General features: G+C 61.4%; 62 protein-coding genes and 5 pseudogenes (1 of these 67 only partly in view). 33 read left to right on the forward strand and 34 right to left on the reverse strand.

From position 1 onward, the window contains the following. The first annotated feature begins 382 nt into the window (after window positions 1-382). The gene (locus tag I6F12_RS13220; protein WP_036007684.1) at window positions 383-568 is read left to right on the forward strand and encodes a hypothetical protein; all 186 of its coding nucleotides are present in this window, start codon (window positions 383-385) and stop codon (window positions 566-568) included. A 133-nt stretch (window positions 569-701) separates the two neighbouring features. Then, window positions 702-1043 carry a phasin gene (locus tag I6F12_RS13225; RefSeq protein ID WP_036007681.1) on the forward strand — a complete coding sequence of 114 codons (342 nt, stop codon included), beginning with the start codon at window positions 702-704 and terminating at the stop codon, window positions 1041-1043. A 287-nt stretch (window positions 1044-1330) separates the two neighbouring features. On the opposite strand, the gene I6F12_RS13230 is transcribed toward I6F12_RS13225, so the two are convergent. Both I6F12_RS13230 and I6F12_RS13235 read right to left on the reverse strand, forming a co-directional pair. After that, window positions 1331-1648: a cytochrome c gene (locus I6F12_RS13230; RefSeq protein WP_036007678.1), complete on the reverse strand. Its 318-nt coding sequence runs from the start codon at window positions 1646-1648 to the stop codon at window positions 1331-1333. A gap of 531 nt (window positions 1649-2179) precedes the next feature. Continuing rightward, complete coding sequence (locus I6F12_RS13235; RefSeq protein ID WP_225156513.1) at window positions 2180-3976, reverse strand: POTRA domain-containing protein; 1797 nt, start codon at window positions 3974-3976, stop codon at window positions 2180-2182. Window positions 3977-4107: 131 nt separating this feature from the next. Here I6F12_RS13235 and I6F12_RS13240 point away from each other — a divergent pair, with 131 nt between their 5' ends. Both I6F12_RS13240 and I6F12_RS13245 read left to right on the forward strand, forming a co-directional pair. Next, complete coding sequence (locus tag I6F12_RS13240; RefSeq protein ID WP_225156515.1) at window positions 4108-5349, forward strand: FecR domain-containing protein; 1242 nt, start codon at window positions 4108-4110, stop codon at window positions 5347-5349. A 47-nt stretch (window positions 5350-5396) separates the two neighbouring features. Next, entirely contained in the window at window positions 5397-8138 is a 2742-nt protein-coding gene (locus I6F12_RS13245) for an EAL domain-containing protein (protein ID WP_225156516.1), read from the forward strand. 543 nt (window positions 8139-8681) lie between these two features. Here the strand turns inward: I6F12_RS13245 and I6F12_RS13250 are convergent. Then, window positions 8682-8948, reverse strand: coding sequence for a hypothetical protein (locus I6F12_RS13250; RefSeq protein ID WP_225156517.1), 267 nt, complete (start codon window positions 8946-8948; stop codon window positions 8682-8684). A 554-nt stretch (window positions 8949-9502) separates the two neighbouring features. Here I6F12_RS13250 and I6F12_RS13255 point away from each other — a divergent pair. Continuing rightward, window positions 9503-9685, forward strand: a complete 183-nt coding sequence (locus I6F12_RS13255; protein ID WP_225111984.1) for a hypothetical protein — start codon at window positions 9503-9505, stop codon at window positions 9683-9685. Between the two features lie 30 nt (window positions 9686-9715). Continuing rightward, window positions 9716-10093, forward strand: coding sequence for a hypothetical protein (locus I6F12_RS13260; RefSeq protein ID WP_225156518.1), 378 nt, complete (start codon window positions 9716-9718; stop codon window positions 10091-10093). A 163-nt stretch (window positions 10094-10256) separates the two neighbouring features. Here I6F12_RS13260 and I6F12_RS13265 read toward each other — a convergent pair. Beyond that, a pseudogene (locus tag I6F12_RS13265) lies at window positions 10257-10436 on the reverse strand (SOS response-associated peptidase); the annotation flags it as partial. On the opposite strand from I6F12_RS13265, the pseudogene I6F12_RS13270 reads away from it, so the two are divergent. Both I6F12_RS13270 and I6F12_RS13275 read left to right on the forward strand, forming a co-directional pair. After that, window positions 10430-10765 (forward strand): annotated as a pseudogene (locus tag I6F12_RS13270) (EAL domain-containing protein); the annotation flags it as partial. The pseudogenes I6F12_RS13265 and I6F12_RS13270 sit on opposite strands and share 7 nt — an antisense overlap. A 328-nt stretch (window positions 10766-11093) precedes the next feature. Then, window positions 11094-11324, forward strand: coding sequence for a hypothetical protein (locus tag I6F12_RS13275; RefSeq protein WP_225145323.1), 231 nt, complete (start codon window positions 11094-11096; stop codon window positions 11322-11324). A 75-nt stretch (window positions 11325-11399) separates the two neighbouring features. On the opposite strand, the gene I6F12_RS13280 is transcribed toward I6F12_RS13275, so the two are convergent. Next, window positions 11400-11654 (reverse strand): hypothetical protein, encoded by a 255-nt coding sequence (locus I6F12_RS13280; protein WP_225111981.1) that lies wholly within the window; start codon window positions 11652-11654, stop codon window positions 11400-11402. Window positions 11655-11728: 74 nt separating this feature from the next. On the opposite strand from I6F12_RS13280, the gene I6F12_RS13285 reads away from it, so the two are divergent. Next, window positions 11729-11989 (forward strand): hypothetical protein, encoded by a 261-nt coding sequence (locus tag I6F12_RS13285; protein ID WP_225111980.1) that lies wholly within the window; start codon window positions 11729-11731, stop codon window positions 11987-11989. A 324-nt stretch (window positions 11990-12313) separates the two neighbouring features. Here I6F12_RS13285 and I6F12_RS13290 read toward each other — a convergent pair whose 3' ends face one another. Beyond that, on the reverse strand, window positions 12314-12616 hold the full coding sequence (locus I6F12_RS13290; protein ID WP_225156519.1) for a hypothetical protein: 303 nt from the start codon (window positions 12614-12616) through the stop codon (window positions 12314-12316). A gap of 577 nt (window positions 12617-13193) precedes the next feature. After that, window positions 13194-13880, reverse strand: a complete 687-nt coding sequence (locus I6F12_RS13295) for a hypothetical protein (RefSeq protein WP_225156520.1) — start codon at window positions 13878-13880, stop codon at window positions 13194-13196. A 647-nt stretch (window positions 13881-14527) separates the two neighbouring features. On the opposite strand from I6F12_RS13295, the gene I6F12_RS13300 reads away from it, so the two are divergent. The 3 genes from I6F12_RS13300 to I6F12_RS13310 all read left to right on the forward strand — a co-directional run bounded on the left by I6F12_RS13300 (window position 14528) and on the right by I6F12_RS13310 (window position 19220). Beyond that, on the forward strand, window positions 14528-15193 hold the full coding sequence (locus I6F12_RS13300) for an ABC transporter substrate-binding protein (protein WP_225156521.1): 666 nt from the start codon (window positions 14528-14530) through the stop codon (window positions 15191-15193). 293 nt (window positions 15194-15486) lie between these two features. Beyond that, window positions 15487-16827, forward strand: a complete 1341-nt coding sequence (locus tag I6F12_RS13305) for an adenylate/guanylate cyclase domain-containing protein (protein ID WP_225156522.1) — start codon at window positions 15487-15489, stop codon at window positions 16825-16827. A 455-nt stretch (window positions 16828-17282) separates the two neighbouring features. Further along, on the forward strand, window positions 17283-19220 hold the full coding sequence (locus I6F12_RS13310) for an adenylate/guanylate cyclase domain-containing protein (RefSeq protein WP_036007663.1): 1938 nt from the start codon (window positions 17283-17285) through the stop codon (window positions 19218-19220). 5 nt (window positions 19221-19225) lie between these two features. Here the strand turns inward: I6F12_RS13310 and I6F12_RS13315 are convergent, their stop codons facing one another. Next, a complete protein-coding gene (locus tag I6F12_RS13315) occupies window positions 19226-20059 on the reverse strand; it encodes a metal-dependent hydrolase (RefSeq protein ID WP_050992072.1) in 834 nt (277 codons plus the stop codon). Window positions 20060-20245: 186 nt separating this feature from the next. On the opposite strand from I6F12_RS13315, the gene I6F12_RS13320 reads away from it, so the two are divergent. Continuing rightward, complete coding sequence (locus I6F12_RS13320; RefSeq protein WP_057028793.1) at window positions 20246-20434, forward strand: hypothetical protein; 189 nt, start codon at window positions 20246-20248, stop codon at window positions 20432-20434. Window positions 20435-21046: 612 nt separating this feature from the next. Here the strand turns inward: I6F12_RS13320 and I6F12_RS13325 are convergent. From I6F12_RS13325 to I6F12_RS13330, 3 genes are all read right to left on the reverse strand, one after another. Then, window positions 21047-21262, reverse strand: a complete 216-nt coding sequence (locus tag I6F12_RS13325) for a hypothetical protein (protein ID WP_225111974.1) — start codon at window positions 21260-21262, stop codon at window positions 21047-21049. A gap of 768 nt (window positions 21263-22030) precedes the next feature. Then, window positions 22031-22165, reverse strand: a complete 135-nt coding sequence (locus tag I6F12_RS37325; RefSeq protein ID WP_275945419.1) for a hypothetical protein — start codon at window positions 22163-22165, stop codon at window positions 22031-22033. Between the two features lie 329 nt (window positions 22166-22494). Then, window positions 22495-22755: a hypothetical protein gene (locus I6F12_RS13330; protein ID WP_036007657.1), complete on the reverse strand. Its 261-nt coding sequence runs from the start codon at window positions 22753-22755 to the stop codon at window positions 22495-22497. A gap of 262 nt (window positions 22756-23017) precedes the next feature. Here I6F12_RS13330 and rocF point away from each other — a divergent pair, with 262 nt between their 5' ends. Then, on the forward strand, window positions 23018-23995 hold the full coding sequence (rocF, locus tag I6F12_RS13335) for an arginase (protein WP_225156524.1): 978 nt from the start codon (window positions 23018-23020) through the stop codon (window positions 23993-23995). A 72-nt stretch (window positions 23996-24067) separates the two neighbouring features. Here rocF and I6F12_RS13340 read toward each other — a convergent pair whose 3' ends face one another. Next, entirely contained in the window at window positions 24068-24484 is a 417-nt protein-coding gene (locus tag I6F12_RS13340; RefSeq protein ID WP_036007763.1) for a hypothetical protein, read from the reverse strand. A 333-nt stretch (window positions 24485-24817) separates the two neighbouring features. Between I6F12_RS13340 and I6F12_RS13345 the strand changes: the two genes are divergently transcribed. Together I6F12_RS13345 and I6F12_RS13350 are read left to right on the forward strand one after the other, a co-directional pair. Next, on the forward strand, window positions 24818-25027 hold the full coding sequence (locus tag I6F12_RS13345) for a hypothetical protein (protein WP_225111972.1): 210 nt from the start codon (window positions 24818-24820) through the stop codon (window positions 25025-25027). A gap of 295 nt (window positions 25028-25322) precedes the next feature. After that, the gene (locus tag I6F12_RS13350) at window positions 25323-25601 is read left to right on the forward strand and encodes a hypothetical protein (protein WP_225156525.1); all 279 of its coding nucleotides are present in this window, start codon (window positions 25323-25325) and stop codon (window positions 25599-25601) included. 94 nt (window positions 25602-25695) lie between these two features. On the opposite strand, the gene I6F12_RS13355 is transcribed toward I6F12_RS13350, so the two are convergent. From I6F12_RS13355 to I6F12_RS13380, 6 genes are all read right to left on the reverse strand, one after another. After that, window positions 25696-26910 (reverse strand): mandelate racemase/muconate lactonizing enzyme family protein, encoded by a 1215-nt coding sequence (locus tag I6F12_RS13355; RefSeq protein ID WP_225156526.1) that lies wholly within the window; start codon window positions 26908-26910, stop codon window positions 25696-25698. Window positions 26911-27048: 138 nt separating this feature from the next. After that, window positions 27049-28335 carry a divalent metal cation transporter gene (locus I6F12_RS13360; RefSeq protein ID WP_036007761.1) on the reverse strand — a complete coding sequence of 429 codons (1287 nt, stop codon included), beginning with the start codon at window positions 28333-28335 and terminating at the stop codon, window positions 27049-27051. A 151-nt stretch (window positions 28336-28486) separates the two neighbouring features. Then, on the reverse strand, window positions 28487-28672 hold the full coding sequence (locus tag I6F12_RS13365; protein ID WP_057028642.1) for a hypothetical protein: 186 nt from the start codon (window positions 28670-28672) through the stop codon (window positions 28487-28489). Between the two features lie 220 nt (window positions 28673-28892). Next, window positions 28893-29519 carry a hypothetical protein gene (locus tag I6F12_RS13370; protein ID WP_036028865.1) on the reverse strand — a complete coding sequence of 209 codons (627 nt, stop codon included), beginning with the start codon at window positions 29517-29519 and terminating at the stop codon, window positions 28893-28895. 50 nt (window positions 29520-29569) lie between these two features. After that, window positions 29570-29890: a hypothetical protein gene (locus I6F12_RS13375; protein WP_109145701.1), complete on the reverse strand. Its 321-nt coding sequence runs from the start codon at window positions 29888-29890 to the stop codon at window positions 29570-29572. Between the two features lie 158 nt (window positions 29891-30048). Further along, window positions 30049-30246: a hypothetical protein gene (locus I6F12_RS13380; RefSeq protein ID WP_225111970.1), complete on the reverse strand. Its 198-nt coding sequence runs from the start codon at window positions 30244-30246 to the stop codon at window positions 30049-30051. Window positions 30247-30376: 130 nt separating this feature from the next. On the opposite strand from I6F12_RS13380, the gene I6F12_RS13385 reads away from it, so the two are divergent. The 5 genes from I6F12_RS13385 (at window position 30377) to I6F12_RS13405 (ending at window position 32424) form a co-directional block, all read left to right on the forward strand. Next, on the forward strand, window positions 30377-30604 hold the full coding sequence (locus I6F12_RS13385; RefSeq protein ID WP_024343260.1) for a hypothetical protein: 228 nt from the start codon (window positions 30377-30379) through the stop codon (window positions 30602-30604). 187 nt (window positions 30605-30791) lie between these two features. After that, window positions 30792-30983 carry an SANT/Myb domain-containing protein gene (locus I6F12_RS13390; protein ID WP_225156527.1) on the forward strand — a complete coding sequence of 64 codons (192 nt, stop codon included), beginning with the start codon at window positions 30792-30794 and terminating at the stop codon, window positions 30981-30983. A gap of 332 nt (window positions 30984-31315) precedes the next feature. After that, entirely contained in the window at window positions 31316-31507 is a 192-nt protein-coding gene (locus I6F12_RS13395; protein ID WP_225111968.1) for a CsbD family protein, read from the forward strand. Window positions 31508-31781: 274 nt separating this feature from the next. Continuing rightward, entirely contained in the window at window positions 31782-32030 is a 249-nt protein-coding gene (locus tag I6F12_RS13400) for a hypothetical protein (protein WP_057028647.1), read from the forward strand. 124 nt (window positions 32031-32154) lie between these two features. Further along, window positions 32155-32424 (forward strand): hypothetical protein, encoded by a 270-nt coding sequence (locus I6F12_RS13405; RefSeq protein ID WP_036043973.1) that lies wholly within the window; start codon window positions 32155-32157, stop codon window positions 32422-32424. On the opposite strand, the gene I6F12_RS13410 is transcribed toward I6F12_RS13405, so the two are convergent. Together I6F12_RS13410 and I6F12_RS13415 are read right to left on the reverse strand one after the other, a co-directional pair. Next, window positions 32418-32642: a hypothetical protein gene (locus I6F12_RS13410; protein WP_036043971.1), complete on the reverse strand. Its 225-nt coding sequence runs from the start codon at window positions 32640-32642 to the stop codon at window positions 32418-32420. The two genes, I6F12_RS13405 and I6F12_RS13410, sit on opposite strands and share 7 nt — an antisense overlap. Continuing rightward, window positions 32639-32839, reverse strand: a complete 201-nt coding sequence (locus I6F12_RS13415; protein WP_036007627.1) for a hypothetical protein — start codon at window positions 32837-32839, stop codon at window positions 32639-32641. Before I6F12_RS13415 ends, I6F12_RS13410 begins: the two co-directional genes overlap by 4 nt. A gap of 330 nt (window positions 32840-33169) precedes the next feature. Between I6F12_RS13415 and I6F12_RS13420 the strand changes: the two genes are divergently transcribed. Then, window positions 33170-33343, forward strand: coding sequence for a hypothetical protein (locus I6F12_RS13420; RefSeq protein ID WP_225156528.1), 174 nt, complete (start codon window positions 33170-33172; stop codon window positions 33341-33343). Here I6F12_RS13420 and I6F12_RS13425 read toward each other — a convergent pair. Beyond that, complete coding sequence (locus I6F12_RS13425; protein ID WP_225156530.1) at window positions 33321-33497, reverse strand: hypothetical protein; 177 nt, start codon at window positions 33495-33497, stop codon at window positions 33321-33323. The two genes, I6F12_RS13420 and I6F12_RS13425, sit on opposite strands and share 23 nt — an antisense overlap. A 186-nt stretch (window positions 33498-33683) precedes the next feature. On the opposite strand from I6F12_RS13425, the gene I6F12_RS13430 reads away from it, so the two are divergent. Further along, window positions 33684-34193 carry a DUF417 family protein gene (locus I6F12_RS13430; protein WP_225156531.1) on the forward strand — a complete coding sequence of 170 codons (510 nt, stop codon included), beginning with the start codon at window positions 33684-33686 and terminating at the stop codon, window positions 34191-34193. Between the two features lie 26 nt (window positions 34194-34219). On the opposite strand, the gene I6F12_RS13435 is transcribed toward I6F12_RS13430, so the two are convergent. From I6F12_RS13435 to ligD (I6F12_RS13450), 4 genes and pseudogenes are all read right to left on the reverse strand, one after another. Next, window positions 34220-34879 carry an SOS response-associated peptidase gene (locus I6F12_RS13435; protein ID WP_225156533.1) on the reverse strand — a complete coding sequence of 220 codons (660 nt, stop codon included), beginning with the start codon at window positions 34877-34879 and terminating at the stop codon, window positions 34220-34222. A gap of 15 nt (window positions 34880-34894) precedes the next feature. Further along, on the reverse strand, window positions 34895-35308 hold the full coding sequence (locus tag I6F12_RS13440; protein WP_225156534.1) for a hypothetical protein: 414 nt from the start codon (window positions 35306-35308) through the stop codon (window positions 34895-34897). Window positions 35309-35416: 108 nt separating this feature from the next. Continuing rightward, window positions 35417-35578 carry a hypothetical protein gene (locus tag I6F12_RS13445; RefSeq protein ID WP_225156535.1) on the reverse strand — a complete coding sequence of 54 codons (162 nt, stop codon included), beginning with the start codon at window positions 35576-35578 and terminating at the stop codon, window positions 35417-35419. A 28-nt stretch (window positions 35579-35606) separates the two neighbouring features. Further along, window positions 35607-36525: pseudogene (gene ligD, locus I6F12_RS13450) on the reverse strand (non-homologous end-joining DNA ligase). A gap of 136 nt (window positions 36526-36661) precedes the next feature. On the opposite strand from ligD (I6F12_RS13450), the gene I6F12_RS13455 reads away from it, so the two are divergent. The 3 genes and pseudogenes from I6F12_RS13455 to I6F12_RS13465 all read left to right on the forward strand — a co-directional run bounded on the left by I6F12_RS13455 (window position 36662) and on the right by I6F12_RS13465 (window position 38256). Continuing rightward, a complete protein-coding gene (locus I6F12_RS13455; RefSeq protein ID WP_225156536.1) occupies window positions 36662-36850 on the forward strand; it encodes a DUF3606 domain-containing protein in 189 nt (62 codons plus the stop codon). 425 nt (window positions 36851-37275) lie between these two features. Continuing rightward, window positions 37276-37629 (forward strand): annotated as a pseudogene (locus tag I6F12_RS13460) (hypothetical protein); the annotation flags it as partial. Between the two features lie 183 nt (window positions 37630-37812). Further along, complete coding sequence (locus I6F12_RS13465) at window positions 37813-38256, forward strand: hypothetical protein (protein ID WP_225156537.1); 444 nt, start codon at window positions 37813-37815, stop codon at window positions 38254-38256. A 351-nt stretch (window positions 38257-38607) separates the two neighbouring features. On the opposite strand, the pseudogene I6F12_RS13470 reads toward I6F12_RS13465, so the two are convergent. The 5 genes and pseudogenes from I6F12_RS13470 to I6F12_RS13490 form a co-directional block, all read right to left on the reverse strand. Then, a pseudogene (locus tag I6F12_RS13470) lies at window positions 38608-39437 on the reverse strand (class I SAM-dependent methyltransferase). A 76-nt stretch (window positions 39438-39513) separates the two neighbouring features. Then, entirely contained in the window at window positions 39514-39795 is a 282-nt protein-coding gene (locus I6F12_RS13475) for a hypothetical protein (protein WP_225156538.1), read from the reverse strand. A 131-nt stretch (window positions 39796-39926) separates the two neighbouring features. Beyond that, on the reverse strand, window positions 39927-40289 hold the full coding sequence (locus tag I6F12_RS13480; protein WP_225156539.1) for a hypothetical protein: 363 nt from the start codon (window positions 40287-40289) through the stop codon (window positions 39927-39929). Between the two features lie 71 nt (window positions 40290-40360). Beyond that, complete coding sequence (locus I6F12_RS13485; RefSeq protein WP_225156540.1) at window positions 40361-40594, reverse strand: hypothetical protein; 234 nt, start codon at window positions 40592-40594, stop codon at window positions 40361-40363. Between the two features lie 33 nt (window positions 40595-40627). After that, window positions 40628-40930, reverse strand: a complete 303-nt coding sequence (locus I6F12_RS13490; RefSeq protein ID WP_225156541.1) for a nickel-binding protein — start codon at window positions 40928-40930, stop codon at window positions 40628-40630. Window positions 40931-41084: 154 nt separating this feature from the next. On the opposite strand from I6F12_RS13490, the gene I6F12_RS13495 reads away from it, so the two are divergent. From I6F12_RS13495 to I6F12_RS13505, 3 genes are all read left to right on the forward strand, one after another. Further along, a complete protein-coding gene (locus I6F12_RS13495) occupies window positions 41085-42881 on the forward strand; it encodes a winged helix-turn-helix domain-containing protein (RefSeq protein ID WP_225156542.1) in 1797 nt (598 codons plus the stop codon). A gap of 369 nt (window positions 42882-43250) precedes the next feature. Further along, window positions 43251-44168: a PhnA-like protein gene (locus tag I6F12_RS13500; RefSeq protein WP_109145710.1), complete on the forward strand. Its 918-nt coding sequence runs from the start codon at window positions 43251-43253 to the stop codon at window positions 44166-44168. Window positions 44169-44797: 629 nt separating this feature from the next. Further along, entirely contained in the window at window positions 44798-45094 is a 297-nt protein-coding gene (locus tag I6F12_RS13505) for a low affinity iron permease family protein (RefSeq protein ID WP_225129301.1), read from the forward strand. Between the two features lie 1563 nt (window positions 45095-46657). Here I6F12_RS13505 and I6F12_RS13510 read toward each other — a convergent pair. Both I6F12_RS13510 and I6F12_RS13515 read right to left on the reverse strand, forming a co-directional pair. Continuing rightward, window positions 46658-47071, reverse strand: a complete 414-nt coding sequence (locus I6F12_RS13510) for a hypothetical protein (protein WP_225156580.1) — start codon at window positions 47069-47071, stop codon at window positions 46658-46660. A 51-nt stretch (window positions 47072-47122) separates the two neighbouring features. Continuing rightward, complete coding sequence (locus I6F12_RS13515) at window positions 47123-47344, reverse strand: hypothetical protein (RefSeq protein WP_109143095.1); 222 nt, start codon at window positions 47342-47344, stop codon at window positions 47123-47125. A 635-nt stretch (window positions 47345-47979) separates the two neighbouring features. Between I6F12_RS13515 and I6F12_RS13520 the strand changes: the two genes are divergently transcribed. Genes I6F12_RS13520 through ligD (I6F12_RS13530) form a run of 3 tightly spaced genes read left to right on the forward strand, consistent with a single transcriptional unit; the run spans window position 47980 to window position 51182 of the window. Next, the gene (locus tag I6F12_RS13520) at window positions 47980-49659 is read left to right on the forward strand and encodes a DNA polymerase/3'-5' exonuclease PolX (RefSeq protein ID WP_225156543.1); all 1680 of its coding nucleotides are present in this window, start codon (window positions 47980-47982) and stop codon (window positions 49657-49659) included. Next, window positions 49659-50222: an MOSC domain-containing protein gene (locus I6F12_RS13525; protein WP_225156544.1), complete on the forward strand. Its 564-nt coding sequence runs from the start codon at window positions 49659-49661 to the stop codon at window positions 50220-50222. The genes I6F12_RS13520 and I6F12_RS13525 overlap by 1 nt, the downstream gene beginning before the upstream one ends. 12 nt (window positions 50223-50234) lie before the next feature. Beyond that, entirely contained in the window at window positions 50235-51182 is a 948-nt protein-coding gene (gene ligD / locus I6F12_RS13530; protein ID WP_225156546.1) for a non-homologous end-joining DNA ligase, read from the forward strand. 58 nt (window positions 51183-51240) lie between these two features. On the opposite strand, the gene I6F12_RS13535 is transcribed toward ligD (I6F12_RS13530), so the two are convergent. Further along, on the reverse strand, window positions 51241-52035 hold the full coding sequence (locus I6F12_RS13535; protein WP_225129298.1) for a ribonuclease HII: 795 nt from the start codon (window positions 52033-52035) through the stop codon (window positions 51241-51243). Between the two features lie 258 nt (window positions 52036-52293). On the opposite strand from I6F12_RS13535, the gene I6F12_RS13540 reads away from it, so the two are divergent. Then, window positions 52294-53397 (forward strand): DNA topoisomerase IB, encoded by a 1104-nt coding sequence (locus tag I6F12_RS13540; protein ID WP_225156547.1) that lies wholly within the window; start codon window positions 52294-52296, stop codon window positions 53395-53397. A gap of 59 nt (window positions 53398-53456) precedes the next feature. Here I6F12_RS13540 and I6F12_RS13545 read toward each other — a convergent pair whose 3' ends face one another. Beyond that, window positions 53457-53948, reverse strand: the 3' portion of a protein-coding gene (locus tag I6F12_RS13545) for an NAD(P)H-hydrate dehydratase (protein WP_225156548.1). Its footprint extends 393 nt past the window's final position; 492 of the gene's 885 nt are visible here — the last part of the coding sequence; its start codon lies beyond the right edge, outside the window; it ends in the stop codon at window positions 53457-53459.

Consider the following 53948-nt stretch of genomic DNA (forward strand, 5'->3'; position numbering starts at 1 on the left):
ATCTTGCTGAAGAATCGCCAATTCGTGCGCGCTAACGTGCATTTAACATCGGAAACACGACGAAACCCCGTGTTGATTGACAGCAAGAGGGGCTGTGCGCGTGATTGATGACGCTTCTTGACGCAGGTGGGTGACGGCGATCGATATTCCTGTTATCCGGAAAACGCTGTGGCGCGATGCAGACCAAGCATCGCTATACCCACGGTTGGGCTTGCCGGATGGGTTGTTGCTTGGCATAGTTGCAACCAGATGGAGGCCGTCGTTTGGACGCGGTTCAGCCTGCAACCCGGCGGGTCCCTTCGGCCGAACGTTCGTCGCCATAGTTCTGTTGCGGCGTTCGGTTCTCGAGCGGATCACGACCGATGCTTGTCATAGGTGCGAGATGAAAAACCTCAATTTCGCGGCTGAGCTGCATCTCAAGCTCGGTGTGCCTGCAGGCAGCACCGTGGAAAGTCTGCGCCTGCTCCGGGCCTTCCTGAAGCTCGCGCCGCGACAGCGCTTCGAGGTGATCAAGCTGGTCGAAGATCTCGCCACCGACGAAGCTCTTCCCGAGCACCCCTTATCCTAGAGCCCGGCCGCGCGCCCATCCTGCCCATTTTCCTGCCAGAGCAGGCTCCCCGGCATCGTTCGCCGGAGCGCTGGCGGCTGGATGGCGGTCAGGCAAATGTGGTATTCAGACGGAAAAAGGGAGGAGTGAGACCATGATCGAACCGAAAATCGAAGTTCCGGCCGAACTGCGTGATTTGGCCGAGAAGACCATCGACCAGGCCGAAAAGGCCTTCGGCATGTTCTTTGAAGCGGCGACCAAATCGATGTCGTCCGTTCCGGGGGCGGGGACAGAGGTGTCGAAGCAGGCGTTGGCTTTCACGGAGCAGAACATGAAGTCGGCCTTCGAGCATGCGCGCAAGCTGGTGCATGCCACCGACCTCCAGGAGGCGATGCGAATCCAATCCGATTTCCTCCGCAGTCAGTTCACCAGCGCCGGAGATCACATGCGTCAGATGACCGGCAGTCTCATGCAACCCGGCAAGGGCAAGTCCTGATTTTCGGTCTGTGTACAGCGTGCCCACAAATTGATCTTGTATGACGTGAAGATCCGCGCTTCGATACCGGTGCAGGTCCATGATGGGCCACCGAATGATCTTATTCGCCGTCTGTCATCCTTTCTGCTGATCCCTGCCGGTCCACCGGCAGGGATTTGCATTTGCAGCCTTCGTGCAGCCCGGCGTGACCATCCGGGATGAAGCTCAGACTATTGCTGAAGTATGACCTTCGGAAAAGCGCGCCGCTTGGTTTGCGCGAGCGCGGCCTTCGGCGGCCGATCAGGCATCTAACGCAGCGATGCGATGTAGGCCGCGATATCGCCGGCTTCGGTTCGGCTCAGGGGAAAATTCGGCATCTTCGGGTGCGGATCGAGCAGGAAGAATGCGAGCCTTTCCGCACTGAAATCCGGCCTGCGCGCGACTGACGCAAAGGAAGGGACGTCGGCGCTCGCCTGAGCCTGTCCGTTCGCCACGACATGGCAGCTCGCGCACCAGCGCCTGGCGAGTTCGGCGCCGTGACCGGCATCAGCACCGAGAGCGGACGACGAGCCGAAGCCAGAGACGAGGCCAAGCAGCAGGAAAATCCGTCTCACATGTCGGAGCATAGGGCAATCTTTCTGCATTCGCTTGCGGCTGCCGCGCTCATCCGCAGCAGGATCCTGGAAATTGCGAGAGATCGATGCGAGCGACGATCGAGCGCAGCAGCCTGCGGGTCGAACGATAGAGATGCCGCATGAATGCCGGCACTCTCGCCGCGGGCAGGACCTTCGGAACAAGGCTTTTCGTACCAAGACTTCCGGTATAGTGCGACACGTGTCTCTCCGACAGCATGTGGTTTCTTACCGTGCCGTGTCGGAGCCGCCTTGATCTGCCGCAAAGCGTCCCGGCCAATAGTCGCCCGGGTTCATGATCATTGGGCTCTTCGTATCCGCGGGCGTGAGCGCGCTGCTGGCGCTGTCACGCAGGAAGCGGTCGAGCGTCTCCTCACGATGAGGCTCATCAGCGTCTGTGCCCGTGGAAACTCCGGCCGCGCACTCCGGCCTCATTCTGAGGAGCCCGCCTCAAGCGGGAGTCTCGAAGGATGGCCGCGGGGAAAAGCTGTCAGGATGCGACATCCCGCCCGAAGGACCAGGCGGCTAGAGACAGCTCGCCCGGCCGCTTTCGGGGCAGAGCCGGAACGCGCTCGACAGCGTGAAAAGAAAGCGTGGGCTGCGACGCTCGTTGTCCGGCGCCCGGTAGCTTAAGGGGACGGCGACGCCGAAATCGGCCTGGAGGTCGTCCGGCAGGAAGAAGCGCACACCGGCTCCGGCCGATGTCAGCGACAGCCCGTCGCTCAGGCGATAACCGTGGTTCCAGACTGCGCCAGCGTCGCCAAAGGCATAGAGCTGGTAGCCGGTCCAATAGCGGAAATTGAGCTTCTGGTCGAAGCGCAGCTCGAGCGAGCCGGCAAGGCCGTTGTCGCCGCTGATCTCGGCTGCGCCATAGCCACGGCCGAAGGCCGCGCCGCCGAGATAGAATTGTTGCGAAGTGAACAGCGGGCGCGACGCCGTCTGGCTCGCGGCAGCGAGCTTGAGCGACCAGACATCGTTGAGTGTCTGGTAGCGCGTGAACCAGAGGTTCAGGACCGAGAAGTTCGAGGAGGCTCCGTCGCGTGACAACAGATCGTCCTCGAAATGTGAGGCGCCAAAAACGTCGAGCCCCTGACGGTAGGTCAGAGTCGCAAAATTGGTGCCGCCAAAAGGATCCAACAGCCGGTAGTCGGCGGTCAGGCTCGCCGTCCTGATGTGGTCGTTGTACCAGGGCCCGTAAAGGTCATGCTCGGACACATTGCTGAAGGTCGTGGCGGCGGTCAGCGTGAGCGTGGAGGATTGCGACTGCAACGGGACCATGCTGGCACGCAGCTCGAACGCCTGGGTCGTGGTGATGTCGCTATCGAGCCGGCGCATATCGCCCGGCCTTACCGCGCTGTACAGCACGGAAGCACCCAGGCGGACACCGTCGACGCCGACGGGCGCATCGTACGACAGCCGTGCGAAGCCGAGTTGGCGGGGGTCGTTGGCAATGGTCGACAGGTTGACCGCCAATGCATCGCCGGGCGTGAGGTAAGAGTTGAACGCGCCGGTGGCGTAGGTTTGCCAGGGACCGACCGACGAGGATCCGAGATTGTCGAGGCCGAACGAGGAGAAGACGTGCCAGGTTTTCAAGTAGATGGTCAGGCGGAAGCGGCCCGTCGTACCGCCGATCTCCTCCAGCGCAGTGTCGGTGATCCGGACGCCCGGCCTGCCATTGATCAGGAAGAGCTGGCGTTCGAGCGTTGCCAGTCGCGAAGGATGTTCGGTCAGAACCGGCGCCAGCATCGGCCTTATGCCGAACCGCTCTGCACCGTCGCCCTTCAACTCGGCCTGCACGATCGCACCTTCCAGGACCTGAATCCGGACACGGCCGTCGGCGATGTCTTGTGGTGGCACGATGGCGCGGCTCAGATGAAAGCCGGCTTCGCGGTAGAGGTCGCTGATGGCGCCTGCGATCGCGGCCAGATCCGCCTGCGAGACCTTCCGGCCGAGATAAGGCTGGTAGACAGCGGCGATGCGATCAGGGGAAACCGCATGGGCGCCGCCGACGCTGACGCCGCGCAGCACGAATTGCGGCTTGGTATCGCCGCCCGTCGTGGGCTGTCCGACGCTCGGCAACCGGACCGGCGGCCGGCCGAGCGATTCCTGCTCGGTCTGGTTATCAAAATATTTCTCGGGCTGGCGCGGATCGAAGCCCGGCTGGTTCGCCTGTTGAGCGAGTGCCGCTGGAGTCGCCGCGAAAATTACTGCCGCCGATACCAATGCGGTAAGGCGATGCCGCGTCTCACCGCGCGCGTCGACTTTGTCTCCGTAGTTCAACGGAGGATCTGCCACGGGACGGTAAGGGTTCGTTAGCCGCATGATTTTTCATAGGTTTTTATGGTCAACGATTGGTTAATCCGGCCGCTCCGCTGGCCGCTTTCCGATAATCCTATCTTGAGTGATTTCGGATACCCCTCAGGCTTGGCTGTAAACGCGGGCTGAGGATCATCATGTTCGGCAGAGTTGGAATGCGGCGCGCCCTCGCGGCGGCGCTGATCCTGGGATCGGCCTCCAGCGCAATCGCGGCGGACGACGGTGTGTGGTCCGTCAGCAAATCCTCGGGCGAGGTCTGGCTTGCCACGAGCGGCGCCCAGCAGGTGTCGTTGACGTCAGAAGGAACGCTGAAACCTGGCGATACCATTCGCACCGGTCGCAACGGGCGCGTTCTCCTCGTCCGCGGCGAGGAAACGATCCTGATCTCTCCCAATTCGGTGGTGGGCCTGCCGGCCGAGAAGAAGGACGGCCTGTCGACCACCATCATCCAGCAGGCGGGTTCGATCCTGCTCGAGGTCGAGAAGCGCAACGTCAAGCATTTCGAGGTCGAGACGCCATATCTCGCCGCCGTGGTCAAGGGAACGCAGTTCAGCGTCACGGTCGGTGCCGGCAGCACCAAGGTCGGCGTGCTCCGCGGCCAGGTCGAAGTCTCCGATTTCAAGACGGGACAGATTGCGCAAGTGATGCCCGGACAAGCGGCCACCGTGTTCGAACACGGCAAGCCCGGTCTCAGCCTCAGCGGTGCGGGGACGCTCAATCCGATCGAGCAGGGCAAGCCCCGTGCACCCACGATCGAGCGTGTCCCAGTGCCGAAGTCGGGCCTGTCGGCGCCGCGCCATGCGGCCAATGGCCATGCCATCCATGCGCTCGGCCCCATCGACAAGGGAAGCAAGGCGGCCGGCGCACCCAAGGCCTCGGGGCAGGCGGCCGAGGGGCATGCCCCCAAGGCAGGAGCCGTGCGCATTTCGGCCGCGCTGGGAGAGGTCAAGCTGAACGTCCACAAGGCGACGCGCGGCCTTGCGCACGGCGGCGTTCCGCCGGGGCAGGCACGTAACGCGAATGCCAGGGGCGACGGTCAGACGGTCTGGAACGATGGCCAGACGAGCCCGGCTGCATCCAACGGTGCGGCAAGCAGCGGTGCCGCCAGCGCGAACGCCACGATCGCCGCAACGACGGCCGGCGCATCCAGCGATGCCCCGCGAGCAAACAACGGAAAGGACGGTGGCAACGGTAATTCGGGTAACAACAACGGCAACAGCGGCAACAGCGGCAACGGCGGCAATCAAAACAATAGCGGTAACGGCGGCAACAACGGTCACGGTAACAGCAGCCATGCCGACAACGGCGCCACCGGCAATGGCAGAGGCAACAACGGCCACGGCCACGGAAATGGCAGCAATGGGCACGGCAGACGCTGAACTCTAGGTGGACGCGTCCGTCGGGGCGGGTGTGGGGGGAGGCTCGGGTGAAACGCTATCGGCCGCATATTCTTGTCGTGATCGCGCTCGCGGTGGTGTTGTCCACGGGCTGGCACGCTGCGCTTCGCAATGCGCTCACCGATCTTCGATTCAAGTGGCAAACGCGTGCGGCCACCGGCGACATCGTCGTGGTCGGTATCGATGCGCCGTCGATCGACCAGATCGGGGTGTGGCCCTGGCCGCGGCGTCTCCATGCCGAAATGCTGCAAAGGCTGGAAGCGGCAGGCGCGCAGGAGGTTGCCTTCGATGTCGATTTCAGCACGCCGTCGGATCCCGCCTCCGACGCGGCCTTCGCCAAGGCATTGCGAGACGCCGGCGGTTCGACGATCCTGCCATCCTTCAAGCAGCCGACACCGAGGGGCGGCCCGGCCCATGTCAACCGGCCGCTGAAGTCGTTCAGCAACCAGTCGTGGCCGGCTCTCGTCAATGTCGCAATCGAATCCGACGGGCTGGTTCGCCGCTATCCGTTCGGCGAGAAGCTCGGCGACGCTTTTATGCCTTCGATGGCCGTTGTGCTGGCGGGCCAGGACGCCAATCGGCGACCGCCCTTTCTGATCGATTTCAGCATTCGCGCGCCCTCCATTCCCGCCGTCTCCTATGTCGACGTGCTGCGCGGCGATAGCGCCACGCTCGACAAGCTGAAAGGCAAGAAGGTCATCATTGGCGCCACGGCGCTCGAGCTCGGCGACCGTTTCAGCGTTCCGAACGGCAGGATCGTCTCGGGGCCGGTCCTCCAGGCGCTCGCCGCTGAATCGATTCTTCAGAACCGGACGCTGCGCTGGACCTCCGATATCGGCATGGTGCTCGGACTGGGCGCGATCTGCCTGCTGATGCTGTATTCGTGGCGCCGTGTCGCGCCAGGACTTCGCGTCGCAATCCTCCTCGCAACCGGGGCGGTGGTCGAACTGGCCGCAATCCTTGTGCAGGCAAGATGGCCCCTGGTCATCGATACGTCGCTGTTCCACATCGCCATCGTCGCTTACCTGACCGCGATTGCGCTCGACGAAATCGACTTCCGCAGCCTGCTCGGACGCATCGCCGAGAGCCGCTTTCATCGCATCGCGATGTCGCTCGGCGACGGGCTGGTCTGCACCGACGAGGATCACCGCATCACGGTCTGGAATCCCGGCGCCAGCGCGATCTTCGGCTACATGCCGGCCGAGATCATCGGCCGCCCGTTCGAAACGCTGTGCGCTTTGCCGGCACACGCCGGTGCAAGACCGTCCATGCACGACGCCGCGCGCCAGGCGCTCCTGGTTCCGGGCGGCGCCGTCGTCGTCGAGTTCGAAGGCCGGCGCAAGAACGGCGAAACCTTCCCGGTCGAGGCGAGCTTTTCGGGCTGGCAGGGAACGGACGGCTTTCAATACGGTGCCATCCTGCGCGATATCTCCGTGCGCAAACGTGAAGCCGAACGCATTCGATATCTCGCCGAACATGACGCGCTGACGGGGCTGGCCAACCGGAACATGCTGCATGTGGGCCTGACCGATCTGATCGCCGCGGCGGAGCGACGGTCTTCGAGCGTCGCGTTGCTCGTGCTCGGGCTCGACGGCTTCCAAGAGATCAATAACATGCTAGGGCACTCCGCCGGCGATCTGGTGCTGCGCGCGGTCGCCGAGCGGCTCCGGAGCGAGGTCGGTGGGAAGGCGATCGTCGCCCGGCTCAGCGGGGACGAATTTGCCATCGCGATCGATTGCGCAGAGATCACCGAGCCGGTCGCGGCGGTGACCGAGCGAATCGCGCGCGCGTTCGAAGCCCCTCTCGCAACCGGCACGCGCCAGCACCGGGTCAAGATCAGCGTTGGCGTCGCCGTCTATCCTGAAGGCGGGAGCAACGCCGATGACCTCCTGAGCAACGGCCATCTCGCGCTGACGAAAGCCAAGGCGACCAGGCGCGGCGGCCACGTCGTATTCGAAGCCGCGATCCGGCAGGAGCTCGAGAACCGCTTGAGGCTGGAGGGCGAGCTGGCGCTTGCCGCCGATCGCAGCGAATTCGAGCTGTTCTACCAGCCGCAGGTTCGTCTGATCGACGGCAGCCTGGTCGGAGCCGAAGCGCTGATCCGCTGGCGGCATCCGGTGCGCGGCTACGTCTCGCCGGCCGAATTCATGCCTGTTGTCAACACCTCTGCGCTGTCGGAGCGGATCGCGAACTGGGTGATGGAGACCGCCTGCCGCCAGGCGCGAGCCTGGGAATTGTCCGGCAACGACGTGCGCGTGGCGATCAACCTCTCACCCTCGCAGCTTCAGTCCGGCGACCTCGCGCATTCCGTTGCAGCGCTGCTCGAAGAGACCGGGCTGACGCCGTCGCTGCTCGAGATCGAAGTCACCGAAGACATCCTGCTGCATGACGAGCGCCGCGTGCTTGAAATGTTCAAGCGAATTCAGGAGCTCGGCGTCCGGATCCTGTTCGATGATTTCGGCACCGGTTATGCGAGCCTGAGCTATCTCAAGAAGTTTCCGCTCGACGGCCTCAAGATCGACCGGTCGTTCGTCTTCGGTCTTCTGTCGAATTCCGACGACGCCGCCATCGTCGGGTCGACCATCGGCCTCAGCAAGCAGCTCGGTCTTACCGTCGTGGCCGAAGGCATCGAGAACCGCGCAACGGCCGACTTCCTGGTCAGCATGGGATGCGAAGAAGGGCAGGGCTATTTCTTCGGCCGTCCGATGCCCGCCGAGGCGTTTGAAAAGCAGTTCTTGGCGGCTGAGCTCGCCGCCGTCAGCGCGGCCTGAGCGGGCGGCGTTCGCTTGACACCAGCACTCCTAGGAGGCTCGTTGTTTTGGCGAGCGGTGTCCCGGGGGGCAACATCGACCTGGCATTCGGCTTCCAAGTGACGATGCGCATCCTTGCTTTCTGCGAGGTCGCAGCGCGATCTCAGCGCGGGAATGCGCCACGGGGATTGGCCGGCCATTGTCTGCTTTCGAAAGCTGAGCGGAAAGGCATCTTGAAGCTGCTCACGGCAGCTTTTGACCCAAAGCGGCCCACCACCATCTAGTCAGGGGGCGGGTGCAGTTCATGCCATTTTGCGCGAGCGGTTTCCGCTGATCCGCCGCGCCGCATTTCATCCTCTCTGAAACCTCTCCAATACCGGTAGGTGCAATATAGCCCGCACAGCCAAAGGAAGGCGAAAAACAGAACAAGGGCACTAAGGAAGCTTTTCACAAGCTCGATTGGATCGAGAATCTTCAGCAAGAAAATCAAGGCGAGACATGCAACTCCGGCAAGCGTAAAGCCGCGCACTCGAAACCGCCAAATTCGGACTTCCTCTGAAGCAGTCATCGCTCTTCCTGCAGGGTACGTACGCTCTCGCGCCTAATGGCCCTGCGGCTTTCGCGTTCCATCCGGGGACGGTTGAGATGTCTCGTGAGCCGCCCTTCTGCGCCCCATCCGCGCCGCCTCGCGATCGGGGCGAACAGCAGGCAGGCCAGATTCAAGGCAATCAGCGCGATCAGTAGATAGAGGCCGTAAAACACGAAAATGCAGGACGCGCCCCCGACGATAAGGAAGAGGAGAACGGTGGGCGGGATTTTGATGCGAAACATGCTCACCATGGTAACACAAAGCCGCCTAGGCTCGCGCCGCTATACGAACAAGGTTTGCATACCTTTAAGGCGCGTCTGCCCGTGCCTAACGTGAGCCAAAGCGTCTGAAGATAGGTAAAAGCTTGCGATATGCGCTCAAAGAGGTTGGCCGTCGGACGACTAACAATTTCTCCATCGCTTTAAGGTTGAGGAAATCAACGCGCGCTATTGGTTCGCCAGCGCCCTCGAGATGGCGGCGGTTGCGCCAGGGATCCCGTCGAATGTACTTGCTCACCGCTTGTCTGATTGTGTTGGCCTTGACTGCCTTGGTGGCATCTCGCCGTGCCAGGCGTCTGCCACGGACCCATCGGGGGCGGTTCGCAGCGATCTGGCCTGTTGTTTGCTCGGGAATTTGTGCGCTGGGACTACTCGCAATTTGGCGTGCCCAAGGTGTTCAGGACGTCGAGCCCTCCTTGTTGACCTGCCTCCTTATGCTTGTTGTCGCCTTCAATGCCGGGTGGTTTATCGGCGTCATGGGTGAGTGGTCGTGGCAGTGACGATAAAGGTCGTTCCATATGGACACCGTCTACGTGATCCTGCTGATCACGACGCTCGTTCTGGGGTTCGTCGCGACCGTCCTATGGGGGCCGGACTTCGAATGGCTTGGGCACGACGTTGAGGCCGCTTACATATTTAAGATGGTCGCCATCGGGCTGACCGTGTTCTTTTTAATCGCGATCACTTTCGGCCTCATCTGAGACCTCAAAAATCCTACGACCGGGAACGCCATGACCCCTGCTGAACACCTTGGGACAGTCTCTGCGGCCGTGCTCGCCGGCTCTGCATTCATGGTGTCGCGCGCTCAGTGGTTCTTCGGCCGAAAGCTATCGCTAGAGGAAGCGGTTTCGATTGGATGGGTGGCTTGGTCGATTTTTATGGCGGGGTTCGTGGTCTACATTGGACTAAAACTCCCGCTAGGTCTTACCCGCGAGGCGGACGCCTTGGCCATCGGTGTCTCCGGATGCTCGTCTCTCGTTGCCATGTTGTGGTTGGCGCGGGTGGTCACCGACTGGGGACGAAGCGTGAAAATTTCGATCTTTGCTCTGTTCCTTCTTACGCTGGTGGTGGTCTCCCTCACGCTGGACTTGTCGCGGTCTCAAGGCTGAGACCCAGCGCAGTTCCGGTTCCGGCCCTTCTCGGACCTCGCGCAACGTCAGCGTCCGCGCCGCTCATGGGGCATAAGCGGACCTGGCGGCTCTTATAAGTAGACGCGCTAACCCATCAGTTGACACGTCGGGCAAAACACCGGCAGGATGGCATCATCTGGCGCTAGGCGATCACGTCTTTCTTTTGAGCCCCTCGCGCCACGATTTTCAATATGTTGTCTTCAAGCGGCCGCTGCAACGCCTCGGCTTCATCCCAAGGCGCCCGCAGCCACACGTCCCATTCCTCCGCGCTCGTCAGGATCGCCGCCATGGCCTTGGGATGGATCGGTTCAACGACTCCGGATCCTTTTCGATGATTTCGGCACCGGATATGCGAGCCTGAGCTATCTGAAGAAATTTCCGCTCGACGGCCTCAAGATCGACCGGTCGTTCGTCTTCGGTCTTCTGTCGAATTCCGACGACGCCGCCATCGTCGGCTCGACCATCGGCCTCAGCAAGCAGCTCGGTCTCACCGTCGTGGCCGAAGGTATCGAGAACCGCGCAACGGCCGACTTCCTGGTCAGCATGGGATGCGAGGAAGGGCAGGGCTATTTCTTCGGCCGTCCGATGCCCGCCGAGGCGTTTGAGAAACAGTTCCTGGCGGCTGAGCTCGCCGCCGTCAGCGCTGCCTGAGACGGCGGCTGGTCGTGGGAGGTCCGCCGCACCGTCGGCGAACGCTTCAGCTCGCGCTGCGGCTCAACGGATGCTCTTCCAGATGAATCCAAATGGCGGCTTACCCAGCTTGGGCGCGCACTCTGCAACGCCCTCACCGGGGCGAAGGTCGCCCTTTCGTCGGAACGTTTGGTATGGGCCGAGTACGGATCGCCCCTTGGCTCTGCGGTGCTTGGGTTCTCAAGAGGCGCCTCCCCGCAAGCGCAACCATGGCCGAAATGAAGTCGGCAATGAAGCGAGACGGCACCCTCAAGTGACGATGTCCCCACAGCCGGCAGGTGTTTTCCTCGTGGGTACGTTCTATACCGACGAACAGATCCAGGAAGCGATTGCGCTGTTAGAGGACCACAATCCCGGCATTTTGGGAGAGAATGAAGAAGATGACCCCCGACGATCCCCGGTGAGCGAAAGAATTAGAATGGGGAGCCATCGTGCGCGTGCTTACCATCGTTCTGCCGAAGGTGCCGTTCATTGCGCAAGATCAGGAGCCATTCAAGGCAAGGGCACGCTTGAGTATTGACTCGGGCAACGCTGTGCGCGCTGAGATCGCATCGGCGAAGGACTGCCCCTACATCAACGCGACGTCCTCCTTGGGTCACTCGCGGGCATTCTGGCAATCGACGGCTGGCGTCCGACAAGCGCCCTCATCTTCCGCGAAGTCGATCGATACGGCCGCGTCGGCGCCGGCGCGCTGTCCGACAGATCCGTCGCCCGGATCGTGAAACGGGCGATCAACGCGGCCGGCCTGGATGAAGCGGCCTTCTCCGGCCATTCGATGCGCGCCGGCTTCGTCACCGAGGCGCTCGATCGCCGTGCCGATCCGCTCATGGTCAAGAAGCAGAGCCGCCACGTGCAGCTCGACACGCTCGCGATATACGACCGCCGCGACAACGCAGCGATTTTCTCTAGAAGAGGGCTTGGGCAATGCCGACCGAAATTCTTGCGATTGGGACTGGCGCAGCCAATTCGGCCGACCAGGTCGTCACCGCCAGCACGCCCATTACCTACTGCCTGAAGGATACGTTAGGGCCTGACCTCGGACCGAACGTCCAGGTCGATATCCTTTTGAGGGACGACGCTGGGCAATACTTCCAGGTCGACAGTCTCGGCGCGCGCAATAAGGCGGTGATGATCGTCGCGGCCGGCACCTACCGTTTCAGCCGTATCGCCACGAGCGATTCCTGACGCTTGGCGTTACCGGCACGAGTCCAAATGCATCCATCAACGCGGCAATTGAGGCATGGAAAGATAGTCCTGCCGCAAGGCTTACAATCACTACTACTACAAGCAGTTTATGGGGCTTGACCCGACCATGCCGAACTACGGGGCACAGGTGCATTCGTTCTCGCCCGCCCATCTCGTGTTGCAGGGTTCGACGCTGTGGGGCTTGCAGAAGGGTAAAGTCCCTGTCGGGACGCCGTACATGCTTTACAACGGATTCAGGGACTACAGCGCAAGCTGATCGTTCGCTCCCTCAGGCACCGAGTTCGCTCCTCTCAGGGCCGCCGTTCACTCCTCTCCGGCTTTGCGGCGTCCCCCTTTGAGTGAGTCTAGTTTTGAATTTCGGAACTGACTTGCTCCATAGCAGATCGACAGTCCGACAATCCATCCGACCGCGATGCCTATGCCAGTCGTGCGGCCGAACAGCTTTTCCTCGATCCAGTCGAACAGGAAGATTGAGGCGAGCATCAACATTAGCGTCGGTAGGACTTCCCTCGTCGTCACTTCTGGCTTTGAGAGCACTTCTTGCTGGCGCGCGATATAATTTAGTGCGCTCTTGAGGGTAAGCACGATGCGCTTTTTTGGGTTCACAGCAGCAGTCTCCTCAGGGAAGATCATAGCCTGCGATGGCTTGGTCGTTTCGCCCGCACGGGGAGCAACTGAAATGTGCCCTGAAGCAGGGACTCTGGATAACCGCCGTACATGGGCTTCTGCCTGACAGCGAGCTGTCTAGCGATGCGGATGTCTCTGCAAGATTGGAATGCTTCAGCGTAGATCGTCGGATCGGTTGGATCCCACATGAAGACGGCGTTGGCGGGCGATTTCCTGCTGCACACTCGATAGGCTACCGGTCCGATTGACGAGAGAATCCTTCCGTGGATGCTGAAATCGTAAGCTGGAGAAGGTGGCGGCGGTGACGCCCTCAGATCTGCCGCGTGAGCTTGGTTGAGCAATGCCGCGATCGAAAGTGCTGACAGTAGGATAAAAGGCTGCGTCATAAAAAAGTATCTCGTTGAGATTGAATGTAAGTTTTCGTTCTAGCATCTGAAGCTGTCAAGAGGGGTCTGAGTTCGTTTTGAGCTGTCCACTTCCTCAGGGTGAGCCAACGCGTACAAGGTCTCTGGAGTCCACTAAGGGCGGTTATCGGACTCTTGGGATAGTTGCACTGTTAGCCAGTTAGCTGGCTGATGAGGTCAAACACTCTGTCCATCGGCTCGACAATGGAATACCCCGAGTTTTCGTACCTTGTGCCCACTTGACGTTGAAATTCCATGCTGAAAAGGTTTTCCGGAAAGGGGACCATGCGGGACGCGACACCAATTGCCACCTCGCCCTGGGCTCGCTTCTCGAGCACAAAACCGCCGCTGTTACCAAAATAGACCGGGCAGTCGATGACAACGTGGGCGTCGTTGACAATGCCTGCAACGATGCCCGTTCTCAGCAACGGAGTACTCTTCTCGAAGAAATCGAGGTCGGCTAAAGATGTCGGGTAGCCGAGGAGAAAAATATCATCGCCGAGCTGCACGTCCTTGAGCAGTTTCGTGTCTTCCCTAAATAGTCCCGCAACATTCCAGTTTTCGATCGTTGGGCAAGTTCCAGCTAAGCCCGGCATTCCGAGAATGTCGTACTTTCCGCTGTGCGGCTTGCCTTCTGCTATCTTTTCAAGGGTCGCAATCCGCGCGACGGCAACGTCCGCATTCGAGTGCTTTAGCAAATTGCCGTCTGCGAAAAGGGTTGTGCAGTCAATCTGGAAGTAAACCCGATCCTTTAGCGCGAAGTCGAGAGCAGTGAGTCGCAGCTCTGCGGTGTGCGTTTCCAGGCTGTTTTTAAAAAGGACGTGTTTGGCGCTGACCAAAACAGGTTCGCTTCGTCGGAATAGAAGAAGCCGCTACCATGCCGGCGACATCGATCAAAACGGGAAAAGTAAGAAATCGCTTCGGTAGGGGCGCCATCGATCGTGATCTTCCTGCTGATGATCTGAACGGAAAGTCGCTGGAGTCCGCTAAGGGCTCTTATCGGACTCCAGAAATCTAGAGATCAACGCCCAATCGGTCCTTCACAACGTGCTTCCCGTAGGCTTTTGCGACGTCGACGATAAAGTCTAGGGACCGCGGCGAAGCCGGTTTCATCCCTACCAAAACGCTGGCCTCAGTCATATGATGCCGTCGTCTGCGGTTGAGGTAGGTATGAGGCGCCGGGATTTGCTTGGTGCTCTTGCTGGTCTGGTGGCCGTGCGGCCGGTAACGGGCCGCGCGCAGCAATCCCCTCGATTGCCAACCATCGGGTTCTTGGGTCAGAGCACCCCTTCGGTCGAGCGCCAACGGCTTGCTGAATTCTTGAAGCGACTGAGTGAACTCGGATGGATCGAGGGGCGAACAGTCGCGATTGAATATGCGTGGGGCGAAGGAAACAGTGAACGCTTCGCTAAATTTGCGACGGATTTCGTTCGGCTTAGAGTCGATGTCATTGTAACCTCGGGGACCGCAAACGTTTATCGCGGCGATGCAGGCAACATCGGTTATTCCGATCGTGTTCGCGGTGGCGGGAGACCCAGTTGCAAACAAACTGGTTGCGAGTTTGGCGAAACCTGGCGGCAACGTCACGGGCCTCTCGACGGTAGCAACCGATCTTGCCGGCAAGCGCCTAGAACTTTTGCGCGAGGCCATTCCAAGTCTTCGGCGTTTGGCAGCTATTGGGAACATTGGCAATTCCTTGTCCGCACTGGAGCTTAGTGAAGTGCAAGCGGCGGCGGCGAGGCTTGGTCTTGAGACCGACATCCTCACAATTCGTCAAGCAGAGGACATCCCGTCTGCCTTCGAGGCGCTAAAAGGTGGTGCAGGGGCATTGTATATAGTTGCCGATCCGCTTGTGAATACCCACCGCGATCAGATCCAGACTTTAGCAATGGGAGCGCGACTGCCAACAATCTACAACGCCAGAGAGCACGTCGAAGCGGGTGGCCTCATGTCTTATGGGCCGAATTTTACGGATTTGTATCGCCGCGCTGCCGAATACGTCGACAGGATTTGGCGTGGAGCAAAACCCGCTAATCTTCCGGTGGAGCAGCCGGCCAAGTTCGACTTCGTCGTAAACTTGAGGACCGCCAAGGCCCTCGGCCTAGCTTTGCTGCCGTCGATGCTTGCCCGCGCAGATGAAGTGATCGAATAGAGCTGTTGTTTGCTGCGGTGCATGAGTCCGTTCATGGCCCATCGCGTCACATTGCATCGCCGCACCAACTCGGTAGCTTTCGGGACGACATCAAAGGGTGAGCAAGATCGGCCGGACCGGTCGCGTTTGACCCGAAACGCACATCGCGGCCGCACCTGGCGTCACCCTGGGTTCCCCCGGTCGCGCCGGTACTTACGGGTGGGCGGCAGCCAAATTCTGCTCCGAATTTCGCTAGCCTGACGCGGAATGAGGTGCGACACTCGCGCCCGCGGTTTGTCACGCAGTAGGCCACCATGGCTGACATCCCGGCCACTCACTATGTCAAAAGTGACGACGTCCATATTGCCTATCAGGTGATGGGCGACGGTCCGCGCGACCTGCTGTTCGTCCCAGGTTTTGTCTCCAATGTCGAAGCGCTCTGGCAATCGCCGGCACGCGCTTCCTTTTTCCGCAAGCTTGCAACGTTTGCGCGGGTCATCACGTTCGACAAGCGCGGCACCGGAATGTCCGATCGCGGTTCCCAGATCTTCACGCTTGAACAGCGGATGCACGACGTGCAGGCGGTGCTGGACCAGGTTGGTTCTCAGCGGGCCACCTTGTTTGGCGTGTCCGAGGGCGGTCCGATGTCGCTGCTCTATGCAGCTACGTATCCCGAACGCACGTCAGCTCTGGTGCTTTGTGGCACTTATGCGCGACGCTCGTGGGCCCCTGACTACGCATTCGCGTGGACCGATGCGCAGTGGAGCGCTTTCCTCGATGACATTGAGCACCATTGGGGTTCGGCAGATGCGATGAGTTTGCTGATGTGGGCGCCTAGCCTCGCTGGCAATAAGCAGGCACTTGAGCAAACCGCCGCCTACTTCAGGGCCTCGGCAAGCCCAGGCGCGGCATCGGCGATCATGCGCATGAACCGGGAGATCGATGTCAGGGACATCCTACCCGTGACGCGTGTGCCGACCTTGATTTTGCATCGCACCGATGAGCGCGTCATTGACGTGAAGCATGCGCGCTACATGGCGCAGCAGATTCCTTTCGCCAAACTGATTGAGCTCAGCGGTCAGGACCATATGGTCTGGGTTGGCGATCAGGATGCAATTATCAATGAGGTCGAAGAGTTCGTCACCGGGCATCGGCAAGCAGCGGAGCCGGACAGGGTGCTTGCAACTGTGCTGTTTGTCGACATTGCGGGATCGACGGAGCGCGCGGCCGCTCTCGGCGACGGCGCCTGGCGCGTGCTGCTGGATGCGTTCTATGCCAAAGCTCGGGGCGTGCTCGGCCAGTATCGCGGCCGCGAAGTCAATACCGCCGGCGACGGTTTCCTTGCCACGTTCGATGGCCCTGCGCGCGCTGTGCGTTGCGCAAGCGCAATCGGCGACGCGGTGCGCCCACTCGATCTGAAGGTCCGTTGCGGTTTGCATACCGGCGAGTGCGAATTCGTCGCTCACGATATTGTTGGCATTGCCGTGCATATTGGTGCACGTGTGGCCGCGCTAGCTGCCCCGGGTGAAGTTCTGGTCTCACAGACGGTTCGCGATCTCGTGGCAGGCTCTGGATTGACGTTTGAGGAGCGCGGCCGCCACATTCTCAAAGGCGTGCCCGACAAATGGCGTCTGTTCCGTGCGGTAACGACCTAGCACGTCTTCACCCGCCATGCGGTCAACGGACCGATGACCGCTTTTGGCCCACCGCTGACTTCGCCTCTTAGGCTCGCAGCGTCCGCTTCCGAGGGCTGAGGGGAAACCGTCGCCGGAGCCGCCGAGGGCAGCCTTTGACCCAAAGCCGACCTGCCGCAATGGAATGAATGCAGACGACAAGGAGCTGCCCGAGCCAACACGGCCTTACTCGAACGTACCCGGCTAGGCTTTCCTGCCTGACGACGGATCACCGGTCGGACGTCAGCGACTGGGGTCCGGACGGAGTACATCAGTCCTGAGAAGCCGGTCCAAGTGTCAGCGGTGGCGTCCGCTGGGCGTCGACTCGCCGGACAGCCGACCCTCACGTACCAAAGCCTCGCTTCGTACCCCGCTGTGCCTTGAAACCTTGCATCTCAAGCTGCAGAATTGCCAGGCACCCCAAAGGCTGACGATGGATGCCGCTGCGGCAGGAACAACGGGTTGAGCGGCACCTTGCCGCGATTTTTGCGGCGGATGTCGCGGGCTACTCGCGATTGGTAGGCCTGGACGAACTTGGCACCTTGAAAAGCCTCGCCAGCGCGCGTGAGGTCATGGACACTCTCATTGAGGAGCATGGGGGCCGGATTGCCAACACTGCGGGCGACAGCGTCCTGGCGGAGTTCCCGAGCGCGGTCGATGCCGTTCAATGCGGCGTTGCGGTCCAGGGTCGACTGCTAGAAATGGGACGAGAGATCGCTCGAGACCGGCGTGTCCAGTTCCGGATCGGTATTCACGTGGGGGATGTCGTAGCGCGCGGGCGAGATCTGCTTGGAGATGGGGTCAATGTCGGCGCGCGGCTCCAAGAAGTCGCCGAGCCAGGGGGCGTGTGCATCTCGGGCGCCGTCTACGAGCAGGTCCACAAGGCGCTCCCATTCTCTTTCAAGAATCTGGGTCTTAAAAAACTCAAGAACATCGACCGAGCGGTCCAGGCCTACGCTGTTTCGAGCGAGAGCCTGGGTTCGGCGCGGACGGGCTTCGCCGACCCGACCGCGCACGATGGCGCGTCGCAGCGGGCGCGAAGCATTGCCCTTGCTGCGATCGCCGTCGCTTCCCTGGTGCTTGCGAGCGCGGGCGGAGCCGTGTGGTGGATGGGGGCCCAGCAGCGAGGCGGGGTGCAGAACGCGGGCGACAGCACCCCGGTGCGGTCCGACAAACCCTCAGTTGCCGTGCTGCCGTTCTCCAATCTCAGCGACGACAAAGCCCAAGAATACTTCTCGGATGGGATTACCGATGATGTGATCAACGAGCTTTCCAAAGTGGCCGGGCTCTTCGTCGTCGCCCGCAACTCCACCTTTACCTTCAAGAACACTGCCGTGGACGTGCGAAAGGCCGCTGCGGATCTCGGGGTCCGCTACGTGGTGGAAGGCAGCGTGCGCCGAGCCGCGGACCGGATTCGCATCAACGTTCGACTGGTCGATGCGGCGAGCGGCGGGCAGCTCTGGGCAGATCGCTACGAGGGCGCGATGGGAGATGTTTTCGGGCTGCAAGACGAAATCGCCGGCAAGATCACGCGAACATTGGCGGTTCAGTTGACATCCAAGGAGCAGGGGCAAATCGCCACCAAGCGCACCGAAAACCCGGTGGCCTACGACGAATTCCTGAAGGGTTGGAACAGGTACCTTCAGCAGAATCCGAAGGCCGCGCGCGAGGCGATCGGCCACTTCGAGCGAGCGATCGAAATCGAGCCGAATTACTCTCGTGCTTTTGCTGCGCTCGCGGCCACATACTGGCAGATTGCAAGGAGACAATGGCAGGAAGAGAGGTTCGGGCTAAGATCGGTGCACGATGCGCGCTTGAAGGCTGAAGAGTACATCACAAAAGCACAACAGTCTCCGATTTCCCTCAATCATCAGGTCGCTTCGGCCATTCTGTCTCAGCAAGGAATGCACGAGAAGGCGATCAAAGAGGGAGAGCGAGCAATCAGCATGGATCCCAACGACGCGAACGCCTACGTCGCGCTCGCTGGAGCGTTGAGCTTAGCCGGTCAGCCGGCCAAGGCTCTTGAGCTCGTCCTCCATGGCATGCGGCTCAATCCATTCTCCCCACCTTCTTACTTTTATGAACTCGGATTGGCCCAATTCGGGTTGGAGCAATTTCAAAGTGCAGCGGCAAGCTTGGAGCGGGCTATCGCTCTCAATTCAGACGACCGATGGGCTTATCGTGTGCTTCTCGCCGCCTACGGCCATTTGGGCCGGAAAGCGGACGCTGAACGGATCTTTTCGTTGGCCGAGAAGAATCGACAGGGACTAGACCCACTCTCCATTCGAGGAACTGCTTTCTGGTATCCCTTCAAGGATTCAGCGGATTGGGAACGTATGGCGACGGGCCTTAGACTCGCCAACGTGCCCGATTAGCGGCCTCAAAATCTCATTACCTGACCTGGGGCGACGTCCAAGACCTGGACACTAGTAGATCCTAAAGCTTTCTTGAATTCGGCCGGGGTTCGGTTCAGCACCGGAAAGGTGCCGTAGTGTATTGGTATCACCGCTTTCGGCTTGATCAGCTCCCGAACCGCGTAAGCGGCTTCGTCAGGCCCCATGGTGAAAAAGCCCCCGATGCACACCAGCGCGAGGTCCGGGTTGTGGAGCTCCCGAATGAGCGCCATGTCGCCAAAGGCGCTGGTGTCGCCCGTGTGGTAGACCTTGAAGCCGTTCTCCATCTCAATCACGTAGCCAACGGAAACTCCGGCCCCTCCGCCTTGCCGGATGGATGCTGACTGGTCAGGGTTCCTTATGCCGAGAATATTGTAGTCGAGCGACGAGCTGTGATCGGCCGGCACCATATGGATCTTGACGCCCCGGCCGAGCGGCTCGGCCATGCCGCCCCTATTCATGGCAATGACGTTGTTCTCTTCAAGGAGACCCAGCGCGACAAGATTTCGTCCGAACTCGTAATTGGCAAGAACCTTGGCGCCCGTCAGACGTGCCAGATCGAGGAGATCGGAAATATGATCCTGGTGGCCGTGCGTCACTAGGATCAGGTCCACTTTTCCAATCGCCTTCAAGTCCCGGTACTCAGGCGGCGTCTTCGGGTTTCTGGTGAGGAAGGGATCAATCACTATCACTTTGCCGGCGACACTAGTGATGCGGGTCGTTGCGTGCCCAAGCCAAAGCACTTCCACCGGTTGGGCTGCGGGATAGCCCGGTACGATCACGAGAAAGAAGCTCACAAAGAGAGCCCACTTGGCTTTCATTGGAAACTCCGAACAACCGCTTCTGCTTTCGTGATTACTCTATCACGGTATTCGACGGAGTCGCACGCGATCCGACTGAGAGCCCCGCGGAACTTGGAACCATGTTCAGACGATCTAATTGGAACGTTGTCCATCTCAGCTGAGGACCAGCAGCTGGTAAGCATCTTGATGAGGAGGGAGCCAAAAATGGACGACGAACGAAAATCATCAAAAGCGGGGAAACGGGCCGCTGAAGGCTTGCGCGAAGCAGCTTCCAAGGAGGAAGAAAAAACCGAGAGCAAGATGGGGCAGGATCTAGCTAAGGGCGCTGATCGTTTCGAAGAGCGCTCGAAAAGCTCCGATGGAAGAAGCGCAGGCGAGAAACAAGAAGACTAATCCACCAGCAGACCCGTCCCGGCTTTCCGGCTTTCTGACAGAACGCACCCTCAAACGACTGCGCGGCGTTTACGCATAAGGCGATGATCTGCCTGCGCTGGCTATTCGTGCCAAGGAAAGGGGCGGCTCGCGCGTGAAGCGCGCTTATGACCCCACGGCAGACGTTAGGCTGTTCGCGTTGGCAAGTTGCTCAAGCGGCCGTGCTGCTGCCTAAAGCACGGCGACATCGCGAACGCAATCGGCGGACGCTTGCGCGAGCCGCGCTCAGCATTCGACCCTTCAAGGTGAAGTCTACCGTTGGCAGGTGCCACCGCGGCAATGCGACGAATAGTGCCTTCGGTACTCGGCTCCGGGACCGAACCGCAGCGCGAGCCAGTCCTGACGGAGGATGGTCTCACTAGGGGGCGGTCGCAGACAACAGCGTTGAGGGACATTGGTTCGCGTCAGCTTTGGCTCCGCAGCGATTTTCACGATGCACCAAAGCGCGATGCGATTAGGATGAATCGTCATCGCGCTTTAGGTTATTGTTTGAGTATGATCTTATCGGAAAACCGCTACGCACTTTTCCGGATCATGCTCTAACGCACAGAGGCGTCGAATGCCGTCACCCGTTCAAGGCTGTAACAGCGAAAGGAGGCGTTGTCGGTCCTGATCAAGAACACGCTGGGCTCTGCGCAATGTGTCCAGCTCTGCTTCAGCGGTAGCGGTATCCTTTCCTTCCCGCTTCAACTGAAGGATCGCTCTCTCTTGCTCTGCAAGGCGTCGTTCTCCTTCAACTACATCGCGCTCGACCTGCCTCAACGCATCATAGACGAAGGTCTTGTCCATCAGTGTGCTCAGCTGGCGCCGCCAATCTCTTCTTTTTCGATCAACCTCAGCTCCGTCTCAACGTTCCCGCTCGCCACCGCTTTTCGCCGAAGCCAATCTCATGTGCCGGGCAGATTAAAGCTGCTTGTGCCCGCAGAGCACTGCGCTGGCGCCGGGCTGGTTCCTTGTCTGGCGATTCTTCAGAGCCGCCTCATCGATCCAGGTACCGCTTGGTCCCTCGGTGCCACTGCGAGAGAGAGCAGCCGCACGCGCTCGTTGTCACGCATGCCAGCATTCGGTCATCGTCTTGGATCCAGTCAGGCCCCGAGGAGGCTTGCTTGCCGGCTGTCGCCAGCCACAGCTTGTGTCCCTCGCATGCTCGGGCAGATAGATAGCTCGCCGTAAAGAAACTAATTCCCCGGCGGACTGCATCGTTCAAGTCCTGGCGCAATTAAATATTAATATAGTACCGCCATTTTAAATGAATTAAATGCTGGACGAGATTTAAATTTGGATTAGAATGAGGGCCGCTTGGCGCCGGATGAACGCGTCAAGGACCTCCTAGAAGCGGCCCCATCATCCCGCCCTGTCGCCCCGTTCCAAGGATGTAAGGGCCGCTTCTAGGGCAAATTGTGAGGCAAATCATGCACCTGTCATTAGGTGATTTGTTTCTCATCTCCGCGGCAACGGCTACGCTCCTCATGATTGAGATCGGAGTCTTGATGATCGTGGGTCTGATCTGAGCCAGTGAAGAAGAGCGTAGGGACTGTTCTGAGGACCACCTACATATCACGTCTCGTTGTAAGCGTGTTCGGCCTCGATCGCGCGGAGCAGGGCGGCAAGGCTGGGATATTCCGCGCCATTGCGGGCGTAGCAATTGACGTGCTCGGCATAGCGGGCCGATCCGTCGGGCTTGCCCTGCAAGTGAACAGCAGCACGGCACTGTTGGCGGAGCTCCGGCTCGTTGCTTTCCGGAAAGCAACCGGAACGGAGACGTTCCTATTATAAAGCGAGGAGATTTTCGTCGGGGGCGAGCAGCTTCACGTAAGTGCCGCTTTCGTGAAGCATCAGCTAGATTAGCCGTTCTCGACCGTATAAGGCGAATGCTGGCGCCACACTCTGTGGCGCTGACCTTTCGTTGGTAAAAGTAGCACTCCGCTTGGCTCTGACGTAGATCGGCTCCGAGGCCGGACCGCAGCGCCGAGCCAGGCCTGACGCAGGACGGTTTCACCCAGAGGGCGATCGCAGAACAGCTACCGCCGGCGCGCCACCGCGACGCCAAACAGGAAGGCGACGAACAGGCTGGCAAGCGGTGCTTCGCGCGTGATCGCGGAAACCGTCGCGAGTGCCCCGCCGGGCTTGCGCGATTCCTCGACTGCGGAGGTGAGGCGATCGACCGCTGCGTGCAGGCCTCCGGCGACTTCACCAATGGTGCGGGAGACGTCCGCGGCAGTATCGATGGCACGCTCGGCCATGCCGGGCTGGGACGAGGATTGCGGTATCTCCGTGCTCAAGGACGCGACCTCCTGGCGTGATGATCGAAGCCGGCACCTTTGGCTATCCGCGCGAGCGCTCGTTTTGAACAGCGGGTCTTGGTGACCTTTGGCTATCCGCGACAGGCGCCGTGATTGACGGCGGGTGCCGGCCTTGGATGGGCAATTCAGCGCAGGGAATTTTGTTCCGGATGATATGCCGGCGGCTTGCGCGCTCCCCGGGAAACGACGGGTGCGAATCTCTGTTAGGCTGGGTGAACCTTGCTGACGTCAGGAGGCAGCCGTGACCGACCGGACCATGACGGATCGACCCCGGCGCATCGCCTTGCTCGGCGCTCCCATCGACATGGGGGCTTCGCAGCGCGGCACCTTGATGGGGCCCGCGGCGCTGCGCACCGCCGGCCTTGCCACATTGCTGGAAAGCCTTGATTTCGAGGTCGTCGATTATGGCGATCTGTCCATAGCCGACGTCCGGGACCTCACCGACAGGCCGCCCGAACAGGCCAATCATTACCGCGAGATCCAGCGCTGGACGCGCGTTCTGAGCCGCAGAGGCTACGAGATCGCGACATCAGGTGCGCTGCCGATCTTTCTCGGCGGCGATCACACGTTGTCGATGGGGTCGGTCAATGCCATGGCGCGGCATTGGCAGGAGCGCGGCCGCGAACTGTTCGTGCTCTGGCTCGACGCCCATGCCGACTACAACACGCCGGAGACGACGATCACCGCGAACATGCACGGCATGTCAGCCGCGTTCCTGTGCGGCGAGCCCGGGCTCGACGGCCTGCTCGGCGACGATCCACGCGCCCCGATCGGCCCGGACAAGCTCGATCTGTTCGGTGCGCGTTCGATCGACAAGCTCGAAAAGGAGCTGATGCGTTCGCGCCGGATCAGGGTCGTCGACATGCGCCAGATCGACGAGTTCGGCGTCGCCGTCCTGATCCGCCGTGTCATCGAACGGGTCAAGGCAAGCAATGGCGTGCTGCATGTCAGCTTCGACGTCGATTTCCTCGATCCTTCCGTGGCGCCGGGCGTCGGCACCACCGTGCCGGGTGGCGCCACCTATCGCGAGGCGCATCTGATCATGGAGCTGCTGCACGATTCCGGCGTCGTCGGATCGGTCGACATCGTCGAGCTCAATCCGTTCCTGGACGAACGCGGTCGGACCGCGCGCACGGCGGTCGAATTGATCGGCAGCCTGTTCGGTCAGCAGATCACCGACCGGCCGACGCCGAGCAATGCCATCGCACCAGGCGAGTGATGGCCGCTGGCCTGCAAGCGAAAGGCCGCGCCCATGTCGAGCGCGGCTCTCGTGGCGCCTGATCGGCTGCTCTCACCAATGGCGGTGGTGCCGATGCCAGTGGTGCCGAACGACCGGATAGGACCCACCGTAATAGGCGTAGGCGGGGCGCACGACGCGGCGATAGCGATAGCCGTAGGATACAGGCGCCGTGTAGTAAGTCGTGGTGTAGCCACCGCCCCATCGATAGGGTTCGTCGTATCCGTAGTCGTAGGCGTAGGGGCCGCCGTAGTAACCGGCACTGTAATAGCGGGGACCGCCATAGTAGCCATAGCCGGGTCCCCAGCCGTAGGCGGAGGAGGCAAGGCCACCGATGACGGCGCCTGCGACCAGGCCGCCGGCGATGCCAGGTCCCCAACCTCGCCAATGGGCTTCGGCGGGAGACGTTGCTGCGATCGAGCTCAGGCCCAGAGCGCCGGCCATCAGGGCTGACATTGCAATCTTCTTCATCAACATACCTCTCACATCACGTTGCCCTAGGGAATAACGGGAAGAATAAGCAATGGTTGCTGCTGGCCGGTGGCGAGAGCCAATGGGCGCTCGGCGTCGGGACGGCGTCACCGAGAATTCGGGCCTGGACTGCGACGCCTGCAGTTCCCATCAGTTCGACCAAATGCCTCCAAGAGGTTCGGGACTGCCCCGAGCGGCGCGCGGCGCGCCGAGAAAGAATCCGATCAAATCGCCCCTGAATCATTAAATGGTCGAACACCGGGAAAAACCGGAAACTTTGGAGCGTGTCCTTAAGTTGGGACGCCACGAGGTTCGGATTTCCGGAGAGCAGGCATGGACGACGACATGGTCTTGAAGAACGCCGCGGACACCGCCTGGACGGTGTACCGGGCGCGGCACCCCGAGGTCGCCGCGCAAGACACAAGGCGCTGTCTGCTGGAACGCCATCTGCAGAGGAGGTGGGAAGAGCACCCAAGCGATACCGAAGAGCTCGCCTCTTTCGGGATAGCCTATCTGCACCGCCTTCCCAGGGATGAATGTTGACGTGCATGAAGATGCTCGTTGTCCGCGTGGCCCGCACGAGCACGAGGCCGAGTTGGACCCTGCTTGCGATTTCATGTCTCATCTCGGCGACCATCGTGACGGTTTTGCGCGTCGTGTGCGAGGGATAGAGCTTGCGCCCCGAGCGCCCGAGCCGGGAACTCCACCCAGCAACCCCGTCGCCTCGCGCGAGGCCACGACCGGCGCGGCATCGCCCAAGGCTACGAGCTGCAACAGTAGGGGAACCGGAGGGGGCTCGACCGAATTAACCTGCGATAGGAAAATTTCGGACCCTTCGATGGCAAACGGTCGCTTCGCGTACTCCATGTCCAGAGCCCTGCGTCACCCCGGCGTGATGGCGTTGATCGTGGCGGGCGTGACGATTGCGGCCATGCTGATCGTCGACCACGGCCCGTGGAGCCGGGCCAAGACACAGCCGGCCCACGTCGCGATGTACGCGACCACGGGTGAAGCGGCACGGGCCGCTGGCGCCCTGGTGCTCCCGACCGATCCGAAATCGCGGATCGAGCCGCAGCGGCCGAAGACGTCTCCAACCGTCAATCCCGTGACGCCGTAAAGCGCGATGAATCGTCATCGCGCTTTAGGTTATCGTTTGAGCATGATCTTTTCGGAAAACCGCTAGACACTTTTCCGGATCATGCTTCAGCCTCTCAGCTCTTGCGGCCGTAGTTGAGGAGCCCGCCACTCGTCTTCGGCGGATGAGCCCGCAAGGCTTCCTCGTTCGGCTCGGTGCCCCAGCCGGGCCGGTTCGGGATGATGAGATGGCCGTTCTCGATCTCCGGCTCGTGCGTGAACAGCTCGCGATCCCAGGACAGACGATCGATGTCGATCTCCATGATGCGCAGGTTCGGCACCGCGGCGCAGAAATGCGCGTTCATCATCGAGCAGAGATGGCCGTAGAAATTGTGCGGGGCGACGTTGACCTCGAAGGCTTCGGCCGCCGCGGCGATCTTCATCGACTGCCAGACGCCGTTCCAGGGCGTGTCGATGATCGCGACATCCATGGCCTGCGCGTGGAAGTAGGGCAGGAATTCACGCAAGGAGAGCAGCGTCTCGCAGGATGAGATCGGGTGCGGGCTCTGCTTGCGGATATAGCCGAGCGCTTCCGGATTGAAGCTGTCGATCTCGACCCAGAACATGTCGAGGTCGGCGATGGTGCGCAGGATCTTCAAGTAGCCTTCGGTCTTGGCGTTGAAGTTGCAGTCGAGCAGGATGTCGACGTCGGGGCCGGCGCCGTCGCGGATCGCTTCCAGATGCATGTGCAGGTCGCGCAGGATCTTGCGGTCGACGTTGATCTCGGGCGCGAAGGGCGAGCCGAATCCGGGACGCCAGCCGGTCGGCTTGCCCTCGTCATAGGAAAAGATGTTGGTCTTGAGCGCGGTGAACTTCTTCTCGCGCACCTCGCGCCCCATCGCCTTGACGCCGTCGAGAGTTTCGATCGCCGGCTTGTACCAGGACGGGTGGTTGATGCGCCACGTGGCGCAATGCGACCAGTACACCCTGACGCGATCGCGGATCTTGCCGCCGAGCAGCTCATAGCACGGGACGCCGAGCGATTTCGCCTTGGCATCGAGCAGCGCATTCTCGATCGCCCCGAGCGCCTGCGCCACCACGCCACCGGCCGCAGGACGCGTCGCCGCGAACAATTCGGCAAAGATGCGCTCGTGCTGAAAGACGTTCTGCCCGATGATCCGCGCCGAGAGGCGCTGGATCGCGGCGCCGACGCCGGGCGAGCCAAAGCCTTCGTCGAATTCGCTCCAGCCGACGATGCCGTCCTCGGTCGTCAGCTTGACGAAATGATAGTTTCTCCAGCCGGCATCGCAGGCGAGGATCTCGAGGCTCGTTGCTTTTGAAGATTTGGTCATGTCGCTCCCTGTCGCCCGGCCGGGCTTTTCTTGTCGCCCGATCTTGAGCCGGGCCCGGACCGCATTGTTAAGCCAAGCGCGGGGCGGCGGGAAGATGCAGAGATGCGGCGCGGCAGCGCGTCCGAAGCAGGCCTTGCGTCAGCCGATCACCGACGAGCCGAGCAAAGCGAGAACGGCGAGCGCCATGACTGCGGTGCCGAGCCAGCCCAGCGCGATCAGCCAGGAGCGAGCCCTGAAGCGGCCCATGATGGTGCGGTTCGAGACGATCAGCATCATCATCGCCATGATGGGGACGGCGACGATGCCGTTGAGCACCGCGCTCCACACCAGCATGTTGATCGAGTCGATGCCGGTGAAGCCGAGGCCGAAGCCGATGAGGGTTGCCGCGGCGATGATGGTGTAGAAGCCGGCCGCCTCGTCCGGCTTGGCCTCCAGCGTGGCGCGCCAGCCGAAGATCTCGGCAACGCCATAGGCCGCCGAGCCCGCCAGCACGGGAATGGCGAGCAGGCCCGTGCCGATGATGCCGGTCGCGAACAGGGCGAAGGTGAAATCGCCGGCCAGCGGCCGCAGCGCTTCGGCCGCTTCCGTCGCCGAGCCGATATTCGTGATGCCGTTGGCGTGCAGGACCGATGCGGTGGTCAGGATGATGAAGAAGGCGATGCCGTTCGAGAGCAGCATGCCGGAGATGGTGTCCGTCTTGATGCGGTCGAGCTCGTGATCGCCGCCGCGCTTGAGCTGGCGAAGCGGCTTGTCGCGCTCGCCCTGGTTCATCTCCTCGACTTCCTGCGAGGCCTGCCAGAAGAACAGATAGGGGCTGATGGTGGTGCCGAGCACGGCGACCACCATCAGGAGATAATCGGCGCTGACATTCGGCTTCGGCCAGACTGCGGCGAGCAGCGCTGTGCTCCAGGGAATCTGCACCGTGAAGGCGGTCGCGACATAGGCGAACAGCGCCAGCGTGAGGAATTTCAGCACCGGCGAATAGCGGCGATAGGGCACGAACACCTGCAGCAGGGTCGAGCCGGCCGCGAAGATCAGCGCGTGCTCGTGGTTGAGGCCGCCGATGACGAGCGAGAGCGCCTCGGCCATCGCGGCGATGTCGGCGGCGATGTTGAACGTGTTCGCGGCGACCAGCATGGACACCAGCGCCAGCACCGCCCAGCGCGGCGCGACGCGCATGACGTTGGCGGCGAGCCCCTTGCCGGTGACGCGGCCGATCTGCGCGCTGACGAGCTGGATCGCGATCATGAACGGCGTGGTCAGAAACACGGTCCACAACAGACCGAAGCCGAATTGCGCGCCGGCCTGCGAATAGGTGGCGATGCCCGACGGGTCGTCGTCGGCAGCTCCGGTGATGAGGCCGGGCCCCAGCCGTTGCAACAGCGTCGGCGCGGATTTCGTCGGGGTGAGGGCGCTGTCGCTCATCAACGGGCTCGAACGGGTGCGGGACGTCGTCTTTAGCAAATGCGAATCGAATGCCATAAGTTCCCGCTGCCGAAGCGGGCGGCTGATTTCCGAAAATGCTAAGTCAAATTTGCTCCGTCGGGCAAAACAGGGCTATATTGCCATCATCGGCCTACCTGATGCTGACGAACATGCCCCAGGCGGCGGCCAGCGCCGCGCCGGTGAAGAGAACCACCGGGTTGTCGCAGAACGTGCCGCCGTAGCTGCACACGTCCGCGCCGAATTGGCCGAGCTCATGACGGCTCGCGGAATAGAACAGTCCCGACAGCACCAGCAATGCAGCGGCGACGTAATACATCGAAGGTCTCTCCGGCTTGCCCGTCCAGGCGACATGTCCCAGCATGAGGCGAAGAGATTTCACTTCGCCCAATCCGCTTTGCGGCATTTGAGATAAAGTTTGACCCGTCGGGCAAAACACCGGCAAGATGGCACAACCGACCGTGCCGGCGTGATGACCGGTCGTCGACATCAAAAAGGCCCCGCACCGCGGGGCCTTTGTCGTGTCAGAGCTTACCGCCCTATCGCCGCGAGCCTACGCCGTAGAGTTCGCGCTCGCGGACGACATCCTCCGGCGACAGCGGCGGGCTTGCGGCGTCGAAGTCGGTCCAGCCGGACTTCTGCCAGGCGGCGCTGCGCTCCTGAAGGTTGACCGATCGCTCGTGCAGAAGCGCATCGAGGCGCGCGCGGTCCTGGTCCGGCACCCTCGCGGACACCAGCGTGCCGCCGCGGCGGACGCCCTCGGCATAACGCGATGCGTCTTCCCTGGAGACGCCGGCCTCGGTCAGGGCGCCGATGATTCCGCCGGTGGCCGCGCCGGCAGCCGCGCCGGCCGCCGTCGAGGCGAGCCATCCGGCCGCGACCACCGGGCCGAGGCCGGGGATGGCGAGCAAGCCGAGACCTGCGAGCAGGCCGGCGGCGCCGCCGAGCCCAGCCCCGATGCCGGCACCCGTGCCGGCGCCTTCGGCGCGATCATCGGTGCCGTCGCGGTCACGATCGACCTTGCCGGAGCGTGAGCCGTACCAATTGTCCGAATTGTTGGCGACGAGGCTGATGTCGGAATGCGGCACGCCGGCGCTTTCGAGCCGGGTCACGGCCCGCTCGGCATCGGCGTAATTGTCGTACAGGCGAGAGATGGTCGTCGTCATGTCTGGATCTCCTTGCTCGCGGATGACTTGCGCGAATTACTTGGCGGAAATTACTTGGCGGGGTTGACGTTGCCCTGGAAGTCGACGCTGACGTCGGTCTTGGTGCCGGCCTTGTCGGCCTTGCCGCGCCAGACGCCGTTGTCGTCCTTCTGGAGGCCGGAGACGTTGGAATAGCCCGCGCCCTCGATCCGCGATTTCGCCTGTCCCTCGGTGAAGCTGTTGCGGCCCGCGACCGGCGCGTTGGAGTTGTTCTGGTCGGAGCTGTTCACGGCGTTGTTGCCCGGCCCGCTTTGCGCCGGCTGCGATTGGGCGCCCGCGGGCACCGAACCGAGCAGCACCAAGGTTGCGGCCAGCACTGTCATACGTTTCATGTTGTTGTCTCCTGCAAGTGATTGTGCGGGCGACAACAAGTGAGAGTCGGATTGGTTGCTATTGGTTTGGATGAGTTTGCTGCGGCTCTTCGGCCGCGGCTCTTTGGTCACGACGACGAGCGAGTTGCCGCCGCGGCCCGACATGCGTCCGCCACCTGCTACTTTGAAGATTGCACAGACTCGGCTTGGCCCTTGGTGGGCTCCCACGGCGCCGGAAGGATCACGCGGATGGGGCGGGCTTCAGCGGCGCTTTGAACCACGGGTGCGGCCTGTTCCTTGACGGGCTCGGCCAGCGCTACGCTCATCAATGCAACCAGCAGCGCCAGGGAAGTTGTCATCAGCCGCACGTCCAGCATCGAAGCCTCCTGTTTGCGTGCTAACGCAATCCCCCGGAGTTGGTTCGGGAGCGATGGCCGGGAACAAGTGGCAATTTGTCGGGTTTGTAGAACACACGCCTGGAGGACCGGGCTGCTGGAGGAGGACACGATGAACATCAAAGCGATCATTGCTGCCGCCGTGCTGACGTCGGTTGCGGCTCCCGCGTTTGCGCAATCGTTCTACGTTGTGCAGGACGTCAAGACGAAGAAGTGCACCATCACCGAGTCGAAGCCGACGACCACGGAAACGACCGTCGTCAGCGGCGACACCGTGTACAAGACCAGGTCTGAAGCCGAGGCCGGCATGAAGACCGTCAAGGTCTGCACCTCGAACTGATGCACTGAGAGCGAAAGTCTCACCCGAGCCTGCGCTCGAGACAAAGCCCGCGCGGAGCGATCCGCCGCGGGCTTAATTTCTGCAAAGTTCATTAGTGTCGGTCCGCCACGCGCGGCCAGATAGGAACTTGGTCCGTCCCGGCCGATTGTCGCCAGCGCTATAAACGACGGGTGAGCCAGCTCCAGCCATGCAATCACGCTATCCCTTGTTGAAGAGGTGGACGGCGGACGAGCATGAGCGGCTGAAAGCGCTGGCCGAAGCCGGACGCCGCCCCGACGAGATTGCCGCAGAGCTCAACCGGAGCGAAGCCGCCGTGCGGGTGCGGGCCTGGCAGCACGGCATTGCGCTGCGCACCGTCACGCAGAGGCGCGGCAAATAGCGCGTGCTGGGGGCGTGGACTCGTCAACACTCGGTCAGCGGGTCGGTGTCTGCTTCACGCTCAAGGCGGATTAGGACACCAAGCGAAAAACCCGGCGTGTGAGCGTCCGGGCCGATCGCAAGTAAGAATTACAAGTCCAATGCAGGAGCTAAACCAAACCTCAACGGCCCTGTCTGTCCACTTTTGCACACTCGCGGCGAGCAACAAGTACAAGCTGCGTAAACAGCTCATGGACATCGCAATCGACCGTTCTTCGTGTGGTGCGCGTCTCGCAGGAACGACAGCGCAGCGTTTTCGTTGTGCTCGTCTTCTAGACAAGGAGGATAACGATCATGGACCGTGAACACGTGAAGGGCGCCGCTGACAAGGCAAAAGGCGCGATCAAAGAGGGGGCTGGCAAGCTTAGCGGGGACAAGGACCTCGAAGCCGAAGGCAAGATGGATAAGGCCAAGGGATCCGCCCACAACGTCGCTGGAGATGTGAAGGACGCAGCGCGGGACGCCTCTGACGCCCTCAAGAAATAGCCAAAAAAGGAAAGTCTCAAACTGGCCGCCTCAGGGCGGCTTTTCCTTTTCCGCCAAGCCCAGGGCGATGACGAAACACGCCTGAAACAGTGCTGAAACCAGATCGTCCTGAACTCGGCGCCCGCCGGGGCCGACCAACAAAGCGAAACGGAGAGACAATCATGATCCAGATCGGTTCGAAGGAAGAAGTCGCGCTGCTGCTGGCGCTGTTCGGCAGCCACACTCAGCCGGCGCAGCGGCCGAAGCCGAAATCGCAGCAGAGGTGAGAGACGCCATGCCCGGTTTGGCCGAATGCCAGAGCCTGCTCCGGCTCCTGATCGCCAGGGGCGATCCCAAGGCCATCCCGCTTGCCAAGGGCGCCATCGACCAGTTTCTGAACACCGCACCGTTAAGCATGCGCGGGCGCGGCCTGCGCGTGCTCCAACGCGATGCGCTCGACCAGCACGATGCCGCGGTCGGGGTGCAGCGCTCGTTCGCCGAGACGGTGGACGCCTATATCGAGCGCAAGCTTGCGGAGGAGTGAGCCGGCGCGGCCCGATCGCGTGCCGCCCGGTGTTCCCGGAACCTGCTGATTCCCAAAGTGATTTTTTGCGGTTCTTTGCAACCTTCGCTCGCCCTCTGCGCTATAGGGGCAGAGGATTACGGTCATGACGCGATATTACTTTGACCTTCGCGACGACAAGGGAATTGCGCTGGACGAGGAGGGACTGGAATTGTCCAGTGCGCGTGCGGTTCAGGCCGAGGCCGCCAAGTCCGTTGCCGACCTTGCGCGCGATGCGATGCTCGGCGCGCCGCCCACCGGCGACCGGCAGGAAATGGCGATCGAGGTGCGCGATGCGAGCGGCCCGGTCATGCAGGTGAAGTTCAATTTCCAGATCGAAGATCTCAGGTCGCGCCCGCAGTCACGCGGTCATTGACGCGTCAGCGTCGGCCGGGACGGCTCGGGCAGGGGCGGGCAGAGCTGCTCGGAGTCCAGCACGGCGATCTTTCGGCCGAGCTGCCAGACCTCGACCTTGCCGAGCCGCGTGAACCGCTTCGCAAAATCGACCGCGGAGGAATCGGACGGGGCTTCGAACGCTTCGGCGGAGCGGAAGACGCCGTTCTCGCCGATGAGATAAGCGCGATATTGCATCATGTCGGCGCCCTCAGGCCGGGCGAGCGCAGCCAGGAATCGATCTGCATGGCGGTTTCGTCGCGGCGCGCCTGGCGCAGCAGCATGTCGCGGCGGGGGCCAGGGGCTAGCTTGCGCGCTTCCTCGCGGCAGCGCTCCGCTTCGTCCGCGAGTCTCTCGCGCAACGTGGTGGTCTGTTTGAATCGACGCCGCTTCTGCATGGGCGTGCTCCCTCATGAGAGTAGGGCGGGAGCGCAACTGGCGTTCTCATCACCGATCGATGCCACGGGCCTTGCGGTGATGAATTTACCTTACGCCTCCGGCACAGCGGAGTCACATCATTTGATATGTTGCGCGGATTAATTTTCGCGAGAAGCTTGAGCGTGTTGAGCGGCTTACTCAATTTGCGCCGCGCGAGTCCTAAAGTTCAATATTGAACAGAAGCGACCTCTGTTAGTTGATGTTGCATCACCGGCCAAGGCTTTGTCCGTAGGCGTCGGTGGCTGAGAGACCGAGCGCGCTCCCGCCTGCAAAGCAAGGGGAGCACCGCGATGACCGTCTATCGGCCGTTGCCAGCCGACCGTGAGCTGGCCGAATACATGCGCCAGATCGTGCGCGAATGCCGCGAGCTGCTGAAGCAGACGCCACCCGATACGTTTCTGGGACGCAGGACGCGCGAGCCTTTCCAGGTCGAGCCCGACGCTACGCCGAACGAGGAGCGTTGACCGTCAGCGCAATCGCGATGGTCGGCGAAAGGCCGGATTGCAGGGTGCGGGTTTGCGCAGCGTTGTCGCAGATGGCTTGTGCAATGGAGCGCTCGCGCATCAAGGCGAGGTGAAGCCGCTGGGCTTCGCGGAGGGCGGCATCGGCCCGCGCCAACAAAGGATCGTCCGTTGATCCATGCATGGCGAGGGAACGCGGTGGGTTGCCGGTTGTTCCTGACCGATGGTCCCCACGAAGTCGTGACTCCCGCGTTACGACGACGGGCGTAACGGGTCAGAGTCCCGCCCCGTATCAAGGGCAACCCGCGCGCTGACGCGGGGAGCACAGGGAAGACCACGTTCAATGAAAACAGAGTTCAACATCGCCGAAGCTGGCGGCGGATCCTATCGCCTTCTCGGCATACTGCGCTGGGTTATGGTGATCATCTTCGTCTCGTTCGGCATGCAGAAATTCACGCCGCAATCGGCGCAAGGCATCGCGCAGTTTATCGCGAACAGCCCGTTCATCTCCTGGCTCCAGGTGTTCGGCCCGCGCGGCGAGGCCTATGTGCTGGGGGTCACCGAATTCGCCATTGCCGCGCTTTTGATCGCCGGCGCCTTCAATCCGCTGCTCTCCGTGATCGGCGCCTTCATGGGGGTCGTCACCTTCGCTATCACTTTCTCCTTCTTTTTCACCACGCCCGGCGTGGTGCGATGGAGCCTCTCGACCGATCCGATGGCATGGAATCTCACGGGGGAGTTTCTGTTCAAGGACGTCGTGCTGCTCGCGGTGTGCGTGGTGCTGCTGCTGGCATCTCTCCGAGGACGTGGGAATGGGGCACGGGGTGAGGGCAGGTGGATGCTAAAACCCTGAGATGTCTCTATCCAATTGGTGCGCAATCAGGCGGCTCGGTCCTCTTTGTCGATGCCACGCGCTGCGATGATCAGATCAGAGTCCGCCAACGGCCGTTGCAACGCCTTGGCTTCGTCCCAAGGTGCTCGCAGCCACACGTCCCATTCCTCCGAGGTCGTCAGGATCACCGGCATGGCCTTGGGATGGATGGGTTCAACGACGGCATTCGGGGCGGTCGTGAGAAACCCGTAGACCTGGTGCGGTCCCGGAACGGGTTTAGATTTCGTGCCGCGGTCGCCATTGAACGTGGTCCAGATGCCGGCGAACGCATACAGGGGGCGTGCCTCCGCGAGCGCGAACCAAACGATATCTTTCTTCTTCGTCTCCGGATTCGGCTCCGGCGCGTACTCGGCAAAGCTATTGGCCGGCACAAGGCAGCGGTGCTCTGGCTTGAGCCAGGCTCGCCAATGCGGCGACGAGGTGTTGCGGATGTTGGTGACCGGCGGCCCGCCGGTGCGGGGCGGCGGCGGCATGCCCCAGCGCATCATTACTAGCTCGCGCTCACCGCCGGCGTCGCGAATGACGGGGGCGGGGTAGTCCGGAAAGACGCCGGGCATCGGCGGCAAGTTGCCTTCGTAGCGACGGACGATACGGAAGAGGTCGGCGATGGCCGCCTGATTGGTGGTGATCGAATAGAGATTGCACATGAGTGGGATTGTCTCTTATCGCTCGCCCGGCCACCACGTCGTAGGCGGTTGGCTGGCTGAAATCTTTGTTGGCCGCAGCGCCACAAGCTCGCTGCGCTTGTAGGGATGCCCTCGCACCTGCGAACAGTCCTTGCAGCGCATGTAGCGTTCAAGCTCGTGGATCGGAGTCGTTTTTGGTCGACGAATGATCTCGAGCGCTATCGTTTGGTTGGTATCGCAGCCATGACAGCGGACCTCAAGGTAAGGGTATCCTCCATTGATGGCGTCGCCGATGGTCGGCGAGGGCTGCGCCGGTCCCTTGTAACCGAGCATCCGGCTGTTCCACGCCACGCAGGCAAGCTTGTCAGCTTCCTTGCGCGCCTCCGCGGCGCGCTCGGCTGCCATCTTGATCTGAGTGCCGAAGAGATATTGGCGCGACTTCGTGGACATGCGGTCATCAAAGGCATGAGCCAACAGGGTTTGGCAAATTATCGATTCCTAGTAGGCGACGGAGCCGGCGAGCTACTGCCTCTCGTGGCTGTGGAAAAGCCGTGCCCATCAGTGCTGGGTCGGCTCCTCATCAATGGGCAGACCGTGCTGATGTTCGAGCACTTCGGCAATGTCGCGGCAATCAAATCGCTCCCCGCAGGTCGGACATGTCATGAAGTGCTCTTCTTCGGTTGCAGGCTCCCAACTTTCGGTCCTGAAATTGTACCTCATGAGTGCGGTCCTCCGTTCAAGATCTCAGTCACAGGTCCTCCCGCAGACCCTTGAAGAATGGATGTCGCACCTTTCCCTCAGCCGACTTGGCGCGGTACTCGATTTCTGCAAGCAGCTTTGGCTCGACCCAGATGCCCTTGTGCGCGATCCGCTTGGCGTAAGGCTGCGTCCTGCGCCGCAGCGGCTCCAGGCGCTTGCGCAGTTCGGCTGCTGATGTCTTGTCGAAACCGTGGTCGACCTTGCCGGCGTAGATGAGATCATCGCCCTTGCGGCGACCGAGATACACGCCGTCCATTTGCCTTCATCGAGCGCGAAGCCGGCGATGGTCAAGGTCTCACGCTGGGCGCAGGTCGTCTTGGCCCAGTTGTTATTCCGGCCAGAGTTGTAGACGCTGTCGCGGACCTTGGAGACCACGCCCTCAAGCCCGACCTTGCAGGCATGGGCGAACATCTGGCGGCCGTCCATCTCGAAACTTTCGCTGAACTGCACGTCGGTGCCGGCGACGACCTTCTTCAGCTCAGTCTTGCGCTGAACCAGCGGCAGGCTGCGGAGATCTCGTCCATTGAGATAGAGGAGGTCGAAGACCACGAGCACGATTTTCGACGACGTGCCCTTTAGCTCGTTCTGAAGCACCGAGAAATCGGGCCGTCGGCAGCGGGGACGACAATCTCTCCATCGATGACCGCGGAGCCTGCCTTGATGTGCCACGCGTCCTCGGCGACTTTCTTGAAGCGCCTGGTCCAATCGTGTCCGCGGCGGGTGTAGATGGTCACTGCCTCATTGGCCAAATGCACCTGGACGCGATAGCCGTCAAACTTGATTTCGTGAATCCACCGATCTCCGGAGGGCACCCTCGGGACGGAGGTTGCCAAGGCCGGTTCGATAAAGCCCGGGAAGGGCGCCTTGACGCCGATCGCCGATGCCCGTCGCTGACGCTGGGACGCCACTTGATAACTCCACGCAACAAACTCATTTGATTCGAATCCTTTTGCGGGGATTCGTTCCGGCCCCGCGGCGCGACCAAATTATGTACAAGGAACTAACTGAATCTCCATGCGTTCTCGCAAGGCATGGAGGTGCAATATGGCTAAAGCGAAGAAGCAGACCGGTCGCGGTCGCAAGCAGGATCGCGCGCGCGTGGCAGGCGGACAGGATTACGAGGTGCAGTACGAGGCGAAGAAGACCCGCCGCTCGGCCTCGGCGGTGAAGAAGGCGGTCAAGAAGGTGGGCAGCAGCCGGAAGAAGGTGGAGCGGAAGCTGAAGCGCAAGTGAGCTTCGCGTCGGGCTAGGTTTCGCAGAGTTATAAAAGTGGGCTCTCAGCGCTTTTGCCAATATCCGACGAGCGCACGCCACTCAAAGATCATGACGGTACCGCCAATCAGCGCGGTACCGACGACGGCCATGATCAGGATCATTTCCAGCATCGAATCACCTCGCGCTGTTGCGCGTTCGTGAGTACCAAAGTGAACACTTCTTTCCTACTTCTTCTTTTGTCTGAAGCCTCTCGCCTCTGAAGTTGAGCCCGTCTTTTCAACACCGCGCCGCAAGAATCTTCACTGTTCAGGAACTGGTCGAGATGCCCTGGATTGAGTCACGCCTGCTCGCCGCCGGGCTGGCGGAGCGGCCCCGGCCATAACCCCGAAGCCCCCCTGAAAGCCGGGGCCGTCTCTCCGCAGCGTTTGTTTCGGAGTAAGCGTATGCGTTCATCGCCCTCGATCGTCCCGACCGATCGCCTAGACCGGGATATCTATCTGGTGCTCGAAGACTTCGGCGCCCGTGCCGGCTGCGCCTGGCGGGAGACCGACGAGCAAGACACGGATCGCGGCACGATCATTAGGGACTTGCTCTCCGGGCAATACACCTATCCAGTACGGATTGTCGTCTTCAACGCCATCGAGGGGCATGCGCGAGACGCGACCAGCGAGATCGCGGATGAGTTGGCAGAGCATTTTGCAACAGACGCCGAGATCACGCCTGCATTACAAGCGTTCGTCGAGGCGAATGCCACGAGGCCTCTCGCGCTTCAGCTTGCTTTGCCGCTGCGCGGAGCAGATACGCGGTGGCAAAGCAAGAACTCACTTGCAAGACCCGAATGGCTTGACCCGTCGGGCAAAACACTGGCAGAATAGCATCATCGAGACGAGTTTGTTTTGCACCCGCGCCGGTTTTCCGACGCGGGTTTTTTGTGTCTCGATCCAAGATTGACCGGAGCAATTTTCAGATGGATTTCCCCCATGACCGAAGCGGTGAACTACAACCTTCTTTCCCAAAATGCTCTCGCCAGGGCGGCTGCTCGCCGCGCGCTGAAGCAGCGGACGCTCACTGAGATCAAATCGTTGGCGCGGACGCATACGAACCTCGCCATCAAGACCCTCGTGCAGATCATGCGCGACAAGGAAGCTCCCGCCCATGCCCGCGTGATGGCGGCTAACGCCATTCTCGACCGGGGATGGGGCAAGCCATTGCAGCCGATTGTGAGCGAAGATGACAACCCCATTAGATTCGTTCACCGCATCGAGCGGGTTATCGTGCATCCCGGCGACGACGTGACGATGGAAGCGCATATCGAGGAGACCGTGCAGCGAGCACCTGTCAGTGTGCTTGGCAGCCTCGGCGCGGTGCGCGATGGCGATGCCTCTCACGAAGAACTTTGGTTGCAATCGCAGGAGCAGGCATGAGCGACATACTTCGGAAGTTGCTTCAAACGCGGGTTCAGCCAGCGCCGAAACCCGAATGGCCGCGATGGATCGCCGAGGCGCTTGCATATAAGCCCGAGAGCGCAGTGCAAGTGAAAGCACCGCCCAAAACGGTCCCAGCGGGCCCGAACAGGCGAGATGATTATCGGGCGTTGACCCGAATAAGGAACACTTGAAGCTTGAGCCCGCAGGAGACCGCGGGCTTTTGACAGCCGATGTCGGCTGCTGGGGGCCAAGTGGACATCTTCTAAGAGCCAGAGCATTTCAGCTTGTGACCCAAAGCGGGCTTTAGCTGCACCGGGAAGGATCCCGATGCAGCCCTCAGAGTAGGTATCAGCTCTCCTTGTTGATAACGACCTCGAGATACTCGCTACGGATCACCACCGTCCCGTCTTCCGCCGCATTGAATTTCGCAACGAGCGCAAGGATGTCCGCTTCCAGCGATTGCTGGGCGTCGGAATCGACCGCCGCAAATGCTTTCAGGACCGGCCCGTAGTAAGTACGGAACACGTTCAACATGTGTGCGGGCGATTTGTAGCGGAACGAAAAGTGCCTGCTTTGCGTCTCGACTGTCGACTTGCCGGCGAACAGCGCATCGAGATGCGCCCGGGTACCCCACAAAGCGGGTGACTTCACGCCAGCCGCCGGCGGCACGTACCTGCCAATGGTCTTGAATAACTGCCCGATGAAACCTTCCGGCGTCCAGTTGGCAAGGCCGATCTTGCCGCCCGGGCGGCAGACCCGAAGCATTTCCGTGGCGGCCTGCTGCTGGTCGGGCGTGAACATCACGCCGAATGTCGACATCACGACGTCGAAACTGTCATTAGCGAAAGGCAGCTTCTCGGCGTCCGCTTCCCGGAATAGGACGGGCAGGCGTTCGGCGGCGGCTCGCTCGCGGCCGCGCTCGAGCAAAGCGCCGACGTAATCGGTCGAAACCACGTCAGCGAAGCGGCGAGCGGCCGCCAGCGTGGCATTGCGTTGCCGGCAGCGACGTCTAGTACGTGTTGACCGCCACGAAGGTCGACCGCCTCGCAGAGGGATTCGCCGACGATCTGTAGCGTGGTGCCGACGACGGCATAATCGCCGGAGCTCCAGGCTGCCAGCTGGCGGGCCTTGACGGCGGACAGATCGGTAGCGGCAGCAACGGGAGTCTGCATGTTCATGAATGATCTCCTTGGGTTTCGATTGAGGGCACGGCGGCCGGCGACGAGAGGCATTCGCCGGCAGCCGACGCTTGCATCAGGTGCACAGCGGTCCGATGCAGATCTTCTTGCCGCAGAGATTGCCGAGGCACTTCGGCGGTCGCGGCCGGCTGGTGACGGTGACGCCGCCCTGCTTCGCGGTGCGCGGCGGATCGGCGCGGTGATCATTCACCACCGGCGCATTGTCGCGGTGATCACGAACCACGGGCGGCGTGCGGTGGTCGCGGACCACTCTCTCGGCCAAGGCCGGAGTCAGCGAGGTGAGAACGACGCCGGCGATGCCGAATGCATGGACGGCGGACTTCGGGATGTACTTCATGGTCCTTCTCTGGGTTGGGGGACGCGGGTCTCTGCCGGCGAAGCTGAATTGCCGTCGCCGCCGGAGCGGGGTGGCGCAACGCCGGTGGCGCCCGCCGAATTGGTTGGAACTTGGCGACGCAGACGAGCGCGTCAGCCACGGCCGCGATGATCGCGAACGACAGGTTTGGCACCACTCTTGCCGCTGCTCTTGCCGCCACTTTTGCCGCTGCCTCCCCCGCCGCCCGCTGTGTCGCGACCACCGCCGCTGCCCCCACGGTCGCCGCCGCCCGAAGCTTCTTCCATGCACTTGTTGTACTGGTGATTGCACGTCCGCTGGATGCAGCCGTTTTCCTTCCCCGAAGGGTTACCCATGATGCAGCGCTCGATGCAGTTGGTCTGCCGAATGGAACAGGACATTGATTTAGCGTCAGCCGTCTCGGCGAAGCCCGCCAGCGCGACCATGGCGAACGCCGCACACGACGCCGCGAGCGGGCGCAAGTAGGAAGTGGACATCTCATTTCTCCTTGAAGGTTTTTGAATGGCTGGTGGGATTGGGACGTGCCGCCATTCTTCGGCACGCCTATTCAAGGCGACCTCGGTCGCTGGGTTGGGCACGTCCGGTGAGATCGATCGAAATCGTTGAGCAGTTCACGCTCGCTCATCATGGCGGACGCCCATGCCGCCGCCCGGCGCTCTTGAAACGCAAGATAGGCCGCGACCCAAAGGTTTATCGCTCGCCGAATCTTCGCGAAGACGTAGAAGACGTTCCGATGTGCTGAAGGCACCGCGGCCAGTGAATGGGTCGTGATGATGGACATGTCTCATTCCTTTGCTCGACACAGACTGTGCGGCTATTTGGCCGCCTGCACTTCGGAAGGGTCGCTGCGCACGACAACGGTGGTGGCGATTCTGTAGAATTCCTCGCCAGGCATACCGACGCGGCGGGCGTGCTCGCGAATGGCCTCGCCGTCCCGCGCTTGGTAGATGCAGAAGGTGCCGATGCGGCCATCCGCCTCATGAACCACGTAGCTGCGGATCCACCGCACCCGGTCCGACATCTGCTCGTTGCCGATGCTGGCGGACTTTGCGCCGGCCACATCCAGCTCCTTGAGGTCGGCCCAAGCGCTCGGACGGCGAATGACGTAGAGTTCCATGTGATTTTCCTCGGGTTTGGCCGTAGCCAGCGACCGCGGTGTTCGCGAGCCACACCCCAGCTATAGGGACCGAAGAGGCTGACCGTCCTTACGGGAGCCTGACCATTGTCTGATCTTTGGCTGAACCTTTTCGGCCTAGCGCAGACACAAAGACATGGCCTGGAAGTTTGGACCGTTCGAGCTCGATGAAGCGAGCCGCGTACTCACGCTTGCGCGGCGAGAGGTCCAGTTGCAGCCGCGGGTGTTCGACCTGCTGGTCCACCTCGTTCGCAACAGTGATCGCGTCGTTTCGAAAGACGAACTGCTGGAATCGATCTGGCCAAACGTCATAGTCACCGATAATTCGCTGCAGCGGGCCGTGAGCGCGTTGCGCGCTGCCCTCCGCAAAGGCGGCCTGGAAAGCGCGATTCGAAATCTCCCCGGCAAGGGCTATCGCTTTTCAATCGACCGCGAGCCGGAACAGAAGCTCGACGTCAAGCCGCAAGCGGGCGAGGTTTCCGATGCGCCTGCGCGCGCGCGGCGCGCCGTTTCCATGCACGCCTGGAATGAAGCGTCCACCCTATTCGAGCAGGCAGATGCCGACGGCCTGTTGGATGGGGAAGATCTGCACCAGTGGGCCCTCACGTTGCAATGCCTTGGCAAGCCAAGTGCGGCGATGTCTATCCTGTCCCGCGCCATCACAGCACGGACGAAGGAAGGCGCCATCGGAAAGGCGATTGCCGATGCGATCATGCTGTCAGATCTTTATTTCGACACCGGACAAATCGCGATCGGCAAAGCCTGGGTCGCTCGCGCGGAAGACTGGGCTTCGGAGATCGAGGACAGCGGCGCAACCGCGATGGTTCTGTGGATGAAGTCGAAGGTCGCCGCGTTCGAGGGAGAGCCGGAACAGGCGCTCGCTCTGACGGAGGCCGCCTATGCCTCCGTCCGGCACAAAGACGCCGTTGCTGTGGAAGCCCTGACCCTGGCGTTCCGCGGCTTCTATCGCCTTTGTCTCGGCGATACCCGGGCCGGGCTGGCCGACCAGGACCAGGCCGCGACGCTCGCGCTTACCAGTAATGAGCTGGACCCGGTCATGGGCGGGATTCTCTACTGCAACGTCTTGTGGTCCTCCCGAATGTTCGGCGACTGGGCACGCGCTGATCAGTGGACGCGGGGCTATCAGGGTTACTGCTCCGAAAGCGGCATGGAATTGACCGGCTGGTGTCAGCTGCATCGTTCCGAAGTGCTAGGCGTTCGCGGCTCGCTCCATGAGGCTCTGGCGCGCATTCAGGAGGCGCTTGCGCGCCTATCGACGGACTCATCCTGGGCCATCGGTGACGCGCATCGCGTGCTCGGCGACGTGCACGCTGCAATCGGCGACGAGGAAGCTGCCTTCGAAGCCTACGACAAGGCTTACTCGCTCGGCTGGTGTCCGGAACCGGGCCGTTCGATGCTGCTGCTGGAGCGCGGCGAGGCCGAGGCTGCGTATGCAGGACTGGAACGAAGCCTGATCGGCAAGGCATGGTGGACGCTGCAGCGGCGCGGCATTCTGCTGGCGCATTTGGCGCTGGTGGCAGCACATACGGGCCGGCGAGATCAGGCCGCCTCATTGATCAGCGAGCTTTCCGGAAGCCCGGATCGTTGGCCTCTCCCCTCGATTCGCGCGTTGACCAATGAGGCGCAAGCTGTCCTTGCGTTCGCAGAACAGGACCGTGGCACAGCCATCCGGCACTTGCACCTCGCGCGTCAATTGTGGTCCAGCGTCGAGGGGAAATATCAGGCGGTACGCCTCCGGCTGCAAATCGCCAGGTATCAGCTGGAAAGCGGCGATGTCCGCGGCGCGCTTGCGGAAGTCCATGCCGCCAAGACGGTGGCAAAGGAAATGGGTGCCATTAAGCTTCAGAACGCTTGCAGGGCTCTGGAATGCGATATCGAAGCGTGCAGACCTCAGCACTCGATAGCTACCTGATCGTTCCGCTGCGCTTGGCTTAGCCGCACCCACGGTGTCTGCCATTGGCCCTTGAGCGACCTCCCGCAACGGCTGCTTATCCGTCGTCTTTTGACCACAGCGGACATTTGCGCCCGCGTGCTACGGTCGGCTTCGCTCATCGCGAGGTGAATGAACGGGGCGGTCTTGTGCCTTCACTTCACCCGCCGCGGAAGCCGCCGCTCTGCTCGAACTCGGCGGAGGCGGGAAGTGCACGCTAGAGGGCATTTGAGTGGCCGGGCTCCAGCGGGCTTGCAGTTGATGTCCACGATTTTAGGAACGTCGGACGCAAAAGCAGGTTGCGGCATCAAACCCCCTTCAAGGATCAACGTCATGGCCAACTCTCCCGAAATGGTTCGTTCAAGCCACCGCACGCCCCCTCAGACGAGCGAGGTCGTTCCCGCTGACGAAATTCGCACAATCATGTTGAACCAGGTGGCGTGGGGCGCCGTTTTCGCGGGTGCAGCCATCGCGCTTGTCATGCAGATGATCCTAAACATGATCGGTCTGGGCGTGGGCTTATCGACGGTCGACGTTGGGGAGGGTAATACGCCGAGCGCGACCTCGATGTCGGTTGGTGCTGGTATCTGGTTCGTACTTTCCGGAATTGTGGCTGCAGCGCTCGGAGGCTACATAGCCGGTCGGCTTTCTGGCAAGGCATCGGCTTCAACGACGGCTTATCATGGATTGATGTCATGGGCCGTCTCGACGCTGGCAGTAATATATCTACTTTCTTCCGCCGCTTCCGGCTTGGCTGGCGGTGCTCTCAGCACAGCATCCTCCGCTTTGGGCGGAGCGGGTAAAGCGCTCGGAGGGTCGATCCAAACGGCGGTTCAAACGGCAGCGCCCACGCTGAACAATGTTAGCGACCCGATGGCTGCCATCGAAAGCAAAGTTAGAGGTGCCTCTGGGCAAGATCCCGCCGCGCTTCGTGATGCCGCGGCCACAGCCGTCCGCGCGGCGCTAACGGGTGACGCTTCTCAGCAGGCAGCGGCTAACGACAAGGCCGCCGAGGCTCTAGCCAAGGCTCAGAATATATCACAAGACGAAGCGAAGGCGCAGATCAGTCAGTACCAACAGCAATATAAGGATGCGGTAGCCAAGACGAAGGAGCAGGCAAAGCAGGCGGCGGATACAGCTGCTAAGCGCGTCTCACAAGGTGCATTGTTCGCGGCAGTGGCATTGTTACTGGGCGCTTTGGCGGCGTTCTTTGCAGGCCAAGCCGGTGCGGTGAATCCAACAGTGTCGGCGCAAATCTCCCGTCGTTGACAACAGCAACCCGAGAAATTGACTTCTCTTGAACAACCAAGTTCGTCAGGTCACCGAAAGTCGTCGCTTCGGGACAAGGTCCCCACTTTCGCTCCAAGGCGCTCCGCAGGGCGTGGAGGAGATAATCGGGCCTCCACGATTTTCCGACAATGACGGCGTCGCGCAATACTGGAGCGCCTTGGAGGTCGGCGGCAACGTAGCCGCTGGCGAGAATGAACGGTACGGACATCGCCTGGAGCGCTAGCGCGACGGGGGTGACCCATTCTCCAGCGAGGTTGACGTCGAGAATGGCGGCGTCGGGCCGGTCAGCCTTCAACAGCTTCAAAGCGCCATCAATGTCTGGGACGGGGCCGATCACGCGGTATCCGGCAGCCCTCAAGTGGCCGTCGAGCTCCAATGCGATGAGGTACTCATCTTCGACAACCAGGATTCGAGGAGCGTCGTGCACAATGTGTCCCCGGGGGTTCAAGACTCCACAGGCGCGGTGATGTGAACCCTTAAACCGGTTGGCTCTCGAGCTTAAGAACCGAAGCCATCCAGCGATGGATCGCGAGCTGTAGAAGTTCGCGGAACAAACAAAAGCGGCGCCACATTGACTGCCAATGGTCGTTAAGGAAATCCGGAGCTGGTTGACCAATATCGGCGTGCTGACCGCGCGGCCAGCCGCGTTCGTCGTGTTTCTTGCCTATGCCGCGCTTTGGATCGTCCTCGGCAATGGCCTGGAGTGGCATTCGCTTGCCACTCTCGCGACCTGGGGAATGACCCTCGTGATCCAGCGCGCTGAACACCGCGACACTCAAGCCATCCATGCCAAGCTCGACGAACTGCTGAAAGTTCATGGCGATGCGAAGAACTCGCTAATGACCATCGACGACAAGGACGCCGAGGAAGTCGAGCGGGAGCGAGACCGGGTCCGGAGGTCGTGAACTAGTGAGCCACTGGATTACGTCGAAAAGGCCCTCCGGGAAATACGCACGCCGAAGCAGTGACCGCAGAAAAGGTTCAGCCGGCATTATATCATGTGATGCACTGTGCTCCAGGCTACTTTGATGCTGGTTGCTGAACATAGGGGGGCATGGATCGGCAAAACAAGGCGCTGGGACACCTCGAAGCTCCCGGACTTTAGGATGAACCGCTCAGAGCTGCTGCGAGACTACAAGGATACCTCGCTTACCTTTTCGTCTGCCACAACTGCAAGCGCGCCCAGCGGAGTGACACAAAGTTCACGCCCATTCGCGTTCCACCCGACAAGCTGACGGCTCCTCGCTTCCGTGTCATACGAGGCGGACGAACGAGCCACTTTTGATATATTGATGGTTGGCCCCTCAGGGATGCGGCGGTTGCGAAGGCTGGCTAGGTGCGGGTAGACCCATGCCTTCCGCTTGTATAGCAGCAAGCCTGCGGTAAGCTCTTGCCTGGCGTTCAAGATCGGCTTTCAAGCCCGGGTCGATCTCATCGGCCGCGAGCCGCTCGAACGCAATTGCTCTTTCAAGGTAGTGCATTAAAGCGTCTATCATCTGCCTGTCTCCCGGCAGCATAGGATCATTTGTTGACCACTTGAGACGTTCTTTGCTCAACGGTGGCCAGCAGATCGTTTGCTCAACGTCCTAAGTCGTCACGTTCAGCCAATTGGCGGTGTTCTCCGGGCGCCTTCCTAGAACCAAGCCGCTGGCGTAGTGGCCGTTCCTCGCCCTCTGCGAGTTTAACCTGCATCAGAAAGGCTTAAAGAACGGATGGAAAGGATCGATTCCGCAGGAACGGTTCAGAGTGCGCCTCGTTGCCGGACATCGATGACACATTGTCCCTCCTTGACTAACCCGGCCAGCACTCCTGACCGGGTTTTTCCTGCGTGGAGGGGCCACTGATTATTGCGGCGCTGACCGAAAGCGCAAGCTGACTCCGCGTTCCGGCAAGGGAAAAAGAAGCAACGACCATACGAGCTTGAACTTATCTAGCGGCGCTTCGCCCTTGGGCCGCAGATCTCGTCCAAGTCCTGCCACCGCGAACGCGATAGCGCGCGCCGAAATGCCCGCGGACACGGTCGCTTTTAAGCCTTGCCGGAATAGCCGCTCCTTCCCGCTCTACTTGTCAGCTGCAATCGCCCGTTACCTGTGACGAATGCAGGTGCCACGCCGCTGGGAGGTAAATTTTTTAGCTGGGAAAACTTGGCAGAGACACGAGCGTTGTAAAGCAGCGGGAAACGCACGCCCCGCCATTGAGGAGGTGAGGAGATGGGCAATTTCCCAATGTTTGGTGCCGGTCTTTTCGTGCTTCTAGTCCTCGGCTATATCACATCCGGCGTATGGAAGACCGGAAATTCGGATGCAGTCACGCTTCGCAGGATCTGCGAGGCTGAAAACGTGGCCGATGTCCAAATTCGCGAATGCACGATCAGGCAAACAATACAGAGTGCGGTTGAAGCACGAATAGCCCAAAGGTGAGCTTCGCCAGCGTGCTACAGGCTGTCGCCGTGCCGCTCGCCGCCGGGTCTAGCTGAGTTGACCGGGCACCTGCGCAGTTCTCCCCTCTGACGGACGGCTACCGAGTCGACGCCACCGGATCGGGCCGGGGAAGCTGTTGGCGATGCTCAAGGCGCGTTCCTCCTCGGTCTCAAGAGCTATTTTTTGAGCTAGCATGACATCGCCCTCGACCAAGCCACCCACCGGGACGAAGCACCACCCGGTGCTGAGCCGGCCGTATTCGTCGATCTCGTTGACGTTGCCCGACGTTCCCCGCCGGATGCGGTACCGCTTTCCGGTATCGCATCCCACGACGTCGAAGTACCCTTTTCTCGTGAACTCGACCCTTTGCTGGGGCGAAAGCCAAGAACACAACAGTCGCAGCGCCCGAGCCTGAACCGTTTTCTCCTCCTTTGCTGCTCGATAAAGCGTACCGATAGCCAGGCTCCGAGGCGTCCAAGGGCCGATGCGACCGAACCTTCTCCTCACTGGTGCTCACCCGCCCACAAGCCGCGGGAAGAACAATGTCTCTTCGGCGGTAGGATCGAACGCAGTGATCCTGGTTACCTCACCGGGCTCCTTCCGAACGGCCGCGGTGTATCCTTTGCTCGTAAACTGCAGAAAAAGCCGCTCCGCCTCTACCAATGCTTCTGCATTGGAGTTGTCGAAGAAGTGCCGGCTGTCGCCGCTGTGATCCATAACGATTTGCACTGCCATGCCTCAAACTCCCGATTACATCTCACAAGCAATGTGGAATGCGAGCGCTCGTTCCTAACTCACCTAATCGCCACTGAAATCCTTCTACCGCTCTGCATCATGAGCACAAGACGATGCAGTGGCTCTGTCCGACGCCCTTCGGCGCGCCGACGTAAGCAACCGAGCAAGCCTTCACTTTAATGCGACGCCAATGGAGCCGCATGAGCAGAACAACGAAGCTGCTCGCCGAGTTCGAGTCGATGGCAAGCCGGCCGAGGGAGGTGCGGTACCCGCTTTTCGAGGGAACACGGGGGGACCAACGGCACTAGGACGTCGTTTGCCGCCGAACGATCGGCGAGAACAGGCGTTTACCGACCATGTCAGACGCGTTCGACTATTTCCGTGCTTACGCAGTCCGAGCTCTCTGCAAAGCGAGATCCATGCCGAGGGGCAGGATGAAGCATCTGCAGCTGGCGGCGGGCCGGATCTACAATCTCCTCAAGAAGGAGGCCGCCTACGGCCCCAACATCCAGCACCTTGAGGACTTTCGCGCAGCTCAGAAGCTGGAGGCCTCTCTCGATCGCCGGCCAAGTGACCGATCCGATGGTCGCCCTGCTCCGGCGGCGCCGCAAAGCTCGCATAGGGAGGCTGGCTGAATGCCTTCGCTCGACGCGCGCGGTGTGGCAAGCCTTCTGCGAGAGTATGCCCAGCGCACCGCCTTGCGAGGCGGCAATCCTTACCGAGCGAAGGCCTACTCTCGGGCCGCCGACAGCCTGGCGGCCCTAGCCGTTCCTCTGGAAGTGCTCGTCGCCGAAGATCGACTTACTGAGATCCCGGGCGTCGGCGATGCGATCGCCGACATCGTCACCAAGCTCCACAAGACGGGCAGTCATCCCAGCCTCGAAAAGCTGCGGAAAGAAATTCCCGCGGGGGTGCTCGAGATGCTCGCTGTACCTGGCCTTCGTCCGGAGAAGGTGCTGCGCCTGTACAAGAACCTAGGCATAGGCTCGCTCTCGGAGTTGGAGGCCGCCGCCCAGGACGACCGCATCAAGAAGGCGAAAGGACTGGGCGCCGCGCTGCAGACCAAGATCCTGCAGAACCTCGCGATCGCCAAAATTGGAGAAGGCCGCCTCCACCTGCACCGCGCCGCCGCGCTGCTCGCGCAGGCGAAGGACTCGATCCGCAAGTCTCGCCCCGAACTGAAGCGTGTGACGATCGCCGGCGATTTTCGCCGCGGCTGCGAACTGGTCGGTGATCTTGCCATCGTTGCGGAGGCTGCCAAGCCGGACAATACATCGACGCCGTCGGCCGACGGGCTGCAAATCCGAGTATCCGACCGCAAGCACTTCGGCGCTGCTCTCCTCTTCGCGACAGGCTCCGCCTCTCATATCGAACAACTCCAGGCTTTGGCAGCGGAGAGGGGGATGCAATTGGAGCCCGACGGCTTGCACAAGGGCCGCACGCTGATCGCCGGCGAGGAGGCCGAGATCTACCGCGCCCTCGGCCTGCCCTTCATCGACCCTGAGCTCCGGGACGGTCGCGGGGAGATCGAGGCGGCTCTAAAAGGCAAGCTCCCGAAGCTTGTCACCGACCAAGACCTGCGCGGCATTCTTCACTGCCACACCGATGCCTCAGACGGCACCGAGACCCTGGAGACGATGGCCAAGGCCACGCGCCAGCGCGGCTTCGAGTATTTCGGGGTTGCCGACCATTCCAAGTCTGCACACTATGCCGGAGGGCTCTCGGATGAGGAGATCGCGCAGCAGCACCTGGAAGCCGACCGGCTGAACAAGCGCTTCGGCAAGGATTTCCGGATCCTCAAGGGCATCGAGTCCGACGTCCTGGCAGACGGATCGCTCGACTATGACGACGATGTTCTGGAGCGCTTCGATTTCGTAGTCGCCAGCATCCACGGCCGCTTCAAGCTGGACCGCAAGGCACAAACGCAGCGCCTGCTTCGGGCCATTTCCGATCCCCACACGACCATTATCGGCCACATGACAGGGCGACAGCTCCAGCGGCGGCCTGGCTACGAAATCGACGTCGAGAAGGTGTTGCGGGCGTGCGCCAAGCACGACGTTGTAGTCGAGATTAACGCCCACCCATGGCGACTCGACCTGGACTGGCGCTGGCACCAGGCGGCGCTCGAGTTCGGATGCATGATGAGCATCAATCCGGACGCGCACTCGATCCCCGAGCTCGACCACATGCACTGGGGCGTTTTGATGGCCCGCAAGGGCGGTGTCCCTGCCGACCGGGTTTTGAACGCGATGACGCTTGCGGAGATCACGCGCTACTTCCGCCAGAAGCGGCGCTCGATCGCCCGCGCCGCCTAATGCCGCAGAAGCAGGATTTCTCGCTGCAGGGAAGGGTGGTGGCGGTCGCGGCCGATCGAGGGCATCACTTCAGCAAACCAACTCGGGACAGCATAATCCTGGTGGAAGGCCACGGCGTCGAAGGCGACGCCCACGCCGGTCCGTTCGTCCGGCACCGGTATTTGGCACGCCGCCAGCCCCTTCTGCCCAATCTTCGGCAGGTCCACCTGATCCCATCCGAACTCTTCCCGTCTCTCCTCGAAGTTGGCTTCGAAGTTGGCGCTGGCGACCTCGGCGAGAACGTCACCACCGCCGGATTGAATCTCGAACGGATGCCGCTCGGGACCTTGATCGAGCTCGGGCCGTCCGCGGTCGTCGAGCTGACGGGCCTCCGGACGCCCTGCGTCCTGATCGACCGCTTCCGAGCCGGTCTCAAGCGGCAGGTGCTCTCGTCGGCGGAAACGGGCCCTGCGTTCAAATCCGGGGTGCTCGGCGTGGTCCGAGCCGGGGGACCGGTCGTGGCTGGCGATAGTGCGCGGGTTCACCTTCCATCCTCCTCGTATCGGCCTCTGCCGGCGCTATAGGGAGCCCCTGCCATGGCCCGAAAATCGACCCTGCCTCATCGCCTGCAGCCCATGCTGGCCACACTGACGGATGCGCCCTTCGACGATCCCGATTGGGTCTTCGAGGACAAGTTCGATGGTTTCCGCATGGTCACGGAAATCCGGCGCGGTCGGGTCGCGCTCTACAGTCGTAATGGGAAGATCATCAGCCACTCCTATGTCGAGGTGGCGAAAGCACTTGAAGGCGTGAAGGCGGATGCTGTGCTCGATGGCGAGCTCGTCGCGATCGGCAGGGATGGCGCATCCCATTTCCAATTGCTCCAGAATGCCTTGCGCCATGAGGCCAAGCTCTTGTACTACGCGTTCGACCTCATGTTCGCGGAAGGCGAGGATCTGCGCGCGCTGCCTCTCCTCGAGCGCAAGAAGCGGCTGAAGGCCATCCTGCCGCGCCACAACCTGATCGCGTTCAGCAAGCATCGCAAAGGCAAGGGGACGAAGTTCTTCGCAGAAGCCGAGCGAAGGCATCTCGAAGGCATAATGGCCAAGCGCGCCGACAGCCCGTATGCGTCCGGACGCCGGACAGCCGATTGGCTGAAGGTGAAGACCGCGCAGCGGCAGGAGGTCGTCATCGCCGGGTTCACGGCACCGAGGCGAACCCGGCCCTTCTTCGGCGCCCTGGTGCTGGCGGTACGCGAAGGCGAAGCCTGGAGGTACATCGGCCACGTCGGCACCGGCTTCAGCCACCAGGTTCTGGGAGAGCTTCACGGCAAGCTCCTGAAGCTTAAGACGGCCAAGTCGCCCTTTCCCGCCAAGGTTAAGGATGAGCAGGTCACGACCTGGGTGCGTCCTACGTTGGTCGCAGAAGTGAAGTTCGCGGAGTGGACCAGCAAGGGCGAGCTGCGCCAGCCAGTCTATCTCGGCCTGCGGTCCGACAAAAAGGCCAAGGATGTCGTTCGCGAAAGGAGCCGGTCCCGGGAATAATGCCGTCGAGGCGAAGCGAACGGCCTGTTCAGCCGGCGGCTCGCTCGGATGCAGAAGGTCACGGCTGCAGGGGCGGCAACCCGAGAGCCTTGCGCACAGGTCCGAATGACCTGCGGTGAGCTGCGCATGCACCAAGCCTGGCAAGAGCTTCGTAGTGAGCCGGCACCGGGTAGCCCTTGTGATCCGCGAAGCCGTAGCCGGGGTAGCGGACGTCGAGCGTCCGCATGACCGTGTCGCGCTCGACCTTCGCCAGGATCGACGCAGCAGCGATGCTGGCGGACTTGGCGTCCCCCTTGATGATGGCCTGCTGAGGGAGGTCGATTTCCTTCAACCGCTTCGCGTCGATCAGCAGATGCTGCGGCGTCGATCCCAGCCCCCGGACCGCACGCTGCATGGCCTGGATACCGGCCCAGTAGATATTGATCGCGTCGATCTCCTCGACCTCTACGAACGCCACGGACCAACTCTCTGCCTTTGCCTTGATCTCCTTCGCGAGTTCTTCGCGAGCCGCGGCGTCGAGTTTCTTCGAGTCGTCGATCCCGACTATCCGCGTGCCAGGTTTCAGGATCACCGCGCCAGCGGACACTGGCCCGGCGAGAGGGCTCATTCCGGCCTCATCCACGCCTGCCACGGCACGCTGGCCGCTGTCCCATAGAGAGGTCTCGAAGCGCAGCATCTTGCGGAGGCGCTGCCCTTCGGATCTGTTTTCGAAGCGCCTTTTATCGATCGAGGCCAGGATGGCACGTGCTCCCGCGCGGCCGTCAGCCCGCAAGATCTGCTCTACGCTGGCCTCGAGTGGTCGTTTCTCGACGACATAGCGCTGACGCAACACATCGAGCGAAAACTGGGACATAGCGGCCTTCTGACAGACTAATTGGGGAAGCGTGTCCGTAAACTTTGTGGCGATTGTCTGAAGTTAGGTCTTGCCGCCATCATCAGTCTGCGCAGCGCCCCGTCGAGTGGAACGGCCGGATTTAGCTGGGGCAGGTATTCTGCGCGGCTACTGAACTGCATCTACGAGCCGCCGGTCCCCGAACGGAACCAACCGCTGCCTTCATTCCTTTAGAAGGAGTGGAGCCTCGACCCCAGGGTGCTTCCGAGGGACAGGCCCATGCTCCGAGAGACTCGCAACGAAGACCAAATCCTGGACCGCACCGTCGAGGTCGCAGCAACCATTGCGGAAGAAGGCCTTCGCTATGTCAGCGACTCCGCGCCCGGTTACACCCGCAAGCGGACGGGGACTACCTTCAGCTACTACGACAAGGACGGCAAGCGCATCACCGACGCCGCCGTTATCCGACGCATCAAGTCCATCGGTATCCCGCCGGCCTATGAATCCGTCTGGATCTGCCCCTCGGCGAACGGCCACATCCAGGCGACCGGGCTCGATGCGCGGGGCCGCAAGCAGTATCGCTACCACGCGAAATGGCGCGAGCTGCGCGACCAGAACAAGTACGAACACATCGTCCAGTTCGCAGCCGCGCTGCCCGCGCTGCGCGACCGTGTCGCGGCCGACATGAAGCTGGAAGGGCTACCTCGGGAGAAGGTTCTGGCCACGATCGTCAGCCTTCTGGAGAAGACTTTGATCCGGGTCGGCAACGCCGAGTATGCCGAGACAAACAAATCATACGGGCTTACCACGATGCGACGAAAGCACGTTGCGGTGGGCCGCGGCGTCCTTCGGTTCGACTTCACGGGCAAGTCGGGCAAACAGTGGAAACTTCGCGTCGAGGACAAGCGGATTGCCGCCATCGTGAAGCGCTGCGCGGAGATCCCAGGACATGAGCTCTTCAAGTACCTGGACGACGACGGGCAGCCGCGTACCGTCGATTCCGGCGACGTCAATGCCTACATCAAAGACATCACTCGCGAGGATTTTAGTGCCAAGGATTTCCGCACTTGGGCGGGAACGGTTTTGGCAGCGTTGGCCTTAGCCGAGTTCAAGAAGTATGACAGCCAGACCGAGGCGAAGCGCAATGTTGTCGCCGCGATTGAGAACGTATCGAAGCAGCTCGGGAACACGCCGGCCGTCTGCCGGAAGTGTTATGTTCACCCGGAAGTCTTGAACGCCTACATGTCAGGTGATCTCGTGAAGATGATCGAAGCCAAGATCGCGCAGAAGTTCAAGCGCCAGTACGCTAAGCTCACTTCCGACGAGATCATGGTGCTGGCATTTCTGCGCAAGCGTCTCGATTCTCTGAAGGGCCCGGTCTAGGCGCCTCGAAAGCATGCGTTTCCTACACTTCCCTTTGCACCGCTGCTGGGCAGCTTTCTTCAGGTTCGACTCTCCAGGTCCCGCATGATCGGGGGAATTTCCTCCGGCAGTTCGCGTGCGAGCAATCCAATGGAACCAAGACGGTCCGCCGCCAAACGACCAGCCACGGCATGAAGGTACACGCCCCAAGCTGCCGCTAAAAAAGGCGAGGTTCCTCGGGCGGCCAAGCCGGCCACGATGCCGGCCAGAGTATCGCCGGATCCGGACGTGGCGAGGCTTACGGTGCCCTGCTCGTTCAGCAGTGCTTCGTCAGATAAACCGACAACATGGGTGCTGGCCCCCTTTAAGGCGACCACGGCATGCACAGAATGAGCGGCTTCCGTTGCCGATCGCAGGGCCTGGCTCTCGATCTCTTCGCGTTCTCGGCCTAAAAACTTCGCCATTTCCCCGAAATGAGGCGTGCAGACTAGCCTGCCCCGCTGTTCTTGGCGAATATCGAGGTGGCGCAGCGAGGTGAAAGCCGACGCATCGACCACGAAAATAGGCCCGAT

Origin of the sequence: Bradyrhizobium sp. IC4059, assembly GCF_020193615.1 — a bacterium.
GTDB lineage: Bacteria > Pseudomonadota > Alphaproteobacteria > Rhizobiales > Xanthobacteraceae > Bradyrhizobium > Bradyrhizobium yuanmingense.

Bases quoted from the DNA above. Each gene is read 5' to 3' on its own strand.
- I6F12_RS13235 (WP_225156513.1), bottom strand. From the start codon at position 3,976: ATGCGGCTAACGAACCCTTACCGTCCCGTGGCAGATCCTCCGTTGAAC.
- I6F12_RS13255 (WP_225111984.1), top strand. From the start codon at position 9,503: ATGGACACCGTCTACGTGATCCTGCTGATCACGACGCTCGTTCTGGGG.
- I6F12_RS13465 (WP_225156537.1), top strand. From the start codon at position 37,813: ATGACCGAAGCGGTGAACTACAACCTTCTTTCCCAAAATGCTCTCGCC.
- I6F12_RS13535 (WP_225129298.1), bottom strand. From the start codon at position 52,035: ATGTCCCAGTTTTCGCTCGATGTGTTGCGTCAGCGCTATGTCGTCGAG.
- I6F12_RS13435 (WP_225156533.1), bottom strand. From the start codon at position 34,879: ATGTGCAATCTCTATTCGATCACCACCAATCAGGCGGCCATCGCCGAC.
- I6F12_RS13385 (WP_024343260.1), top strand. From the start codon at position 30,377: ATGAACATCAAAGCGATCATTGCTGCCGCCGTGCTGACGTCGGTTGCG.
- I6F12_RS13230 (WP_036007678.1), bottom strand. From the start codon at position 1,648: ATGCTCCGACATGTGAGACGGATTTTCCTGCTGCTTGGCCTCGTCTCT.
- I6F12_RS13340 (WP_036007763.1), bottom strand. From the start codon at position 24,484: ATGAAGAAGATTGCAATGTCAGCCCTGATGGCCGGCGCTCTGGGCCTG.
- I6F12_RS13410 (WP_036043971.1), bottom strand. From the start codon at position 32,642: ATGATGCAATATCGCGCTTATCTCATCGGCGAGAACGGCGTCTTCCGC.
- I6F12_RS13315 (WP_050992072.1), bottom strand. From the start codon at position 20,059: ATGAAAGCCAAGTGGGCTCTCTTTGTGAGCTTCTTTCTCGTGATCGTA.
- I6F12_RS13380 (WP_225111970.1), bottom strand. From the start codon at position 30,246: ATGCTGGACGTGCGGCTGATGACAACTTCCCTGGCGCTGCTGGTTGCA.
- I6F12_RS13415 (WP_036007627.1), bottom strand. From the start codon at position 32,839: ATGCAGAAGCGGCGTCGATTCAAACAGACCACCACGTTGCGCGAGAGA.
- I6F12_RS13370 (WP_036028865.1), bottom strand. From the start codon at position 29,519: ATGACGACGACCATCTCTCGCCTGTACGACAATTACGCCGATGCCGAG.
- I6F12_RS13375 (WP_109145701.1), bottom strand. From the start codon at position 29,890: ATGAAACGTATGACAGTGCTGGCCGCAACCTTGGTGCTGCTCGGTTCG.
- I6F12_RS13320 (WP_057028793.1), top strand. From the start codon at position 20,246: ATGGACGACGAACGAAAATCATCAAAAGCGGGGAAACGGGCCGCTGAA.
- I6F12_RS13420 (WP_225156528.1), top strand. From the start codon at position 33,170: ATGACCGTCTATCGGCCGTTGCCAGCCGACCGTGAGCTGGCCGAATAC.
- I6F12_RS13250 (WP_225156517.1), bottom strand. From the start codon at position 8,948: ATGTTTCGCATCAAAATCCCGCCCACCGTTCTCCTCTTCCTTATCGTC.
- I6F12_RS13240 (WP_225156515.1), top strand. From the start codon at position 4,108: ATGTTCGGCAGAGTTGGAATGCGGCGCGCCCTCGCGGCGGCGCTGATC.
- I6F12_RS13220 (WP_036007684.1), top strand. From the start codon at position 383: ATGAAAAACCTCAATTTCGCGGCTGAGCTGCATCTCAAGCTCGGTGTG.
- I6F12_RS13500 (WP_109145710.1), top strand. From the start codon at position 43,251: ATGGTTCGTTCAAGCCACCGCACGCCCCCTCAGACGAGCGAGGTCGTT.
- I6F12_RS13345 (WP_225111972.1), top strand. From the start codon at position 24,818: ATGGACGACGACATGGTCTTGAAGAACGCCGCGGACACCGCCTGGACG.
- ligD (WP_225156546.1), top strand. From the start codon at position 50,235: ATGGCCCGAAAATCGACCCTGCCTCATCGCCTGCAGCCCATGCTGGCC.
- I6F12_RS13350 (WP_225156525.1), top strand. From the start codon at position 25,323: ATGGCAAACGGTCGCTTCGCGTACTCCATGTCCAGAGCCCTGCGTCAC.
- I6F12_RS13390 (WP_225156527.1), top strand. From the start codon at position 30,792: ATGCAATCACGCTATCCCTTGTTGAAGAGGTGGACGGCGGACGAGCAT.
- I6F12_RS13430 (WP_225156531.1), top strand. From the start codon at position 33,684: ATGAAAACAGAGTTCAACATCGCCGAAGCTGGCGGCGGATCCTATCGC.
- I6F12_RS13485 (WP_225156540.1), bottom strand. From the start codon at position 40,594: ATGTCCATCATCACGACCCATTCACTGGCCGCGGTGCCTTCAGCACAT.
- I6F12_RS13395 (WP_225111968.1), top strand. From the start codon at position 31,316: ATGGACCGTGAACACGTGAAGGGCGCCGCTGACAAGGCAAAAGGCGCG.
- I6F12_RS13225 (WP_036007681.1), top strand. From the start codon at position 702: ATGATCGAACCGAAAATCGAAGTTCCGGCCGAACTGCGTGATTTGGCC.
- I6F12_RS13285 (WP_225111980.1), top strand. From the start codon at position 11,729: ATGCCGACCGAAATTCTTGCGATTGGGACTGGCGCAGCCAATTCGGCC.
- I6F12_RS13300 (WP_225156521.1), top strand. From the start codon at position 14,528: ATGCAGGCAACATCGGTTATTCCGATCGTGTTCGCGGTGGCGGGAGAC.
- I6F12_RS13495 (WP_225156542.1), top strand. From the start codon at position 41,085: ATGGCCTGGAAGTTTGGACCGTTCGAGCTCGATGAAGCGAGCCGCGTA.
- I6F12_RS13520 (WP_225156543.1), top strand. From the start codon at position 47,980: ATGCCTTCGCTCGACGCGCGCGGTGTGGCAAGCCTTCTGCGAGAGTAT.
- I6F12_RS13515 (WP_109143095.1), bottom strand. From the start codon at position 47,344: ATGGCAGTGCAAATCGTTATGGATCACAGCGGCGACAGCCGGCACTTC.
- I6F12_RS13310 (WP_036007663.1), top strand. From the start codon at position 17,283: ATGCCGCTGCGGCAGGAACAACGGGTTGAGCGGCACCTTGCCGCGATT.
- I6F12_RS13400 (WP_057028647.1), top strand. From the start codon at position 31,782: ATGCCCGGTTTGGCCGAATGCCAGAGCCTGCTCCGGCTCCTGATCGCC.
- I6F12_RS13540 (WP_225156547.1), top strand. From the start codon at position 52,294: ATGCTCCGAGAGACTCGCAACGAAGACCAAATCCTGGACCGCACCGTC.
- I6F12_RS13355 (WP_225156526.1), bottom strand. From the start codon at position 26,910: ATGACCAAATCTTCAAAAGCAACGAGCCTCGAGATCCTCGCCTGCGAT.
- I6F12_RS13440 (WP_225156534.1), bottom strand. From the start codon at position 35,308: ATGTCCACGAAGTCGCGCCAATATCTCTTCGGCACTCAGATCAAGATG.
- I6F12_RS13480 (WP_225156539.1), bottom strand. From the start codon at position 40,289: ATGTCCACTTCCTACTTGCGCCCGCTCGCGGCGTCGTGTGCGGCGTTC.
- I6F12_RS13455 (WP_225156536.1), top strand. From the start codon at position 36,662: ATGGCTAAAGCGAAGAAGCAGACCGGTCGCGGTCGCAAGCAGGATCGC.
- I6F12_RS13525 (WP_225156544.1), top strand. From the start codon at position 49,659: ATGCCGCAGAAGCAGGATTTCTCGCTGCAGGGAAGGGTGGTGGCGGTC.
- I6F12_RS13405 (WP_036043973.1), top strand. From the start codon at position 32,155: ATGACGCGATATTACTTTGACCTTCGCGACGACAAGGGAATTGCGCTG.
- I6F12_RS13445 (WP_225156535.1), bottom strand. From the start codon at position 35,578: ATGAGGTACAATTTCAGGACCGAAAGTTGGGAGCCTGCAACCGAAGAA.
- I6F12_RS13305 (WP_225156522.1), top strand. From the start codon at position 15,487: ATGGCTGACATCCCGGCCACTCACTATGTCAAAAGTGACGACGTCCAT.
- I6F12_RS13475 (WP_225156538.1), bottom strand. From the start codon at position 39,795: ATGAAGTACATCCCGAAGTCCGCCGTCCATGCATTCGGCATCGCCGGC.
- I6F12_RS13365 (WP_057028642.1), bottom strand. From the start codon at position 28,672: ATGTATTACGTCGCCGCTGCATTGCTGGTGCTGTCGGGACTGTTCTAT.
- I6F12_RS13260 (WP_225156518.1), top strand. From the start codon at position 9,716: ATGACCCCTGCTGAACACCTTGGGACAGTCTCTGCGGCCGTGCTCGCC.
- I6F12_RS13490 (WP_225156541.1), bottom strand. From the start codon at position 40,930: ATGGAACTCTACGTCATTCGCCGTCCGAGCGCTTGGGCCGACCTCAAG.
- I6F12_RS13325 (WP_225111974.1), bottom strand. From the start codon at position 21,262: ATGGACAAGACCTTCGTCTATGATGCGTTGAGGCAGGTCGAGCGCGAT.
- I6F12_RS13360 (WP_036007761.1), bottom strand. From the start codon at position 28,335: ATGAGCGACAGCGCCCTCACCCCGACGAAATCCGCGCCGACGCTGTTG.